The sequence below is a fragment of the Caldimonas tepidiphila genome, assembly GCF_003569765.1.
GTDB classification, from domain to species: domain Bacteria; phylum Pseudomonadota; class Gammaproteobacteria; order Burkholderiales; family Burkholderiaceae_C; genus Caldimonas; species Caldimonas tepidiphila.
The window spans coordinates 1-54,519 of the sequence record NZ_QXMG01000031.1; the positions used below are offsets into that span (position 1 = coordinate 1).

Sequence of the window (54,519 nt, forward strand, 5' to 3'; positions counted from 1 at the left end):
TTCAGCCAGCTTGCCCTCAGAGTCGTCGCCTTGCAATTCGCCAACGGTATCTCACCTACTTCTTCTCGCCGAACCTCGCGGCCGAGCTGATCCTGACCTACCCGCAGAAGCACACGCTGAAGGCCGGCACCGCGACCCTCGGCACGCTCAAGCACCTGCCGCCCACCCTGTCGCTGCAGTACCACCTCAGCGGCTTCGGCAACCTCAAGCCCTATGTCGGTGCCGGCGTGAACTTCACCCGCTTCTCCGACGTCAAGGTGAACCACCCGACCGCCGGGGCCCTCGATGTCGAGCGCAACAGCGTCGGCCTGTCCGTGCAGGCGGGCCTGGACTTCGCGCTCGACAAGAACTGGTCGCTGAACGTGGACGTGAAGAAGGTGCGGATCGAGACGGATGTCAAGGTGAAGTCGTCCGGCCAGACGCTCGGCACCTTCACGGTCGACCCGGTGCTCGTCGGCGTCGGCGTCGGCTACCGCTTCTGAGCTTCCCGCCCCGTCCCGGCTGCAACTGGCCGGGATCGCGAATGCCCGCAGGCCGGCCCCATGCCGGCCTTTTTTCTTGAGTGGGCTCAAAATAGCCGGCTTTGCCCGCCATGCCGCCCATATCGCTGCCGCTCCACCGTCATCCCGCGTTCCTGCAGGGCGCGCGGGACATGGTGCCGCTCACGCTCGGCCTGAGCGCCTGGGGGCTCGTCACCGGCATCGCGATGGTCAAGAGCGGGCTGTCGGCGGGCATGGCGGTGGCGATGTCGCTGCTCGTGTTCGCCGGCAGCGCCCAGCTCACCGCGCTGCCGCTGATCGCCTCCGGCGCCCCGGTCTGGGTGGTGTGGGCGGCCGCCTGCTGCGTGAACCTGCGCTTCGTGATCTTCAGCGCGATGTGGCGGCCCTACCTCGCGCAGCTGCCCGTCGGGCAGCGCGCGCTGATGGCCTACTTCTGCGCCGACCTGAACTACGTGCTGTTCATGAAGCGCTTTCCCGAGCCGCGCCCCGCGCCCGAGCAGCCGCCCTACTTCTGGGGCGGCGTGGCCATGAACTGGTCGGGCTGGCAGGCCGCGTCGCTCGCCGGCATCGCGCTCGCGAACGTGATCCCGGCCGAATGGGGACTGGGCTTCGCGGGCGTGCTCGCGCTCAGCGCCGTGCTCGCCTCGATGCTGAAGGACCACATCACCTGGATCGCCGCCGGCGTGGCCGGCACCGCCGCGGTGGCCGCCTTCGCGCTGCCGCTCAAGCTCAACATCGTCGTGGCGATCGCGGCCGCCGTCGCGGTGGCGCTGGTGATCGAGGCCGCGGAGGCGGCGCAGCGGCAGGCTCGCCGCGAGGCCGAGGAGCAGCCATGAGCGAGCTGGAGCAGATCCTCACCATCGTCGGCCTGGGGCTGATCACGCTGCTCACGCGCGGCTTCTTCCTGCTGCCGCGGCGCGAGCTGCCGATGCCCGGCTGGCTGCACCGCGGCCTGAAGTACGCGCCGCTGGCCGCGCTCGCCGCGGTGATCGCGCCGGAGCTGGTGATGAAGCAGGGCGAGCTGATCGACACGCTGCTCGATGCGCGGCTGCCGGCGATCGCGGTGGCGCTGGTCTGGTTCTACCTGCGCGGCCGCGGCGTGCTCGGCACGATCCTGGTGGGCATGGCGGTCTACCTGCCGCTGCACATCGGCCTCGGCTGGTAGGGGGCACGCCGCCGCGCAGGATTGCGGCGCGGCGGCGGCGGATGACAGAATGGCCGGGTTTTGCCCGCGCGGACGCCGTCGCGGCGGCGCGGGTGCCGTTTCCGCAACAAAAGAGCCATTTCCACCATGAATGTTCTCCGCCTCGAAGACCTGATCGCCCAGGGCAAGGTCGCCGGCCAGCGCGTGTTCATCCGCGCCGACCTCAACGTGCCGCAGGACGACGCCGGCAACATCACCGAGGACACCCGCATCCGCGCCTCGATCCCCTGCATCCGCATGGCGCTCGACGCCGCTGCGGCGGTGATGGTGACCTCGCACCTCGGCCGCCCGACCGAGGGCGAGTTCAAGCCCGAGGATTCGCTGGCCCCCGTCGCCAGGCGCATGGGCGAGCTGCTCGGGCGCGAGGTGCCGGTGGTGGCCAACTGGGTCGACGGCGTCGAGGTGCAGCCCGGCCAGCTCGTGATGCTGGAGAACTGCCGCCTCAACAAGGGCGAGAAGAAGAACAACGAGGAGCTGGCGAAGAAGCTGGCCGCGCTCTGCGACATCTTCGTGCACGACGCCTTCGGCACCGCGCACCGCGCCGAGGCCTCGACCTACGGCATCGCGCAGTTCGCGCCCATCGCCTGCGCCGGCCCGCTGCTCGCCGCCGAGATCGACGCGATCTCCAAGGCCCTGGCCAACCCGAAGCGCCCGCTGGTCGCGATCGTCGCCGGCTCCAAGGTCTCCACCAAGCTGACCATCCTGCAGGCGCTGTCCAAGAACGTCGACGGCCTGATCGTCGGCGGCGGCATCGCCAACACCTTCATGCTCGCCGCGGGCCTCTCGATCGGCAAGTCGCTGGCGGAAGCCGACCTGATCGGCGAGGCCAGGGCGGTGATCGAGGCGATGAAGTCGCGCGGCGCCGAGGTGCCGATCCCCGTCGACGTCGTGACCGCGAAGACCTTCGCCGCCGACGCGCCGGCGACCGTCAAGGCCGCCGATGAAGTGGCCGACGACGACCTGATCCTCGACATCGGCCCGCAGACCGCCGCGATCCTGGCGGAGAAGCTCAAGGCCGCCGGCACCATCGTCTGGAACGGCCCGGTCGGCGTGTTCGAGTTCGACGCCTTCGCCAAGGGCACCGAGACGGTCGCGCGCGCGATCGCCGAGTCGGAGGCCTTCAGCATCGCCGGCGGCGGCGACACGCTCGCCGCGATCGCCAAGTACGGCATCGAGGGTGACGTCGGCTACATCTCCACCGGCGGCGGCGCCTTCCTGGAGGTGCTGGAAGGCAAGACGCTGCCGGCCTTCGAGATCCTGAGCAAGCGCGCCGCCGGCTGATCCCGGCGCCGCCCCCGGCAAGCCCTGCCGTGCCCGGCGCGTGCAGGGCTTTTTTGTTCCGCCGGGGGCAACACGGGAGCGGCAGCGCGGGCATACGTGCCGTCCACTCCCTGACCGGAGGGATACTGGCGCCTTGCCGTTCACCCCCCGCACCCTGGCCATAGCCGGAACGCCCCGATTCCACGCGTTCCCCGCTGCCGGCCGGACGACGTACCGCGTGCCGCCGCCTCCCCTCTTTTCCGCTGTCCTTCGTGCCGCCTTCAGGGGCAGCCCTCGCTGTCATGCGGAAAACCACGGCAGCGCCCTTTCGCGCGGCGCAGTACCGTCACAACTCCATTCCTGTTAGCACCCCCACCGAGGTTGCCGTGTCCCAAACGCTTTCCCCCGCCGAACAGGCCCTGCGCGACGCCGCGCTCGAATACCACCGCACGCCGACGCGCGGCAAGATCGCCGTCACGCCGACCAAGCCCTTGTCGAACCAGCGCGACCTGTCGCTTGCCTATTCGCCCGGCGTCGCCTACGCCTGCCTCGCGATCGAGCAGGACCCGCATCTCGCGGCCGAGTACACCTCGCGCGGCAACCTGGTCGGCGTGATCACCAACGGCACCGCGGTGCTGGGCCTCGGCGACATCGGCCCGCTCGCGGGCAAGCCGGTGATGGAGGGCAAGGGCTGCCTCTTCAAGAAGTTCGCCGGCGTCGACGTGTTCGACATCGAGCTCGCCGAGCGCGACCCGGACAAGCTCATCGAGATCATCGCCGCGCTCGAGCCCACCCTCGGCGGCATCAACCTCGAGGACATCAAGGCGCCCGAGTGCTTCTACATCGAGCGCGTGCTCAGCGAGCGGCTCAACATCCCCGTCTTCCACGACGACCAGCACGGCACCGCGATCATCTCGAGCGCCGCGCTGCTCAACGGGCTGGAGCTCGTCGGCAAGCGCATCGAGGACGTCAGGCTCGCGGTCTCGGGCGCGGGCGCCGCGGCGATCGCCTGCCTCGACGTGATGGTGGGCCTGGGCGTGCGGCGCGAGAACATCTTCGTCTGCGACTCCAAGGGCGTGATCTTTGAAGGCCGCGACGCGAAGCTCGACCCGTCGAAGGCGCGTTACTGCCAGAAGACGGACGCGCGCACGCTCGCCGATGTGATGCGCGGCGCCGACGTCTTCCTCGGCTGCTCGGCGCCCGGCGTGGTCTCCGCCGAGATGGTGAAGTCGATGGCCGATCGCCCGATCATCCTCGCGCTCGCCAACCCCGAGCCCGAGATCCGGCCGGAGCTTGCCAAGGAGGCGCGGCCCGACTGCATCATGGCCACCGGGCGCTCGGACTACCCGAACCAGGTCAACAACGTCCTGTGCTTCCCCTACATCTTCCGCGGCGCGCTCGACTGCGGCGCGACCAAGATCACCGAGGCGATGAAGCTCGCCTGCGTGCGCGAGATCGCCGCGCTGGCCAAGGCCGAGACCAGCGACGAGGTCGCCGCCGCCTATGCCGGCAAGGAGCTGCGCTTCGGCCCCGACTACCTGATCCCCACCCCCTTCGACGCGCGGCTGATCCTGCGCATCGCGCCCGCGGTGGCGAAGGCGGCGGAGGAGTCCGGCGTCGCGACGCGCCCGATCCGCGACATGGACGCCTACCGCGAGTCGCTCGGCCGCTTCGTCTACCAGACCGGCATGTTCATGCGCCCGGTCTTCGCCGCCGCGAAGGCGCAGCCGGCGCGCGTGGTCTACGCCGAGGGCGAGGACGAGCGCGTGCTGCGCGCGGTGCAGGTGGTGCTCGACGAGGGGCTGGCCCGGCCGATCCTCGTCGGCCGCCCGGCGGTGATCCAGTCGCGCATCGACAAGGCCGGCCTGCGCCTGAAGGCCGGCGAGGACTTCGAGGTGGTGGACCCGGACAACGACGCGCGCTACCGCGACTACTGGGAGGACTACCGCCGCGTGATGGGCCGCGAGGGCGTGTCGCCCGAGGCCGCCAAGACCGCGCTGCGCCGGTCGCGCACGCTGATCTCGTCGATGATGGTGCGCCGCGGCGACGCCGACGCGATGCTGTGCGGCCTGGTGGGCAAGTACGACCAGCACTTCGAGCACGTGCGCACGCTGATCGGCGCCGCCCCCGGCGTGCGCACGATGGCGACGATGAACGCGCTGATGCTCGAGAAGCACACGCTCTTCATCACCGACACCTTCATCAACGAGGAGCCGAGCGCCGAGGAGCTGGCCGAGATCGCGCGCATGGCCGCCGAGGAGGTGCGCCGCTTTGGCCTGCCGCCGAAGGTGGCCTTCGTGTCGCACTCGATGTTCGGCTCCTCGAACCGGCCGTCGGCGCGCCGCATGCGCGCCGCGCGCGACCTGTTCGTGCAGCTCGCGCCCGACGTCGAGTGCGACGGCGAGATGCACGGCGATGCCGCGCTGTCCGAGGAGATCCGCCTGAAGATCCTGCCCGACAGTACGCTCCAGGGCGCGGCCAACCTGCTGGTGCTGCCCAACATCGACGCCGCGAACATCCTGTTCAACGTGCTGAAGATGACGGGCGGCCAGGGCGTGACGGTGGGCCCGATCCTGCTCGGCGCAGCCAGGCCGGTGCACATCCTGACGCCGTCGGCGACGATGCGCCGCGTCGTCAACATGACCGCGCTCGCCGTGGCCGACACGGCCGCCGCGCGCGGCGCCTGAGCGCGCGAAGCCCCTTCGGGTACAGCGCGATTACATCCCGGCGGGGCCGCAGTGGCGGCCCCGCTGGATCGATAATCCTCCGCTTACCCTCAGGAGACCGTTCGATGCCCCGTGCCACCAAGATCGTCGCCACCATCGGCCCGTCCTCGTCCACGCCCGAGATCCTCGAGCGCATGATCCGCGCCGGCGTCGACGTGGTGCGGCTGAACTTCTCGCACGGCAAGGCCCAGGACCACATCGAGCGCGCCGCGATGGTGCGCGAGGCGGGCCGGCGCGTCGGCAAGGAGGTCGCGATCATGGCCGACCTGCAGGGTCCGAAGATCCGGGTCGGCAAGTTCGCCGAAGGCCGCGTGATGCTCGAGAACGGCCAGCCCTTCGTGCTCGACGCGGCGCGCGCCGCGCCCGGCGACGAGGGCGGCGTGGGACTGGACTACAAGGAGCTGCCGCGCGACGTGAAGCCCGGCGACCGGCTGCTGCTCAACGACGGCCTGATCGTGCTGACGGTCGACCGCGTGCGCGGCGAGGAAGTCCACACCACGGTGGTGGTGGGCGGCGAGCTCTCCAACAACAAGGGCATCAACAAGCAGGGCGGCGGCCTCACCGCGCCCGCGCTGACCGCCAAGGACATGGAGGACATCAAGACCGCGATGAGCTTCCAGTGCGAGTACCTCGCGGTCAGCTTCCCCAAGAGCGCCACCGACATGGAGATGGCGCGCCAGCTCGCCAACGTCGCCGGCGAGCCCTGGCGCCACAAGCCCGGCATGATCGCCAAGATCGAGCGCAGCGAGGCCATCCCGCAGCTCGAGAACATCCTGAAAGCCTCCGACGGCATCATGGTCGCGCGCGGCGACCTCGCGGTGGAGGTGGGCAACGCCGCGGTGCCCGCGCTGCAGAAGAGGATGATCCGCATGGCGCGCGAGATGGACAAGCTCACCATCACCGCCACGCAGATGATGGAGAGCATGATCGTCAACCCGGTGCCGACCCGTGCCGAGGTCAGCGACGTGGCCAACGCCGTGCTCGACGGCACCGACGCGGTGATGCTCAGCGCCGAAACCGCCGCCGGCAAGTACCCGGTGGAGACGATCGAAGCGATGGCGGCGATCGCGCTGGAGGCCGAGACCGCCGAGGACGTCACCTTCGATCAGGACTTCGCCGGCAAGCGCTTCGGCCGCATCGACCAGTCGATCGCGATGGGCGCGCTCTTCACCGCGCACCACCTCGGCTGCCGCGCGATCCTGGCGCTGACTGAATCCGGCTCGACGGCGCTCTGGATGAGCCGCCGGCGCATCCACGTGCCGATCTATGCGCTCACCGCGCAACCGCTGTCGCAGCGCAAGATGGCGCTCTACCGCAACGTGACGCCGATCCTGATGCCGGCGCACGACGACCGCGACGCGGCGCTCGCCGACGCCGAGGCGCTGCTCGTCTCGCGCGGCGTGCTCAAGCCCGGCGACACCTACGCGATCACCTGCGGCGAGCCGATGGGCTATCCCGGCGGCACCAACATGCTCAAGGTCGGGCTGGTCGGCTGAAGGGCACCCTCGTCGTCCGCGGGGGGCGGGCACGGTCGGTTGTCGTGCGCGAGCCGGTAAAATTGCGCGGTTTCATGGCGGTTACAGCGACGGGGAGGTCGCCGCCGCGCCGCAGTCCCGATTTCTCATCAAACAGGGGTCACTCATGCCACTCGTCTCCATGCGCCAGCTGCTGGACCACGCCGCCGAAAACGGCTACGGGATTCCGGCGTTCAACGTCAACAACCTCGAGCAGGTCCAGGCCGTGATGGCCGCCGCCGACGAGACCGGCGCGCCGGTCATCCTGCAGGCCAGCGCCGGCGCCCGCAAGTACGCCGGCGAGAGCTTCATCAAGCACCTGATCCAGGCGGCGGTCGAGGCCTACCCGCACATCCCGCTGGTGATGCACCAGGACCACGGCACCAGCCCCAAGGTCTGCGCCGGCGCGATCGACCTGGGCTTCGGCTCGGTGATGATGGACGGCTCGCTGCAGGAGGACGGCAAGACCCCGGCGTCCTTCGACTACAACGTGGACGTGACCCGCCGCGTCGTCGAGATGGCGCACAAGGTCGGCGTCACCGTCGAGGGCGAGCTCGGCTGCCTGGGCTCGCTCGAGACCGGCGAGGCGGGCGAGGAGGACGGCATCGGCGCGGTCGGCAAGCTCGACCATAGCCAGATGCTGACCGACCCCGAGGAGGCCGCGCAGTTCGTCAAGGCGACGCAGCTCGACGCGCTGGCGATCGCGATCGGCACCAGCCATGGCGCCTACAAGTTCACCCGTCCGCCCACGGGCGACGTGCTGGCGATCTCGCGCGTGAAGGAAATCCACGCCCGCATCCCCAACACGCACCTGGTGATGCATGGCTCCTCGTCGGTGCCGCAGGAGCTGCTGGCGATCATCAACCAGTACGGCGGCAAGATGAAGGAGACCTACGGCGTGCCGGTCGCGGAGATCCAGGAAGCGATCAAGCACGGCGTGCGCAAGATCAACATCGACACCGACATCCGTCTCGCGATGACCGGCGCGGTGCGCAAGTTCCTGGCCGAGAACCCCGACAAGTTCGACGCCCGCGAGTGGCTCAAGCCCGCGCGCGAGGCCGCCAAGGCGGTGTGCAAGCAGCGCTACATGGAGTTCGGCTGCGAGGGCCAGGCCGCCAAGATCAAGCCGATCCCGCTGTCGGTGATGGCCGAGATGTACGCCAAGGGCCAGCTCGCCCAGGTCGTGCAGTAAGCGACGTTCTGCCGCGACCGCGGCAAGTGAAGCAAGCCCGCTCCCGCAGCGGGCTTTTTTCTGCCGCTCCGGCCACCGCGAGGCCCCCGTGGAGTCCCGCCCGCCGGGACGGACGGGCCGGGGACGGCACAATTGCGCTCCCCGTACCGGCCCCGCCCGATTTCCCGAAAGGTCCGACCGATGTCCGACGCCCTGCTGAATTCCTCGATTTCCTCCCTGCCGCTGCTGGCGCGCGGCAAGGTCCGCGACAACTATGCCGTGGGCAGCGACCGCATCCTGATGATCGCCAGCGACCGGCTCTCGGCCTTCGACGTGGTGATGGGCGAGCCGATCCCGGGCAAGGGCGCGCTGCTGACGCAGATGGCGCTGTTCTGGTTCGACAAGCTCGGCGCGATCGTGCCGAACCACCTGACCGGCGAGGCGCCCGAGAGCGTCGTCGCGCCCGACGAGGTCGCGCAGGTGCGCGGCCGCTCGATGCTGGTGAAGCGATTGAAGCCGCTGCCCGTCGAGGCGGTGGTGCGCGGCTACCTCGCCGGCAGCGGCTGGAAGGAATACCAGGGCAACGGCGAGGTCTGCGGCGTCAAGCTGCCCGCGGGCCTGCAGAACGCGAGCAAGCTGCCCGAGCCGATCTTCACGCCGGCGACCAAGGCCGAGATCGGCGAGCACGACGAGAACATCTCTTTCGAGCGCATGGTGCAGATCATCGGCGCGGAACTGGCGGAGAAGGTGCGCAGCGTCTCGATCGCGCTCTACAAGGCCGCCGCGGACTTCGCGCTGACCAAGGGCATCATCATCGCCGACACGAAGTTCGAGTTCGGCCTCGACGAGGCCGGCACGCTCGTGCTGATGGACGAGGTGCTCACGCCCGACTCCTCGCGCTTCTGGCCGGTGGAGGGCTACCGCGAGGGCATCAACCCGTCGAGCTACGACAAGCAGTTCGTGCGCGACTGGCTGGAGCAGGCGACCGTCGACGGCCAGCCCTGGAACAAGCAGGCGCCGGCGCCGGCGCTGCCGGCCGAGGTGGTCGAGAAGACCGCCGCGAAGTACCGCGAGGCGCTGGAGCGGCTGACGGCCTGAGGCTGGCACGCACCGGCCATGAAGAAGGGCGCCCGCGGGCGCCCTTTCTTCCTTCCTCGCCGGCCTCGGCTCAGAACAACGCCATGCTCAGCTTGCGGCGGTACTGGTCGAGCAGCGGGTCGGCGGGTGTGACGACCGCGCGGCCGGCGACCTCCAGCGTGCTCTTGGGCTCGCCCGCCTTCGCCGCCGGCGCCTTCGGCGCGGGCTTGCTCATCACCTCGAGGATCGCGACGTAGGTGCGCCGCGCGAGCTCGTCCTGCCACTTCTTGTCGCGCATGATGATCTCGAGCAGCTCGTCCATCGCCTCCGTGAAGCGCCCGGCGGCGAAGTGCTGCTGCGCGAGCTCGAAGCGCGCGTCGAAGTCGCGCCTGTTCGCGGCGATCGCCTGCGCCAGTTCCTGCGGCGCGCGAAGCCGCGGCGCCGCCTCGCAGGCGGCGAGGTAGTGGCCGAAGGCGGCGATGCGCGCGTCGGCCAGCGGCCCCTCGGCCTTCGACGCGATCGGCAGGAAGGCGGTGCGCGCCTCCTCGCTCAGGCCGCGCTGCAGCAGCAGCCGCACGTACTCGAGCCGCGCCTCGTCGTTGGAGGGGTCGATCGCCACCGCCTCCTGCAGCTTCGCGAGCGCCGTGTCCTCGTCGCCGGCGGCCGCGGCCTCCTCGGCCTCGAGCACCTCGCCCTCGGCGGCGAGCTCGTCGGGGCTCGGCACGTGCTTGTCGAGGAATTCCTGGATCTGCGCCTGCGGCAGCGCGCCGACGAAGCCGTCGACCGGCTGGCCGCCGACGAACATCACGCAGAAGGGGATGGAGCGCACGCCGAACATCTGCGAGAGCTGGCCGGCGATCTCGGGCTGCTCGTCGGAGTTGAGCTTGGCGAGCACGAAGCGGCCCTCGTAGGCGGCCTCGAGCTTCTCGAGCATCGGCCCGAGCGTGCGGCAGGGGCCGCACCACGGCGCCCAGATGTCGAGCAGCACCGGCTGCTGCAGCGAGGCCTGGAGCACCTCGGTTTGGAAATTCTGGAGGGTGATGTCGATCATGGATTCCTCGGGACCGTTGTCCGGAGAGTGGGCATCGGGGTGCGATCGGGGCGGCGGCGGGCCGCCGCCTAAAATCGCGCTTTGAGCCAAAACCCGGAGTTTTTCTTGAATCAGGCCAAGGCAGGCAGTGCGCCCCTCGTCGGTGTGGTGATGGGTTCCAGCAGCGACTGGGACGTGATGCAAGGCGCCGTGCAGATTCTCGCCGAGTTCGGCGTGCCCCATGAAGCGCAGGTGGTGTCGGCGCACCGCATGCCCGACGACATGTTCGCCTACGCCGAGGCCGCCGCGGGCCGGGGCCTGAAGGCGATCATCGCCGGTGCCGGCGGCGCCGCGCACCTGCCCGGCATGCTCGCGGCCAAGACCGTGGTGCCGGTGCTGGGCGTTCCGGTGCCGAGCCGCCACCTGCAGGGCGTCGATTCGCTGCACTCGATCGTGCAGATGCCCAAGGGCGTGCCGGTGGCGACCTTCGCGATCGGCGCGGCGGGCGCGGCCAATGCGGCGCTGTTCGCGGTGGCGATGCTCGCCGGCGAGGACCCCGCGCTGCGCGCGCAGCTGGAAGCCTTCCGCGCGCGGCAGACCGAGATGGCGCGCGCGATGACGCTGCCGCCGGCCGGGGGCGCGGCATGAGCGGCCGCGCGATCCTGCCGGGCCCGCTCGGCAACGGCCCCGGCCAGCAGGCCACGCTCGGCGTGGTCGGCGGCGGCCAGCTCGGCCGCATGTTCGTGCAGGCGGCGCAGCAGATGGGCTACTTCACCGCGGTGCTCGACCCCGATCCGGCCAGCCCCGCCGGGCTCGTGGCCCACTATCACATCGAGGCCGACTACCTCGACGAGCAGGGCCTGGCGCAGCTCATGCAGCGCTGCCAGGCGATCACGACCGAGTTCGAGAACGTGCCGGCCGGCGCGCTGCTGACGCTCGGCGCGCACGTGCCGACCGCGCCCGCGGCCGGCGCGGTGGCGGTCTGCCAGGACCGCTCGGCCGAGAAGGCGCACTTCGCCGGCTGCGGCGTGCCCTGCGCGCCCTACGCGGTGATCGAGTCCGCCGAACAGCTCGACGCGGTGGACGAGGGCCTGCTGCCCGGCATCCTGAAGACGACCCGGCTCGGCTACGACGGCAAGGGCCAGCAGCGCGTGAAGACGCGCGAGGAGCTGCGCGCGGCCTGGACGCAGCTCGGCGCGGTGCCCTGCGTGCTCGAGAAGATGCTGCCGCTCGCCTACGAGGTCAGCGTCATCGTCGCGCGCAGCGCCTCCGGCGAGGTGGTGCACTTCCCGCTGCAGCAGAACCTGCACCGCGGCGGCATCCTCGCCGTCACGACGGTGCCGGCGCCCGACCTGACGCCCGAGGTGCAGGCGCAGGCGATCGGCTTCGCCGAGCGCGTCGCCGCGTCGCTGCGCTACGTCGGCGTGCTGTGCGTCGAGTTCTTCGTGCTGCAGGACGGCTCGCTGGTGGCCAACGAGATGGCGCCGCGGCCGCACAACTCCGGCCACTACACGGTGGACGCCTGCGACGTGTCGCAGTTCGAGCTGCAGGTGCGCGCGATGACCGGGCTGCCGCTGACGGCGCCCCGGCAGCACTCGCCCGCGATCATGCTGAATCTGCTCGGCGAGCTGTGGTTCGACGCCGAGGGCCGCGAGCGCGCGCCCGACTGGGCCGCGGTGCTGGCGATCCCGGGCACGCACCTGCACCTCTACGGCAAGGTCTCGGCGCGCGAGGGCCGCAAGATGGGCCACCTGAACATCACCGGCGACGACGGGCGCCAAGTGCGCGAGCGCGCGCTGCGCTGCGCCGGGCTGCTCGGCATCGAGCCCTTCTGATGGACGCCGCCGCGCCGCAACGGCTCGATGCCGCCGCGCCCGACGCGCTCGCCGTGGCGGCGCAGCGCCTGCGCGACGGCCGCCTCGTCGCCTTCCCGACCGAGACCGTCTACGGCCTCGGCGCCAATGCCGCCGACGACGCGGCGGTCGCCGGCATCTTCGCCGCCAAGGGCCGGCCGGCCGACCACCCGCTGATCGTGCATGTCGCCGACGCCGCTGCGGCGCTGGCCTTCGCGGCCGGGCTGCCGCCGCACGCGCAGCGGCTGATGGACGCCTTCTGGCCCGGGCCGCTGACGGTGATCGTGCCGCGCCGCGATGGCGTCGCGCAGGCGGCCGCGGGCGGGCAGGGCACGATCGGGCTGCGCAGCCCGGCGCACCCGGTGGCGCGCGCGCTGCTCGCCGCCTGCGCGCCGCTCGGCGTCGCGGGCCTGGCTGCGCCGAGCGCGAACCGTTTCGGCCGCATCAGCCCGACCACCGCGCAGCACGTGCTCGGCGAGTTCGACGCGGCGGTGACGGTGCTCGACGGCGGCGCCTGCGAGGTCGGGATCGAGTCGACCATCGTCGACTGCTCGCGCGCCGAGCCGGTGCTGCTGCGCCCGGGGGTGCTGACGCGCGCGCAGATCGAGGCGGTGCTGGGCGAGCCCCTGCGCGAGCGCGACGCCGCGGCGCCGCGCGCCTCCGGCACGCTCGAGGCGCACTACGCGCCGCGCGCCAAGCTGCGGCTGATGGAGACCGCCATGCTGCGCACCGCGCTCGACGTGCTCGGCGAGTCGCCGGCGAGGCTGGCGGTATATTCCCGCAGCGCGATCGCGGTGCCGCGCGGCGTGCTGCGGCGCCGCATGCCCGACGCGGCCGTCGACGCGGCGCGCGAGCTGTTCGCGGTGCTGCGCGAGATCGACGCCGCGGGGGTCGACCTGATCTGGGTCGAGGCCCCGCCGCAGGCGCCCGAATGGGAGGGCGTGCGCGACCGGCTGCTGCGCGCCGCCGCGTCCTGACGCCCCGCCCGCACCGAACCGAATCCACTGGAGCCCTGATGTCCTTTCAACTGTCCCCGCTGCTGCGCTCGCGACTCGTGCGGCTCGGCGGCCTGTTCGCGGCGGCTGCCGCGATCGCCGGCTGCGGCGGCTCGGTCGTCGACCGCTTCGAGCCGGCACGCATCGTGTCGCTCGGCGACGAGTACAGCCACCTCTCTCCGCAGGGGCGGAAGTACACCGTCAACAAGGCGGGCGACTGCAACGCGAACCGCATCTGGAACCAGCAGCTCGTCGAGTCCTACGGCTTCTCGTTCCCAGAATGCAACCCCGGCGGGCGCACCGGCAGCAGGCTCGCGGTGCTGAAGGCGGCCCCGGAGGCCCGGACGGCGGACATCGCCGCCCAGATCGACGCAGTGGCGAACCTCGGCTCGACCGACATGGTGCTGCTGCTGGTCGGCGCGAACGACATCTGGGACGCCTTCCGCAGCGGGGCGAGCGCCGAGGCGGACGTGGACGCGGCGGCGGCGCGCGTGCACGCGCAGGTGCGCCGGCTGGTCGACCTCAGGAGCAAGGTCCTCGTGCTGACCGTGCCCGACCAGGGCCGCACCCCGGCCGCGCGCGCGCTTGACGCGAGCAGCGCCGGCTCGTCCGCGCGCCTGACGGCGCTGACCGAGCGCTTCAACACCAGGATGCGCAACCTCCTCAACGAGCCCGGCAGCCCGACCGCCAGCGGCCGCAACGTCGGCCTGGTGCTGGCGCAGGGCGTGGTGCTGGAAGTCCAGAACAACCCCAACACCTACGGGATCGGCAACGTCGACCGGGGCGCCTGCCCGGCGAGCGCGCAGGGGCTGGCGTGCGAGGACACGGTGGCCGACGGCAGCTACGGCCGCTTCCTCTACGCCGACGACCGCTACCTGTCGACCTACGCCAACAGCCGCATCGCCTCCGAGGCCGAGACGCGCGCGCGCAACAACCCCTTCTCCAACTGACGCGCCCGCGCCCCGGGACTCAGTCCCGGTCGCGGTGCGTCCACAGCGCCAGCGCGTCGAGCGCGGCGCGTGCCGCGCCTGCCTGCGGGTGCTGGATCACCGCCGCCAGCACGTGGCGGCGGCCGCTTTCGCCGAGCACGTAGCCGGCGACGCCCGCCACGTCGCGCAGCGAGCCGGTCTTCAGCCGCGCGACACCGGCGGGCACGCGGCTGCGGCGCAGCGTGCCGTCGATGCCGCTGGCCGGCAGCGAGCTCATCAGCTCCGCCATCACCGGAGTCGCCCAGGCGTGCTGCAGCAGCCGCGCGAGGAAGGCCGCGCTCATGCGCGTCTCGCGCGACAGCCCGGAGCCGTTGTCGACGATCAGCCCGGTCTCGGCGCCGGGCCACTTGGCCGCGAGCCACTCGCGCAGCGCCTCGCGCGCCGCCGCGGGCGTTCCGGCGCCGCGCCGCACGCGCCCGAGCGTCAGGAACAGCTGCTGCGCCATCACGTTGTTGCTGAACTTGTTGATGTCGCGCACCACCTCGGCCAGCGGCGGCGACTCGCTCTCGGCCAGCAGCGGCAGTCCCGGCGGTGTCGTGCCGTCCCGGACCCGGCCGTGCAGCACGCCGCCGAGGCTGCGCCACAGCCCCTCGACGGCGCGCGCGTTGAAGCTGCGCGGGTCGGGGAAGGCCACCGTCCAGCTGCGCTCGCCGCAGGCGAGCGGGTAGGCGCCGAGAAAGCGCGGCTGCTGCGGGTCGCCGAAGTCGGCACGCAGCGCGCCGCGCCAGTCCCCGCAGGGCGCGCCGGGGTCGAGCGGCACCGCCGGCTCGGTGCGCAGCCCGGCCAGCGGCGGATCGCTCAGCACCCGCGCGAGCCCCGCGGCGGCGTCGGGCACGAAGCCGAACACCAGCGTCTTCTGGTTCAGCAGCAGCGCGTCGGGCTGCACGTTGTAGGGCTTGAGCGGCTCGCCGTCGAAACCCGCGGGGTCGGTCTCCGGCAGCTCGAAGGCGCTGCGGTCGAGCACGATGTCGCCGCGCACCTCGCGCACGCCGAGCTGCTGCACGCGCCGCAGCAGCAGCCACAGCCGCTCCAGCGCGAGCTTCGGGTCGCCCTCGCCGCGCAGGTGCAGGTCGCCCTCGAGCACGCCGTCGGCGATGCGCCCGTGCGCGAACACCGGCGTGCGCCAGGTGTAGGCCGGCCCGAGCAGCTCCAGCCCCGCATAGGTCGTCACCAGCTTCATCAGCGAGGCGGGGTTGACGGCGAGGCGTTCCTGGTGCGCGAGGCGCGGCGCGCCGCCCTCTGCCGGCATGACGCAGGCCGAGAAGGCCTCGGCCGGGATGCCGGCCTGCCTCAGCGCCGCGAGCACCTCCGAGGGCAGCGGCGCGACCGCGGCAGGGGTGGCGCAGGCCGTCAGCGGCAGGCCGAGCGAGGCGCCGAGCAGCGTGGCGCCCCAGCGCAGCGCGCGGCGGCGTGCGGGCTGCGGGCAGGGGAGGGCGGGACGGGGCATCCGGTCGATTATCCCGGCCCGCGGCGGGGCGGGCGGCGCCGCTACACTGCCCGCATGCACAGTTTTCCCCCGGTTCGGCCGGCCTCGCGCAGCGGGGTGCGGCCATGAACGAGACCCGGCCGGCGCGCGTGCTCGCGATCGAGACGGCCACCTCCCTGATGAGCATCGCGGTGGCCGTCGACGACGCGCCCGTGCACCTGTTCGAGGCCGCCGGCGGCGCGCAGGCCTCGGCGGCGCTGCTGCCGGCGATCGAGCGGCTGCTCGCCGAGTCCGGCATGACGCTCGCGCAGCTCGACGCGATCGCCTTCGGCCGCGGCCCCGGCGCCTTCACCGGCCTGCGCACCGCCTGCGCGGTCGCGCAGGGCCTGGCCTTCGGCGCGGAGAAGCCGGTGCTCGCGATCGACACGCTGATGGTGGTGGCCGAGGACGCGCGTGCCGCCGCCCCTGGGCTCGCCGAGGTCTGGGCCGCGACCGACGCGCGCATGGGCGAGGTCTACGCGGCGCGCTACCGCCACGACGGCGCGCGCTGGCGCACGCTCGACGCGCCGGCGCTGTACGCGCCGGCGGCGCTCGCCGAGCGCATCGCCGCGTCGCCCGCGGCGCTCGCGGGCGACGCGCTGCTCGTGCACGGCGACGCGCTCGCGGCGGCGGCCCCGCAGGCCTGGCCCGACGCGCGCCCGCATGCCGCGGCGCTGGTCGCGCTGGCGCGCGCCGCATGGCGCGACGGCGAGGCGCTCGACGCCGCCGAGGCGCTGCCGCTCTACATCCGCGACAAGGTCGCGCAGACCACCGCCGAGCGCGAGGCCGAACGCGCGCGGCGCGCGCAGGAACCGGTGGCATGAGCGCTTGCGCACCACCGCTGCGAAGGAAGCGCCGCGTCCCTCCCGGCGGGGCCGCGCGCAGGGCGAGGGGGGCCCGATGAGCGCCCGGCTGCAGCCCGCCTCGAGCCGCATCGAGCCGATGCGCGAGATCGACCTCGGCGCGGTGATGCGCATCGAGAACGCGGCCTACGGCTTCCCGTGGTCGCTCGGCAACTTCTGCGACTCGCTGCGCAGCGGCTACCACGGCCGGCTGCTTCTGCGCGACGGCGACGACGCGCTGCTCGGCTACTTCGTCGCGATGAGCGGCGTCGACGAGATGCACCTGCTCAACATCACCGTCGCGCCCGAGCACCAGCGCCAAGGCCACGCGCTGCGGCTGCTGCAGGCGCTGTGCGAGCTGTGCCGCGACTGCGGCGCCGCGCAGCTGTGGCTGGAGGTGCGCGTGAGCAACGAGCGCGCGCGGCAGCTCTACGAGCGCTTCGGCTTCGGGCGCGTCGGGATGCGCCGCGCCTACTATCCGGCCGCCGGCGGCCAGCGCGAGGATGCGCTCGTGATGAGCATGGAGCTGTGATGGACCGGGACGCACGCCGACTCGCGATGCTGCGCGAGATGGGCATCCGTTTGTGGCTGCCGCCGCAGGCGGCTGCAGCGGCGCCGGCGTCGGCCGCGGACGCCGGCACCGCGGTGCTCGAGGACGAGGCGGCGCCGCGCGCGCCCGTGCCGGCGCCGGCATCGATCCAGCCGCCGCATGCCGGGCCACCGCGTACCGAAGCGCGCGCACAGGCCGAGCCGCCGCCGCTGCGCCCGCCGCAGCCCGTGCCGGCGGAGCTGCGCAGGGCGCCCCCTGTCGCGCCGCCTGCGCCGGCCGTGCCCGTGACGCAGCTGGGCGGCCCGCTGGCCACGATGGACTGGGCCGAGCTGCGCGAGACGGTCGCCGGCTGCCGCGCCTGCGGGCTGTGCGAGAGCCGGCGCCAGACCGTGTTCGGCGTCGGCCACGAGCAGGCCGACTGGATGATCGTCGGCGAGGCGCCGGGCGAGCAGGAGGACCTGCGCGGCGAGCCCTTCGTCGGGCCCTCGGGCGAGCTGCTGGACAACATGCTGCGCGCCGCCGGCCTGTCGCGCCAGCCGGGGCCGCCGGACAAACAGGTCTTCATCGCCAACGTCATCAAGTGCCGCCCGCCGCACAACCGCAACCCGGAGCCGGCCGAGGTGGCGCAGTGCGAACCCTACCTGCTGCGCCAGGTCGAGCTGGTGCGGCCGAGGATCATCCTCGCGATGGGACGCTTCGCGGTGCAGTCGCTGCTGCGCACGAGCGAGCCGATCGGCAAGCTGCGCGGGCGCGTGCACCGCTACCACGGCGTGCCGGTGATCGTCACCTACCACCCGGCCTACCTGCTGCGCAACCTGCCGGACAAGGCCCGCGCCTGGGACGATCTCTGCCTGGCGATGGACACCGCCCGCGGGGCCTGAGCACAGGGCAGACGCGATGACGGCCTCGACGCGGCCTCCGCCCCAGCCGGGCGATGCGGCGCCGGGTCGCCTCGCGCAGGCGCTACGCGACCTGCGCTGGCTGCTGCTGTCGCCGCCGCTGCTCGCCGACGGCGCCTTCAGCGCGCCGGTGCAGCGCTTCGACGCCGCGGAGACGGCGGCGATCGAGGCCTGGCTCGCGCAGCTCGAGGAAAACCCCGCGGCGCTCGGCGCCTTCCTCGCCCGGCACGCCGCGGCGCCGCTGCGGCTCGGCCGCCAGGCCGAGCGGCTGCTCGAGTTCTTCCTGCGCGAGGGGCCGACGCACCGGCTCGTCGCCGCCAACCTGCCGCTGCGCCATGCCCCCGGCTCGCAGCCCGGCACCGACCACACGACGCGCGGCGAGATCGACTACCTGCTCGAGGACGCGGCCGGCCGCCCCTGGCACTGGGAGCTGGCGGTGAAGTTCTTCCTCTGCACCGCGGAGGGCGACGTGGCCGGGGCCGCCGACTTCGTGGGCCCCGACCGCGTCGAGAGGCTGCCGGGCAAGCTGCACAAGCTCTTCTCGCGCCAGCTCGCGCATGCCGCGCCGCCGCCCTTCGACGACCGGCCCTGGCGGCCGGCCGCCTGCACGCGCGGCTGGCTGTTCTACCGCCACGACCGGCCGCGGCCGCACTGCGCGCTGCTCGCGCACGACCACCTGTGCGGGCACTGGATCGAGCCGAGCGAGCTCGACGCGCTGCCGCCGGGCCGCTACCTGCACGTGCCGCGCACCGGCTGGATGGCGCCGCTGCGCGCCGACGGGGCGGCGCGGCCGTGGGAGGGCGGGGCGGTGCGCGGCGAGATCGCGCGGATGTGGGCCGGCGCGCCGCCGCCCGGCGTGCGGCGCTGGCCGACCGCGCAGCTCGTCGCGCGCATCGAACCCGAGGGCGAGGCGTGGCGCGAGACCGGGCGCTGGTTCGTCGTGCCCGAGGGCTGGGGGCAGGCGCCCGCGCCGGGCTGAGCGCGCGCGGGCGGGCGGCTCAGTGGTGCGTGCCGATGTAGCGCTTGCGCCAGAAGAACCAGCCCAGGCCCGCGCCGACCGCCACCATCACCGCGAAGGCGATCCAGAAGCCGCGCGCGCTGTGGATCAGCGGCAGCGCCTCGAAGTTCATGCCGAAGATGCCGGTGATCAGGTTCAGCGGCAGGAAGATCGCGGTCAGCACGGTGAGCGTGCGCATGATCGCGTTGGTGCGATGGCTCTGCGCCGAGAAGTGCATCTGCACCGCGGTCTCGGCCGAGTTCTCGAGCCGGCGCACATGGCCGAGCACGCGCTCGATGTGCTCGAGCACGTCGCGCGCGCGCACGCGCATCAGGTCGCGCTCGCGCGCCTTGGCCGGATCGCTCTCGTGCGGCAGCTCGTCGAGCGCGTCGATCCACTCCTGGATCGCGCTGCGCTGGTCCTCGCAGATGTCCTCGAGCTGGTGCAGCGTGTTGCGCGCGGCCAGCAGCGCCTGCCAGTCGTCGAAGCGGCTGCGGGGCCCCAGCAGCGCCTGCTGCATCGGGCCGAACTGGCGCGTCAGCACGCGGCGCAGCTCCAGGTAGCCGTCGACGATGTGGTTGGTCATGCGCAGCATCTGCTCGGCGGGGCTGCCCGGCAGCCGCAGGCTGGCCGGCCGCGCCTCCGAGCCCTCCGGGGGCAGCGCCTTCAGGAAGCGCGCGATGAAGAACTCGCGCACCGGGCAGCCGACCGGATGCACCGTCAGCAGCACGCGGTCGAACACCGCGAAGCCGATCGGGCTGGTGTCGATCGACTCCAGCATCCGGCCCGAGGCGCCGCTGGCGGCCGGCAGCGCCTCGGTCGCGGCGCCGTTGCCGTTGCCGTTGCCGTTGCCCGCCGCGAGCCGGCGGAACACCAGCAGCGCGTACCAGGAGGTGTCGTCGTAGTGCGAGGGCAGCTGCGGGTTGAGCAGGTCCGAGACATGCAGCTCCGCCAGCGGTCCCGGGGTCCAGCGCTGCAGCGCGTCCTGCAGCGCCGGCACCCCCGCCTCGAAGTCCGGGCGCTCGCTCGCGATCCACAGGTAGCCCTGCTCGGGCAGCCGCTCGGGCAGCGCGCCGAGCTCGGCGCAGTGCCCCTGGACGTGGAAGACCCGCATCCGCCGGGCGTCAGCCGCGCAGTGCGCGCGCGGCGTCGAGCGCGAAGTAGGTCAGCACGCCGTCGGCGCCGGCGCGCTTGAACGCGAGCAGCGACTCCATCATCACCGCGTCGTGGTCGAGCCAGCCGTTGGCCGCGGCGGCCTTGAGCATCGCGTACTCGCCGCTGACCTGGTAGGCGAAGGTCGGCACGCGGAACTCGTCCTTCACGCGGCGCACGATGTCGAGGTAAGGCATGCCGGGCTTGACCATCACCATGTCCGCGCCCTCGGCGAGGTCGAGCGCGACCTCGCGCAGCGCCTCGTCGCTGTTGCCCGGGTCCATCTGGTAGGCCTTCTTGTTGCTCTTGCCCAGGTTGGCGGCCGAGCCGACCGCGTCGCGGAAGGGGCCGTAGAAGGCGCTCGCGTACTTGGCGCTGTAGGCCATGATGCGGGTGTGGATCAGCCGGCGTGCCTCGAGCGCGCCGCGGATCGCGCCGATGCGGCCGTCCATCATGTCGCTCGGGGCGACGATGTCGACGCCGGCCTCGGCCTGCACCAGCGCCTGGCCCTTGAGCACCTCGACGGTCTCGTCGTTGAGGATGTAGCCGCTGGCGTCGATCAGCCCGTCCTGGCCGTGGCTCGTGAACGGGTCGAGCGCGACGTCGGTCAGCAGCCCGAGCTCGGGGAAGCGCTTCTTCAGCTCGCGCACCGCGCGCGGCACCAGCCCCTCCGGATTGAGCGCCTCGCGGCCGTCCTCGGTCTTGAGCGCCGGCTCGATCACCGGGAACAGCGCCATCACCGGGATGCCGAGCCTCACGCACTCCTCGGCCACCGGATAGAGCCGGTCGAGGCTCAGGCGCTGCACGCCCGGCATCGACGCGACGTCCTGCACGCGGTCCTGCCCGTCGACGACGAACACCGGGTAGATCAGGTCGCTGCAGCTCAGCGCATGCTCGCGCACCAGGCGGCGCGTGAAGTCGTCGCAGCGCAGGCGGCGCGGCCGCTGCGCGGGGAAGGCGGAGAAGTAGGGCACGGTGCGGATCCTCGGGCGGACGGTGAAGGTGTGAAAAGCGCAAGATTTTCGCGCCTTTTGTGGACAATCCTTACTGGCGGGTGACGCCTTGATTCTGGTAAAGTTGTACATGAATGATTCGCCGCAAGGTGGTCATTCCCTGCTTTTCCTCCCTGAGCAGGTGCCTTACCGTGATGACAGCGTTAAGGCTTTTCCGCCCCAGTCGTCTTGACTGGGGCTTTTTTCTTTGGGGCGCCGCCCGTGCGGACGATGTTCGCGCCAGTGGGGCGAGGGCGCGGGCGTCAATGACCATAATGGCCGCATGCTCTGGATCAAAGCCCTCCATGTCGTTTTCGTGACGAGCTGGTTCGCCGGCCTCTTCTACCTGCCGCGGCTCTACGTCAACCTGGCGATGGTGCCGGCCGGCAGCCATGCCGAGCGCGAGCGGCTGCTGCTGATGGCGCGTAAGCTCTACCGCTTCATGAACCCGCTGATGATGCTGGCCATCGGCTTCGGGCTGGTGCTGTGGCTGTACTACGGCATCGGGCGCGGCCCCGGCCAGGGCTGGATGCACGCCAAGCTCGCGCTCGTGCTCGGCCTGCTCGGCTACCACCTGTGGTGCAAGCGCCTGCTGCGCGACTTCGAGCACCAGGGCAACCGGCGCTCCCATGTCTGGTTCCGCTGGTTCAACGAGGTGCCGGTGCTGGCGCTGCTGGCGATCGTGGTGCTGGTGGTCGTGAAGCCCTTCTGAGCGGGGCGCGGCGCGGCATGGCCCGGCATCTCCGCACCTCGCTGCTGCCGCTGGCGCTGCTCTACACCGCGCTGGTGGTCTACGCCACGCTCTACCCCTTCAGCGGCTGGCGCGATCCGGGCGTCGAGCCCTGGCGCTTCCTGCTCAAGCCGTGGCCGCGCTGGTGGTCGTGGTTCGACGTCGTCTCCAACCTGATCGGCTACATGCCGCTCGGTGCGCTGCTGGCCGGCGCGCTGCTGCGGCTCGGCGCCGGGCGGCTGCTCGCGGTGCTGCTGGCCGCGAGCGCCGGGGCGCTGCTGTCCTTCGGGCTCGAATCGACGCAGAACTTCCTGCCCGGGCGCGTGCCCTCCGGCCTCGACTGGGTGCTGAACGCGTCCGGCGCGCTCGTCGGCGCGCTCGTCGCCGCCGCACTGCAGGCGCTCGGCTGGGTCGGGCGCTGGCAGAGCTTCCGCGACCGCTGGTTCCTGCCCGGCAGCGCCGGGGCGATGGCGCTGCTGCTGGCCTGGCCGGTGGGGCTGCTGTTCCCGGCGCCGCTGCCGCTCGGCCTCGGGCAGGTGCTGGCGCGGGCGCAGGACGCGCTCGCCGCCGCCGTCGCCGGCACGGCGCTCGCCGACTGGATCGAGCCGGCCGCCGTGCGGGCGCTGGAGCCACTCGCGCCCGGGCTGGAGATGGTCACCACCGCGCTCGGCCTGCTCGCGCCCTGCCTGCTGGCCTTCTCGGTCTCGCCGGTCGGCTGGCGGCGCGTCGCGCTGGTCGCGGGCGCGCTCGCGCTCGGCGTGGCGGCGACGACGCTGTCGACGACGCTGAACTTCGGCCCGCAGAACGCGCTGGCCTGGATGACGCAAGCCAGCCGCACCGGGCTGGCGGTCGGCGCGCTCGCCGCGCTGGTGCTGGCCGTCGCGCCGCCGCGCGCCGCCGCCGCGATCGGGCTGGCGCTGCTGGCGCTGATGGTGGTACTCGTGAACCGGGCGCCGCTCGACCCCTACAGCGCGCTCAGCCTGCAGGCCTGGGAGCAGGGGCGCTTCATCCGCTTCCACGGCCTCGCGCAGTGGGTCGGCTGGCTGTGGCCCTTCGCGGCGCTCGCGTGGCTGCTGGCGCGCAGCGCGAGCCGCGACGAGCCCGACGGCGTGCCCCGCGCGGCATGACCTTCCGGGGCGGTGCCGCCGCGGGTGCGGCCTAGAATCCCGGGGATGAGCTACTACGAGCGCCACATCTTCTTCTGCCTCAACGAGCGCCAGGGCGACGAGGCCTGCTGCGCCCGCCACGACGCCAAGGGCGCCTTCGACCACTGCAAGGCGCGCGTGAAGGCCGAGGGCCTCGCGGGGCCGGGCAAGGTGCGCGTCAACAAGGCCGGCTGCCTCGACCGCTGCGCCGGCGCGCCGGTGGCGGTGGTCTACCCGGAGGGCACCTGGTACACCTTCGTCGACAGGAGCGACATCGACGAGATCGTCGAGTCGCACCTCAAGCGCGGCGAGGTGGTCGAGCGCCTGCTGCTGCCGCCCGACGTCGGCCGCTGACGGGGGCCGCGCATGAACTCCCAGACGCTGCGCGAGCAGATCGCCGGCCCGGCCGGCGTGATCGAGTGCGCGATCGACGCGCCGGCCGATGCCGCGCCGCGCGGCCTGGTCGTGATCGGGCATCCGCACCCGCTGCACGGCGGCACGATGGACAACAAGGTGGTGCAGACGCTCGCGCGCGCCTTCGTGCAGCTCGGCTGGCGCTGCGTGCGCTTCAACTTCCGCGGCGTCGGCAGCTCGGCCGGCGCCTGGGACGAGGGCCGCGGCGAGATCGACGACATGGCCGCGGTCATCGCACATTACCGCGGCAACAGTGAATTGCTGCTCGCCGGCTTCTCCTTCGGCGCTTACGTCGCGTCACACGCCGCGGCGCGGCTCGCGGAAAATGCGGCTCCGGCGCGCCGACTGGTGCTCGTCGGCCCGGCCACCAGCCGCTTCGAGGTCGCGCCGGCCGCCGAGGACACGCTGGTGATCCACGGCGAGCAGGACGAGGTGGTGGCGCTTTCCGCGACGCTGGACTGGGCGCGCCCGCAGGGGCTGCCGGTGGTGGTGGTGCCGGGCGTGGGCCATTTCTTCCACGGCCAGCTCACGCTGCTGAAGAACATCGTGCTGCGCGCCTTCCGGTCCGAGTGAGCGGGGCCGGGGCGGCCGCGCCGCGCCCGGTGTCGCGCCGCATCGCATCTGTCGGGCGCCTCGTGCGCCCTGGACCCTTTCGACGTTCTCATGAAACAACTGACTTCCTTCATCGCGTCGGTCGCGATCGGCCTGGGCGTGCTGCTGCCGGCGCAGGCGCAGACGCCGCAGGCCCCCGAGATCGCCGCCAAGTCCTGGCTGCTGCTGGACCTGACCAGCAACCAGGTGCTCGCGCAGCACGAGCCCGACACGCCCGCGGACCCGGCGTCACTGACCAAGCTGATGACCGCCTACGTGACCTTCGCCGCGATCCGCGACGGCCGGCTGTCGCTGCAGCAGCAGTTGCCGGTGTCGCAGCGCGCCTGGGACGAGAGGAAGGGCGGCGCCTCGCTGATGTTCATCGACCCGAAGATGCAGGTGAAGGTCGAGGACCTGCTCAAGGGCATGATCGTGCAGTCGGGCAACGACGCGTCGGTGGCGCTCGCCGAGGGCGTGGCCGGCACGGTGGAGCGCTTCGTCGAGCTGATGAACCGCGAGGCGCAGCGCATGGGGCTGAAGAACACCAGCTTCCGCAACGTCACCGGCATGAGCGAGGCGGGGCACCGCAGCACCGCGCGCGACCTCGGGATCATCGCCGCGCGCATCATCCAGGACTTCCCCGCCTACTTCCCGCTCTACTCCATCAAGGAGTTCACGTTCAACAACATCACGCAGCCCAACCGCAACCTGCTGCTGCGCCGCGACCCGTCGGTGGACGGCATGAAGACCGGCCACACCTCTGCAGCCGGCTACTGCCTGATCGCCACCGCGCAGCGCGACTTCCCCAACGGCAAGCGGCGGCTGCTCTCCGTGGTGCTCAACACCACCTCGATGGAGGCGCGCGCCGCCGAGAGCCAGAAGCTGCTGAACTGGGGCTACCAGAACTTCGACGCGCTCAAGCTCTTCGAGGCGAACCAGGCGGTCGTGTCTCCCCTGGTGTGGAAGGGGCAGGCCAAGCAGGTGAAGATCGGCAGCACGCAGCCGGTCTACGTCACCGTGCCGCGCGGCGAGGGCGAGAAGGTCAAGACTGCGGTCGAGCGCACCGACCCGCTGGTCGCGCCGCTCGCCAAGGGCCAGCCGGTGGGCCGCCTGAAGGTCACGGTGGGCTCCACGCTGGTGGCCGACGTGCCGCTGGTGGTGCTCGAGCCGGTGGCCGAGAGCGGCCTCGTCGGCCGCACCTGGGACAGCCTGCGGCTGTGGATCCAGTGATCCGGTGCCGCACGAAAGGAACGCGATGAGAGACATCCCGCCCGAACAGTCGCTGATCGAATACCCGAGCCGCTTCCCGATCAAGGTGATGGGCGCGGCGGAGGAGGGCTTCGCCCAGGCGATCGCCGCCCTGGCGCAGGAGTTCGACCCGGGCTTCGATCCGGCGACGATCGAGATGCGCCCGAGCTCGGGGGGCAAGTACCTCGGCCTGACGATCACGATCACCGCCACCAGCCGCGAGCAGCTCGACGGGATCTACCGCGCGCTCAGTTCGCACCCGATGGTCAAGGTCGTGCTCTGAGCTCCCTGCGCCGCGCCTTCAGCGCGGCGGCGCGGCGAGCCGCCGGTCGAGCTCGCGCAGCTTGATGGGCGCCGCCTCGTCGCCCTGCGCGGCCGCCTGCGCATACCAGTAACGCGCCAGCCGCAGGTCGCGCGCCACGCCCTCGCCCTTCTCGTACATCGACGCGATCAGGTACTGCGCGCCCATGTCGCCGGCGCGCGCCGCCTCGCGGTACCAGTGCGCCGCCGCGCCGGCGTCGGGCGCGGTGCCGCGGCCGAGGTAGTAGGCGGTGCCGAGCTCGAGCTGCGCGTCCGGGTGCCCCTGGCCCGCGGCGAGCGCGTACCACTGCACCGAGCGCGGGAGGTCGGGCGCGTCGACGAGGCCGAGCTCGTGCACCTGGCCGAGCGCGTGCGCCGAGCGCACGAAGCCCTGCGCCGCCGAGGCCTCCAGCAGCCGCAGCGCGCGGCGGCGGTCGGGCTGCGGCGCCTCGCCGCGCAGGTGCATCATCGCCAGGTTGTAGCGCGCCAGCGCGCTGCCGCCCTGCGCCAGCCGCTCGAAGCCCTCGCGCGCCTCGTCGAGCCGCCCGGCCGCATAGGCGCGCAGCGCCGCGTCGATCTCCTGCCCGCCGGCCACGGCGCCTGCCGCCCGCTCCCGCGGCGCGTCCCCGCGCGTGCCCCCCTCCGGCGGAGCCTGGGCGGCGAAAGCCTGGAGGGCGGCGCACAGCAGCGCCGCGATCGCAGGAAGGGACCTGGGGGTGGCGCTCATGCGGTGCTCCTGCAGCGCGGGGGGACGCGGACGATTCTGCGCGTGCCGTCGGGCGCGACGCCACTGGGGGCATGCGGCGCGCTGGCGCGGCGCTAGACTGCCGGCTCCCCGCTACCCCGCCCGCCATGCAGATCCGCTCCCTCGGCCTGGTCGACTACCAGCCCACCTTCGACGCGATGCGCGCCTTCACCGAGTCGCGCGGCCCCGATACGCCCGACGAGCTGTGGCTGTGCGAGCATCCGCCCGTCTACACGCAGGGCCTGGCCGGAAAGGCCGAGCACGTGCTCTTCAACCCGCACGGCATCCCGGTGGTGCAGAGCAACCGCGGCGGCCAGGTCACCTACCACGGCCCAGGGCAGGTGGTGGCCTATCCGCTGGTGGACCTCAAGCGCCTCGGCATCTACGTGAAGGAATACGTCTACCGCGTCGAGCATTGCGTCATCAAGACGCTCGCGTCCTTCGGCGTCACCGGCCACCGCGTCGCCGGCGCGCCGGGCATCTACGTGAAGCTCGACGACCCTTTCGGCCACGCCGCGCTCACCGGGCCGGCCGATCCGCGCGACCCCTTCCGCGGCCTGGGCAAGATCTCGGCGCTCGGCATCAAGGTGAGCAATCACTGCACCTACCACGGCGTGGCGCTCAACATCGCGATGGACCTGAGCCCCTTCGAGGGCATCAACCCTTGCGGGTACGCGGGGCTGCGCACGGTCGACTTGGCTACACTCGGGGTTTCTGCGGACTGGGCCACGGCCGCCGCACGGCTGGCCGACAAGCTCGCCGTCCACCTGAGCCCCTGACCGCGCCCCCGTCGATCCCCCTTCGGCCCGCCACGGGCCGATGCAAACCGCGCCGCGCTGTGCCATGGCCGCAGCCGGCGACCGAAAGCGCAGCAGCATGCCCACCGAAAACGTCGTCCACCAGGCCCAGAGCGGCGAAGCCTACGACGCCAGCGCCAAGCAGAAGGCCCAGGCCAAGACGGCGCGCATCCCGATCAAGGTCGTCGCCGCCGAGACGCTGAAGAAGCCGGACTGGATCCGCGTCAAGGCCGGGTCGCCGACGACGCGCTTCTACGAGATCAAGCAGATCCTGCGCGAGCACAAGCTGCACACGGTCTGCGAGGAGGCGAGCTGCCCGAACATCGGCGAATGCTTCGGCCACGGCACCGCGACCTTCATGATCATGGGCGACAAGTGCACGCGGCGCTGCCCCTTCTGCGACGTCGGCCACGGCCGCCCGGACCCGCTCGACGTCAACGAGCCGGAGAACCTGGCCAAGACCATCGCGGCGCTCAAGCTCAAGTACGTCGTGATCACGAGCGTCGACCGCGACGACCTGCGCGATGGCGGCGCGGCGCACTTCGTCGAGTGCATCCGCAAGACGCGCGAGCTCTCGCCGTCGACCCGCATCGAGATCCTCACGCCCGACTTCCGCGGCCGCATGGACCGCGCGCTCGAGATCCTCAAGGCCGCGCCCCCGGATGTGATGAACCACAACCTCGAGACCGCGCCGCGCCTGTACAAGGAGGCCCGTCCCGGCTCGGACTACCAGTACAGCCTGAACCTGCTCAAGCGCTTCAAGGAGTTCGCGCCCGGCGTGCCGACCAAGAGCGGCATCATGGTGGGCCTGGGCGAGACCGACGAGGAGGTGCTCGAGGTCATGCGCGACATGCGCGCGCACGACATCGACATGATCACGATCGGCCAGTACCTCGCGCCGAGCGGCCACCACCTGCCGGTGCGCCGCTACGTGCACCCGGACACCTTCAAGATGTTCGAGGCCCGCGCCTACGAGATGGGCTTCACCCACGCCGCGGTTGGCGCGATGGTGCGCTCGAGCTACCACGCCGACAAGCAGGCCGCCGGCGCCGGCGTCGCCGACGCGCTCTGAGATGGAGCGCTCGCCGCGGGCCGCGCTGAGCCTGCGGCACTACGGCGCAGCGCCCGGCAGCCACGACCACGCCCACTTCCAGCTGCTGTGGGGCTGGCAGGGCCGGCTCGAGCTCGAGGTCGAGGGCCGCGGCGCGCGCCTCGGCGCCGGCCAGGCGCTGATCATCCCGCCCGGCGCCCGGCACGACTTCCATTCGCGCGAGGGCAGCCGCTGCTTCGTGCTCGACACCGCGGACGAGACGGGCCTGCCGCTGGCGCAGGCCGCCCGCGTGCTCGAGCTCGCGCCCGCCGCACAGCACCTGCTGCGCTTCCTCGCCGCCCGGCCCGAGGCGGCGGCCCTCGAGGACGATTCCCCGCTCGCCGGTGCGGCGGCGCGGCTGCTGCTGTCCACGCTCGCGAACGTGGCGCCGGCCGCGCGCGCGGTGCGGCGCATCGACTGGCCGGCGCTCGAGGCCTGGATCGACGCGCACCTCGCCGAGCCGCTCGATGTCGCGCGGCTGGCCGCGCAGGTGCTGCTGTCGCCGTCGCAGTTCGCGGCGCGCTGCGTGGCCGAGACCGGCCGTGCGCCGATCGCCTGGCTGCGCGAGCGCCGGCTGCTCGCCGCGCGGCGGCTGCGCGCCGAGGGCCGGCAGGTGCAGTGCGTGGCGCGGCTGTGCGGCTACCGCTCGCCGTCGGCGCTGACCGCGGCGCTGCGCCGCGACCGCGGCTGAGCGAAGTCCGGCGTCGCGCGACGAAACGCCGGTGCCGCGCGACGCCGCGGCCCGCCGGGCCGGACTTATGCTCGCGCCCATGTCCTCCGCTTCCTCGCTGCCCTACCTGCATGCGCTCGGCGCGATCGCGCTGTGGGCGCTGCTCGCCACGCTCGGCGTCGCGCTCAGCGACGTGCCGCCCTTCCTGCTCACCGGCGTCGCGCTGCTGATCGGCAGCGTGCCGTCCTGGCCCTTCGTGCTGCGCGAGCCGCGGCTGTGGCGGGTACCGGCCGGCACGCTGCTGCTCGGCGTCTACGGCCTGTTCGGCTTCCACTTCCTGCTCTTCATCGCGCTGCGCCATGCGCCGGCGGTCGAGGCCAACCTCGTGAACTACCTGTGGCCGCTGCTGATCGTCGTGCTCGCGCCGCTGCTGCTGCGCGGCGTGCGGCTGCGCTGGCAGCATGTGGCGGCGGCGCTGGCCGGCTTCGCGGGCGCGGCGCTGGCGATCGCGGGCGGGCGCGAGCTGCAGGGCGGGCTCGCCTGGGGCTACCTGCCGGCGCTCGGCTCGGCCTTCATCTGGGCCAGCTACTCGCTGCTGACCAAGCGCGTCGAGCGCTTCCCGACCGCGGCGATCGGGCTGTTCGGCCTGGTGTCGGGGGTGCTGTCGCTGCTGTGCCACGCGCTGCTCGAACCCCCGGCCGTGCTCGGCACGCGCGACTGGCTGCTGCTGGCGCTGATGGGGCTCGGGCCGCTTGGCGGCGCCTTCTTCCTGTGGGACCGCGCGCTCAAGGAGGGCGATCCGCGCCGCATCGGCATCCTGAGCTACCTGACGCCGCTGGCGTCGACGGTGCTGCTGGTGCTCGCGAGCGGGCGTGCGCTCACGCCATGGATCGCCGCGTCGGCGGCGCTGATCGTCGGCGCGGCGGTGGTCGGCATGCGCGCGCGCGGCTGAGGCGCCGCGGCGGCGGGTTCAGCCCTCGGCGAGCAGTTTCTCGACCAGCTGGTGCAGCGCCGCGAAGTCGGGCTCGCCGACGTAGCGCTTGACGATCTCGCCGCGCTTGTTGATCAGGTAGGTGGTCGGCGTGAGCTTCACGTCGCCGAAGCCCTTGGCCACCGCGCCGGTGTTGTCGATCGCGACCTTGAACGGCAGCTTGCGCGACTCGGCGAAGCTCGCGACGTAGGCCGGCGGGTCGTAGTTCATCGCGACGGCCACGAAGTCCAGCCCGCGCTCGCGGTACTTCTCGTAGGTCTGCACCATCTGCGGCATCTCCTTGACGCAGGTGACGCAACTCGTGGCCCAGAAATTCACCAGCACCACCTTGCCCTTGAACTGCTCGCTGCTGTGCGTGCTGCCGTCGAGCAGCGCGTAGTCGACGCGCGGGGCGGCGTGGGACGATCCCATCGCGAGCCAGGTGGTGACGGCGATGGCCAGGGCGAGTGCGGCGGCGATCAGATAGCCGGATTTCTTCATGGGAGGCACCTTCCGGGAAGCGGCGCGAGTTTACGCCGCGGGGGCTGCCCCGCGCCCGAAGCGACAGCCGCGAGGCAGCGGGAGATTTCACCCTTGTGACAACTACTTGGGGCGCCGGTTCCCATCTTTTCAACAGGCTTACCCACGAAAACAGTGGAAAACTCCTGCCCGCGGACAGCGCGCGGAGACGTGACCGGCGCCGATGCAGGATCGTTTTTCCCTGGCGTGACAAGGACTTGCCATGACTGCGCCCATGTTTCCCACAGCCTTCTCCACGCCGGCAGTGGACAAGTGGAAGGCGCGGCGGGGTGCCTGCAAGGCTCGTGAGCCTTTGTTGCAGCAACGGCGGTTTTTACAATCCTGACAAGCACTTGAGGGGCCTGCCCGCACCTTTTCAACAGGCTTCTCCACGGTTTGCGTGGACAAGTCCCCGGCGCGGCCGGTCCCGGGCCCGAAGGGGCGCCCGGGACCCGGGGCGCGGGCCTCAGGCGCGCGGGGGGCGCCCGCCGCCGGGCTTGCCGGAGCGCGGGCCGGACGGGCCGCCGGAGGCGTTGCGCGGACCGCGCGCGCCACCGCGCTCGTCGCCGCGGCCGCGGCCACCGCCGCCCTCGCGCCGGCCCTCATCGCGCCGGTCCCCGCCCTCGCGCCGGCCGCCGTCACGGCGCGGGTCGCGCGGCGCGCCCCGTCCGCGCTCGCCGCCGGTGTCGCCGCTCGCCTCGCGCAGCAGCCGGTCGAGCTGCGCCGGGTGCATGCGCCGCGAGGCCGCGAAGGCCGGCACGTTCTGGCCGCTGGCGCGGAAGGCCTCGAGCAGCTCGGTGAGGAACTGCTTGCGCTGGCGGCGCTCCTCGCTCGCCTGCGCGAGCAGCGCGTCGAGCTGTGCCGCCTCCACGCCCTTGAGGGCGCAGAAGTTCTCGCGCGTGAGCGTCGTGGTCTCGAAGGCGGCGAGCAGCGACGCGCGCTGCAGCCGCTCGGCTTCCGCCGCGCGTTCCGCCGCGAGCCGCTCGTCCTCGCGGCCGCGTCGCTGCTTGATCGTCTCGGCGGCGAGGCGGCGGTGCTCCTCCGACAGCTCGCCGGCGGGCTGGCCGTCGAGGTCGAAGCGCTGCGTCTGCGTGCTGACCGCCTGCAGGTAGGCATCGGTCATCGTGTAGCGGCGCAGGAAGGCCGACAGCGTCTGCTTCGGGAACACGCCCGGGGCGCGCGCGTTGATGTCCTGCTGGATGCGCAGCTTCAGCGGCTTGGGTCGGCCGCCGAACAGCGCGGGGTAGAGCTCGCGCAGCTTCGCCGCGCAGGCCTTGACGCTCATTTCCGCGCCTTCCGCGCGGCGCGGCGCGGCTTCCGCGGCTTCTGCGGCCTCGGCCGGCAGTGCCGGCTCCTGGGCGGCCTCGGGCGGCTCGCCGGCGGGGGCGGGGGCCCCTGCCGACGACGCGTCGGGGACGCAAGCGTCCGCAGCGGGAGCCGGCTGCGGCGCGGCCGGGGCCTCGGGCGTCGGCAGGGAGGGGGTGTCGCCGCTGGCGGGGACGGTGTCGTCGTTCGGATTCATCGGTGGCAAGGGGCTCCGGATCGCGCCGCGGCAGATGCCGCGCCCCGCCCGGAAGCGTCATGGGGAATGCTGTTGGCCGCCATTCTGAGGCCTGCCGCCGCCGACCTCCCCCGACGGGGGATCCGCAGGGGATTTCCGGGCCCCGGATTCCTTTGCACCGGGGCCGCGACCGGCGACCGACACCCGGGGAAGGCCGCGCGCAAAGCGGTGTGCCCGCATATCCCTCCGGCATGCCTTGTTATGGTAGTCATCGGGATTTTCTGCTCTAAAGTGGGTCCGGCTGCCCGGGAACCCGCTTCCCGGGGCGGCAGCCAGAAGCGTTCATGACCCCCGTTCGCGGGGGTTCTTTTTTTCTGCGCTTCCCCGGCCGCGCCGCGCCGCGCCACAGGAGAGGCGCTTGCGCCGGCGACTGCCGCCGGCGCCCGGCTGCGGTCCGGCAGGTCCGGCGACATGCCCGATACCTGCCCGGCGCCCGCGCAAGCTGCGAAACTCGCGGTCCCGGCGCCCTCGTCGAGGGCGGACCGCGCGGGCGTGACAGTCGCCGTGCCCGCGGCCCGTTCCGCACGGGCCGGCACGCCGCGCGAACTGAAACTGACAGGACGAATGCCGCACGGCGCCTCCGGGAGGGGACGGCGCCGCAGCGGTGCAGGGCCTGGCGCTCGACTCCGGCAAGGAGCCGGCATCGGCGCCGGCGGGCAGGGGCGCCGGCCGGGCGCGACGGTGGCCGGCACGAGGCCGCGCGACAACAGCCAAGAGGAGAAAGATTGCATGGCGGAAGAGGGGTGGAGGAGTGCGTTCTCGTTCATGGGCGCGGTGATGCCGTGGCCGCCGCAGCCCGATGCGCTGATGCTGGTGTCGCTGGCGCTGATCGCGGGGGCGCTGCTCGGGGAGGCGGTGTTCCGCGGCGCCGGCCTGCCGCGCGTGGTCGGCTACTCGCTCGCCGGCCTCGGCATCTCGGCGCTCGGCCTGGGCATTCCCTACGGTGCGCCGGGCGGCACGCTGCGGCTCGTGATCGATCTCGCGCTGGCGCTGCTGCTGTTCGAGCTCGGCGCGCGCGTGCGCCTGCTCTGGCTGCGCACCAACCCCTTCCTGCTCGTCACGAGCCTGGTGGAGTCGCTGCTGAGCTTCGTCGCGGTCTACCTCGTCGCGCGCTGGCTCGGCACGAGCCCGGTGGCGGCGACCGCGCTGGCGGTGCTGTCGGTGCCGGCCTCGCCGGCGGTGATCTCGCGCGTCGCGTCCGAGCTGCGAGCCGCGGGGCAGGTCACCGAGCGCATCGCGGTGCTCGCCGCGCTCAACACGCTCTACGGCGTGATGGCCGCCCGCGTGCTGCTCGGCTGGCTCCATCTCGACCACGGCGAGAACCCGGTGCGCGCGGTGCTCGAGCCGCTCTACGTGTTCGCCGTCTCGGGGCTGCTGGCCGGCGGCCTCGCCTACGCGGTGGCGCGCGTCGCGCGCAAGCTCGACCTGCGCAACGAGAACTCGACGCTGCTGCTGCTCGGCCTGGTCGCCTTCGCGCTCACGCTCACGCAGATGTTCGGCGGCTCGACGCTGCTGGTGCCGCTGATGGCGGGGCTGTGGCTGCGCAACACCACCGACCGGCCCTGGGTCTGGCCGCGCCACTTCGGCACCGCCGGCGGCGTGCTGGTGCTGATGCTGTTCGTGATCGTCGGCTCGACCTGGTCGCTCGACGGGTTGATGGCCGGCGGTCTGCTGGCGCTCGCCGCGATGCTCGCGCGCCTGCTGGCCAAGGGGCTCGCGGTGTTCGCGCTCGGCTGGGCCAGCGGCCAGTCGCCGCGCCAGGGGCTGAGCCTGGGCCTGGCGCTCACGCCGCTGTCGGCCACGGCGCTGGTGATGCTCTCGGACATGCAGGCCGCGCATGCCGGCTTCGCCGCGCAGATCGCGCCGGCGGTGCTCAGCGCGATCGCAGTGATGGAACTCGTCGGCGCGCTGGCGGTGCAGGGCGCCTTGCGGCTCGCGGGCGAAGTCTCGCCCCGGCGCGAATGAACCAGGGAGGGCGGCGATGAGCCTCGAAGCGTTTTCCGTGTCCCGGCCGCTGACGCTCGGCGTCGAGCTGGAACTGCAGATCGTCAACACGCACGACTACGACCTGTCGCCGAGCGCGGCCGACCTGCTGCGCCTGATGGCGCGGCGCAAGATCCCCGGCGACGTGAAGCCGGAGATGACCGACAGCATGATCGAGCTGTCCACCGGCGTCTGCGAGAACCACGCCGACGCGCTGGAGCAGCTCACCCGCATCCGCGAGGCGCTGCTCGACTGCGCCCAGCGCCTCAACGTCGGGTTGTGCGGCGGCGGCACGCATCCCTTCCAGGACTGGAGCGAGCGTCGCATCTACAACGCGCCGCGCTTCCACATGCTGTCGGACCTCTACGGCTACCTGTCCAAGCAGTTCACGATCTTCGGCCAGCATGTCCACGTCGGCTGCCCCGGCCCGGACGAGGCGCTGGTGCTGCTGCACGGGCTGTCGCGCTACATCGCGCACTTCATCGCGCTGTCGGCCTCCAGCCCCTACGTGCAGGGCACCGACACCGGCTTCCACTCGGCGCGCCTCAACAGCGTGTTCGCCTTCCCGCTGTCGGGCCGCGCGCCCTTCGTGCTGACCTGGGACGATTTCGGCAAGTTCTTCGACAAGATGACGCGCACCGGTGTCGTGCAGAGCATGAAGGACTTCTACTGGGACATCCGCCCGAAGCCCGAGTTCGGCACGATCGAGGTGCGCGTGCTCGACACGCCGCTCACCATCGAGAAGGCCGCGGCGCTCGCCGCCTACATACAGTGCGTGTCGCGCTACCTGATCGAGGAGCGGCCCTTCGCGCTGAGCGAGGACGACTACCTCGTCTACACCTTCAACCGCTTCCAGGCCTGCCGCTTCGGCGTCGAGGGCACCTTCGTCGATCCGCAGACCGGCGAGCACCGCACGCTGCACGAGGACATCGTGGCGACGATGGCGCGGCTCGCGCCGCACGCCGAGGCGCTCGGCGCGCTGCCGGCGCTGCAACTGCTTGCCGGCGAGCTCGAGGGCTGCGGCAACGACGCGACCTGGATCCGGCAACTGCAGTCGCGCGAGCGGCTGCTGCCGGAGGTGGTGCGCCAGCAGTGCCTGCGCTTTGCCGGCGCGGTGCGCTGAGCCGGGCCCGCGGCGGCCGGCACGCGAAATGCCGGTCTTCTCCGATCAGCGAAAGGAGCCGGCCATGAGCGAGAACGAGCTGCCCGACGACGCGCGCATCGACGTCGACATCGACGACGAGCCCGCGCTGGGGCGCTGGGCGCAGCGCCTCGGCACCGACCCCGCGCGGCTGCGCGCCGCGCTCGCGGCGGTCGGCCCGGAAGTCCGCCGGCTGCGGGACTTTCTGGCCGGTGCGCCCCAGAGCAGCGCGCTGCTGCCCGACGGGGACCCGCACGACGCCAACGGCCCCGCCGGCCCGCCGCACTACGACATCCACAAGGAGGCGTCCTGAGCGGCTCCGTCCCTGCAACACCTCCCCCCGGGCGTGGCGCGCCATGAAGAGGCTCCTCGTCTTCCGATCCGGGCTCCTGCCCCCGTCCGAGACCTTCATCCGCGAGCAGGCGCTCGCGCTGCGGCAGTGGCGGCCGCTGCTGCTCGGGCTCGAGCGGCTCGACGACGGGCTGCCGCTCGACGGGCTGGAGTGGCGCTGCGTCGATCCGCCGCAGCTGAAGTCCTGGAAGCGGCGGCTGGCCTCGCGGCTGCTGCGCCTCGGCGCGCCGCAGCGCCGTTTCCTGAACGAGCTGCGCGCCAGCGGCGCGCGGCTGCTGCACGTGCATTTCGGCGTCGACGCGGTGAAGTTCTGGCCGGTGGCCCGCGCGCTGCGCCTGCCGGTGCTCGTCACGCTGCACGGCTACGACATCCAGATCCACCCGCAGTGGTGGGAGGACGGCCACGGCGGCGACGCGATGCGCGACTACCCGGCACGGTTGCGCGCGATGGCGCGCTCGGACCGGGTGCGCTTCCTGGCGGTGTCCGAGGCGATCCGCGAGCGCGCGCTCGAGTGGGGGTTGCCGGCGCACAAGCTGCAGGTGTCCTACATCGGCGTGGACACGCGCCGTTTCGCCCCGGGCGGGCAGCCGGTGGCGCAGCGCCCGCCGCGCCTGCTCTTTGTCGGCCGGCTGGTGGAGAAGAAGGGCTGCGAGGTGCTGATCCGCGCGCTGGCGCAGCTGCGCGCGCGGGTGCCGCAGGCGGAGCTGGCCGTCATCGGCGACGGGCCGCTGCGCCCGGCGCTCGAGCAACTCGCCGCGGCCCTGTGCCCCGGCGGCGTGCATTTCCTCGGGCGCCAGCCGCCGCAGCGCGTGCGCGCCGAGCTCGACCTCGCCCGGGTCTTCTGCCTGCCCAGCCTGCGCGCGGCCAGCGGCGATGCCGAAGGCCTGGGCATCGTGATCCTGGAGGCCCAGGCCTGCGGCGTGCCGGTGCTCACCTCGGCCTGCGGCGGCGCCCGGGAGGCGATCGAGCATGGCGTGAGCGGCTTGCGCCATGCCGAGGGCGACGTGCAGGGGCTGGCCGAGGGGCTGCTGCGGCTGCTGCAGGACGACGCGCTGGCCGACGCCTTCTCGCGCGCGGCGCGGCAGCGCATGGTCGAGCGCTTCGACCTGGCCGACTGCAGCCGGCGCCTCGAGCGCATCTACGACGAGGTCGCCGAGGCCTCGTCGCGGCCGCCGCGCGGCCTCGGGCGGCTCGAGGCCGGGCTGCGCTGAGGCGGACTGAGGCGGGCTGCCGGTCTCAGCCCGCCGTGCCGGCGGCCGGCCGCAGCCAGTCGACCCCGGCGGGCCGCCCCGGCAGCTCGAGCCGCGCCACCTGCGGCGCCATGCGGCTGATCGCTCGCCCGCCCCGCAGCACCAGCAGGCGCGGTGCGCGCACGCGGATCGCCTCCACCGGGTCGCGCGCCTGCAGCAGCACGAGGTCGGCGCGGCAGCCGACCCCGAGCCCGTAGCCCTCGAGCCCGAGGATCGCCGCCGGCGTCGTCGTCACCGCGTCGAAGCACTGGCGCATCGCCGCCTGCGAGGTCATCTGCGCGACGTGCAGCCCCATGTGCGCGACCTCCAGCATGTCGCCCGAACCCATGCCGTACCAGGGGTCCATCACGCAGTCGTGGCCGAAGGCCACCGGCACGCCCGCGGCGAGCAGCTCGGGCACGCGCGTCATGCCGCGGCGCTTCGGATACGTGTCGTGGCGGCCCTGCAGCGTGATGTTGATCAGCGGGTTGGCGATCGCGGCCACGCCCGACTCGCGCATCAGCGGCAGCAGCTTGGACACGTAGTAGTTGTCCATGCTGTGCATCGAGGTCAGGTGCGAGCCGGCCACGCGGCCGTGCAGGCCGAGGCGCTGCGTCTCGGCGGCGAGCGTCTCGATGTGCCGGCTCAGCGGGTCGTCGCTCTCGTCGCAGTGCATGTCCACGCGCAAGCCCCGCTCCGCGGCGAGCTCGCACAGCAGCCGCACCGACGCGGCGCCGTGTTCAGCCGTCCGCTCGAAGTGCGGGATGCCGCCGACCACGTCGACGCCCATGTCGAGCGCGCGCTTCAGGTTCTCGAAGGCGCCCGGTGCACGCAGCACGCCGTCCTGCGGGAAGGCGACGAGCTGCAGGTCCAGGTAGGGCTTCACGCGCTCCTTCACGTGCAGCAGCGCCTCCACCGCGAGCAGGCGCGGGTCGCACACGTCGACATGGCTGCGGATCGCCAGCAGCCCCTTGGCCACCGCCCAGTCGCAGTAGGCCATCGCGCGCTCGACGATCGCGTCCTGCGCCAGCAGCGGCTTCAGTTCGCCCCACAGCGCGATGCCCTCGAGCAGCGTGCCGCTCTGGTTCACGCGCGGCAGGCCGTAGGAGAGCGTCGAGTCCATGTGGAAGTGCGGGTCGACGAAGGGCGGCGTGACGAGCAGGCCGGCGGCGTCGATCTCCTCGGCAGCGGAGGCGGGCAGCGCGGGGCCGAGGGCGGCGATGCGGCCGCCGGCGATCGCGATGTCGATGCCACTGCGGCCGTCGGGCAGCGTGCAGCGGCGCAGGATCAGGTCGGGTGCGGGCATGGGGCGGGCCTTTGCATGGACGGTGGAAGCGAGCATGCCGGCGGTGGTGGAAGGCTGCAAGCGCCGGGCGGTCGTTTCGGCGGCCGGCCTTTTCTTGATGTGTCTCAAGAGGGGGGCATCCGGGAGCAGGCCCTCGCCCCAGGACGGTGCGCCGCGCGCCGGCACCCATTTATCCTCCTGAAAGCCTCCGGTATTTCGTGGTGTGCAATGTCCTCACGCTGGTTCCTCGTCGCGGTGCTGTCTCGGCTTTTGGCGCTTGCAGCCTTCCTGCTGGGCGCGGCGGTCCTGTTCGGCTGGGTGGTGGATCACCGCGGGCTCAAGGCGCCGCTGGAGAGCTTCCCGGCGATGAAGGCCAACACCGCGCTGGCCCTCGTGCTCGCGGGCGCGATGTGCGTCGCCACCGGGCCGGCCCTGCGCGCGCGCCGGCTGGGGCAGGCGAGCGCGCTGCTGCTGCTGCTGGTGGCGCTGCCGCAGGCGGTGCAGGGCCTGTGGGAGGTCGACCTGGGCGTCGACCAGCTGCTGTTCCGCGACGACACCGGCTTCGGGCCCCCCGGGCGCATGCCGCTGGCGACGGCCTACGGTTTCATCGCGCTCGCATGCGCGCGCCTGCTGCTCGACGGCCCCAGCAGGGAGATGCGACTGTGCGGCGTGGCGCTGTCCGTCGCCTCGGTGCTGGCCGCCTCGGCGATCGGCATCGCCTACGTCGACTGGGTGTTCAGCCGCGACGGCCTGCCGATCCTTTTCTCGATGGCGCCCCACACCGCCCTCGGCACGCTGCTGATCGCCTGGGCCCTGGTGGCGGCCTATGTCCGGCGGGCGCTGGACGAACTGGTGAGTCCCTCGCGCCTGGTGGTGCTCGGCTGCGCCGCGCTGGCGGCGGTGCTCGCCTGCGCGAACTGGGGCTACGTCACTTGGAGGGACTACACCGACACGCGAGGGGAGGCCACCGCCTGGTCGCGAAATCTGGTGCGGGTGCTGAACGAGCATGTCCGCCGCAGCCTCGACACCCCTGCCTTCGTGCTGGCCCATCTCGAGAGCGAGATCGCCGAGAGGAAGCTGCTGCCCGTGGCCCGCTCGCGCGAGGGCTGGGAGGCGCTGCGGGCCATCGCCTCGCAGTCCCCGCAGATCGGCGGCATCGCGTTGCTGGACCGCGAGGGCGAGCTGCTGCTGCTGTCGACCCGCTTCCCCTCGCCCGGTGGCAACTTCGCCTTCCGCGAATACTTCCAGGCCCATGCCGCCGGCGCGCCGCTCCACATCGGCCCGATGATCCTGTCGCCCGCCGCGCCGGGGCCCGTCTTCACCTACAGCCGCCGCCTCGAGGATGAGCAGGGGCGCTTCGCCGGGGTGCTGATGGCGGTGATGGCGGTCGACTACTACCGGGCCTTCTTCGAGTCGCTCGACCTGCCTCCGGGTTCGGTGGTGGGGCTGCTGACGACGGGCGGCCGCTACCTGGTGCGCGAGCCGATGAACGAGGCCGCGCTGAGCCTGGACCTGTCGCGCCATCCGCTGTTCGTGCGGTACAGCCAGGGGCAGCCGCGGGGCACCTTCGTCGCCCCCTCGCCGGTGGACGGCAGGAACCGCCTGGTTTCCTTCGAGCGCGAGGACGGGTTAGGCTTCATCGTGATGGCGAGCCTGGACATGCACGAGGTGACGGCCGCGTTCGAGCGCCGCACCGTCGGCACCGTGACGATCCTGATGCTGGTGCTGGCCATGCTCGGGGGCGGAGCCCTGCTGCAGTTGCGCGCGATCGAGCGCGAGGAGGCGCAGCAGGCCTTCGTTGCCGGCGTGCTCGACTCGATCGTGCATCACATCGCGATCCTCGACCGGCAGGGGCGCATCGTGCGCACGAACCGGGCCTGGAGCGGCCATGCCGTCCGCAACGGGGCGCGGGAGGACGCCTTCCTCGGCGAGAACTATCTCGCCGTCTGCCGCTCGGTGTCGGGGCCCGACGCGGCGGAAGCTGCGGCGGTGGCCGCGGGCATCGAGGCGGTCATGGCGGGGACGCAGCCGGAGTTCGTGCACCCCTACCGCTGCGACGGCCCGGGCGGCGGGCGCTGGTTCAACCTGCGCGTGACGCCGCTCGCCGGGGGCGAGGGCGCGGTGGTGGTCAGCCACGAGGACATCACGGCGATGAAGCAGGCCGAGGAGGCGGTGCGGCGGCTGGCGCAGACCGATCCGCTGACCGGCCTCGCGAACCGGCGTGCCTTCTCCGAGCGCGCCGAGCGCGAGTGCGCACGCGCCGGGCGCCACGACACCCCCTTGAGCGTGATCTCGCTCGACCTCGACCACTTCAAGCGCGTCAACGACACGCACGGCCACGACGCGGGAGACAAGGTGCTGGTCGCGTTCGCGGGCATCCTGCAGGCCGCGTGCCGTGTCGGCGACCTCGTCGCGCGCTTCGGCGGCGAGGAGTTCGTGATCCTGCTGCCCGACACCGGCCTCGCCGGGGCCCGGCTGCTGGCGGAGCGCATCCGCCGGGAGGTGGCGCAGGCGGCGGTGCGCTGCGGCGACGCGATGGTGCACATCACCGTCAGCGGCGGCGTCGCGCAGCACGCGCCGGGGCGCGAGACGCTGCACGAGCTGCTGGCGCGCTCGGACGCGGCGCTCTACGCGGCCAAGGAGGGCGGACGCAACCGCATCCTCGAGTCCGCGCCGCTGGCGGTCGGTCTGGCCGCTCCAGGCGGGCCGGACGCCCCGGCCGCCGCCGGGGGCGCGATGCAGGCAGCCGCCTGAGACAGGCGCCCGCGACACGCGCGGAAGAAGGGGGGGCGGCGCGTGCGGCGGCCTTCAGCGCGTGCCGAACATCCGGTCGCCCGCGTCGCCGAGCCCGGGCACGATGTAGCCGTGCTCGTCGAGCCGCTCGTCGAGCGAGGCGGTGAAGACGGGCACGTCCGGATGCTCGCGCGCGAGCTTGGCCACGCCCTCGGGCGCGGCCAGCAGGCACACGAGCTTGAGCGCCTGCACGCCGCACTCCTTGAGCCGGTCGAGCGCCGCCACCGCCGAGTTGCCGGTGGCGAGCATCGGGTCGACCACGATCACGTCGCGCTCGGCGATGTCCTCGGGCACCTTGAAGTAGTACTCCACCGGCTCGAGCGTCTCGGGGTCGCGGTACAGGCCGATGTGGCCGACGCGCGCCGCCGGCAGCAGCTCGAGCATGCCGTCGAGCATGCCGTTGCCCGCGCGCAGGATCGAAACGAAGCACAGCTTCTTGCCGCTGATCACCGGCGAGCGCATCGTCGCCACCGGCGTGCGGATCTCGATCGGCTCGGTCGGCAGGTCCTGCGTCGCCTCGTAGGCGAGCATCTGCGTCGTCTCCTTCAGCAGCCGCCGGAAGTTCTCGGTGGCGGTGTCCTCGCTGCGCAGGTAGGTGAGCTTGTGCTGCACCAGCGGGTGCTGCACGACGGTCAGGGTCGGGAAGTCGGAGTGCATCGCGGGGCCTCGCTGCGGTGGGGTCGTCGGGGGCGGTGTCAGAACACGGTGCCGTCGCTCGCGATGCGCACCGGCGGCCCACCCCCGGGCCGGCGCTCGGCGGCGATGCGCCGCCCGGCCGCCCAGGTGCCGCCCTCGAGCACGCGCGCCAGCGGAAACGCGTCGGCGCTCACGCCGAGCTCGGCGCGCACCGCGTCGGCGAGCTCGTCGAGCGCCGCGACGGTGAGCGCGCGCCACTCGACCACGCCCGGGTGGTCCACCGTCAGCGGCTGCGTGAGGAAGGCCGGGTCGCGCGGCGCGAGCAGCCCGGTGTCGAGCAGCAGGCCGCCGTTGCGGTACTCGGGCAGGCCGGTGAGCGCATCGAGCCCCGTGACGACGAGGCCCGCGTCCTCCAGCGGCTCGAGCAGCGAGTAGCTCAGCCACTGCGTCAGCTTGTGCAGCGGCAGCAGCCCGCTGCGCGTCGCCGGGCTGGTCCAGCAGTCGCCCAGCGGCACGCCGGCCATCGAGATGCGGCTGGCCCACACCGGCCCGAGCGCGCGCAGCAGCGTCGCGAGCACGAAACCGGCCTCGATGCGGTTCTCGCTCGCATGGGCCTTCAGGTAGTCCAGCAGGTTGCCCAAGCGCGCCGGCGAGCCGAACACCGCCGGCGTCGCCGCCGCCACGGCGCCGAGCCGCGCTAGCAGCGCGCTGCGGCCCTCGAGGCCGACGAGCGGGTTGTCGCCCGAGACCTGGAAGGCGGCGCCGATCACGGCGGGCTTGATGCGCGCGAGCGCCGTGGCATCGCTGCGCAGCGGCTGCGCCGGGTCGGCCGAGAAGGCGCCGCTCTCGAACAGCGCGAGGCTCGCGACGCCGAGCCCCTCCGAGCGCGCGAGCGTCTGGCCGCTGGCCGCGTCGCGGAAGCGCCAGTCGGGGCCGGCGCCGGCGTCGAGCAGCACGCTCGGGATCACGAGGTCGATGCGCACCCGCGCGCGCTCCTCGCGCTGCGCCTCGCCCTGCAGCCCGGCGCGAGCGGCCAGCAGCGACCAGCGGTCCACGCCGCCGGCCTCGAAGTGGCGCCAGCGGCTGTGGTAGGGCACCTGCAGGTCGGGATAGCGCGCGCGGATCGTCTCGGCGACGTAGGCCGCGGTCGGCGCGAGCTGCTCGGGCTGCCAGCGGAAGTGCTGCGAGCGGCCGGCCTGGGCGCGCGCCATCACCTCCTGGCAGTGGCGGCGCACCGCGGCGGCGCTCAGCAGCGCGGCGGCGGGATGGTCGTCGGGCACCGGCGTGTGCCAGCCGACGGGCTTGGTCGCGCGCACCATCATGCCTCCAGCGCGCGGCCCTTCGGGACCGCCAGTTCGCTCGCGTCGGGCGTCCAGCTCGAGAAGTAGCCGGCCGCCTTCTTCGCGTCCATCTCGACCTTCGCATCGGCGGGGATCAGCGCGTCGGGGATCGGCACGCGCTCGACCACCTCGATGCCCTGCGCGGTCAGCGCGCCGTGCTTCATGTTGCTCATCGACGCCCAGCGGTCGATGCGCTTGATGCCGAGCCAGTGGAACACGTCGGGCATCAGCTCCTGGAAGCGCATGTCCTGCACGCCGGCGACGCACTCGGTGCGCTCGAAGTAGGTCTCGGCGCGGTCGCCGCCGGGCTGGCGCTTGCGCGCGTTGTAGACGAGGAATTTCGTGACCTCGCCGAGCGCGCGGCCTTCCTTGCGGTTGTAGACCACGAGGCCGACGCCGCCCTGCTGCGCCATCTCGATGCAGACCTCGATGCCGTGCGCGAGGTAGGGGCGGCAGGTGCAGATGTCCGAGCCGAACACGTCGGAGCCGTTGCACTCGTCGTGCAGCCGGCAGGCGATCCTCGTCTCGGGCTTGCCGAGCTTGCCCACGTCGCCGAAGAAGTACAGGGTCATGCCGCCGATCGGCGGCAGGAACACCTTCAGGTCGGGCCGCGTGACGAGCTCGGGGAACATGCCCGCGGTCTGCTCGAACAGCGCGCGGCGCAGCGTGCTCTCCTTGATGCCAAAGCGGTGCGCGATGCCGGGCAGCCACCACACCGGGTCGACCGCGGCCTTCGTGACCTTCACGTCGCCGCTCGCTGTCAGGATGTCGCCGTCGGGCTGCAGTCGCCCCGCGGCGATCGCGGCGACGAGCTCGGGCATGTTGATGTGCGCGCGGGTGATGGCGATGGTCGGGCGGATGTCCGCGCCGGCGGCAATCTGTTCGGCAAAAGCGTGCGCCACCAGATGTCCCCAGGGATCGAGCGAGACGATGCGCTCGGGGTCGGCCCACTGCGGATGCGGCCCGATCCCGGCCGCGGGCGCGGTGTTGGTCAGGTCGGGCTTGTGGTCGCGCTGCAGCGCGCCGGCCGCCACCGCCAGCGCGCGATAGACGGCATAGGCGCCCGAATGCGTGCCGATCGCGTTGCGCTGCGCCGGGTTGGTGAGGCTGGCGATCACCGGGCCGCGCTCGCCGGCCTGCGCCGCCCCCCAGCGGATGCCGTGTCCGGTGAAGCCGCTGAGCTTCTTGGGGTGCGAGGTCAGGACGATGTGGCTGGACATGGGGCGCCTCCGGTGCGTTCGTTGTAGAGACTGCAAGACGACATGGAAGAGATTACGCAAGAGGGGTGCCAGAGCGGGGCCTCAGCCGAGGGGGTGTTTTCCCGGGGCGCTGCACTGCGATGGGGCAGCGCCGGCAGCAGGGGCGCAGGGGGGGCTTGAAAAAGCCGCAGGCCGCCTCCATGTCGCCCAGCAGCGCCCGGCACGGGCGGCTTTCTCCTGACACGAACCACCACAGACCCGATTCCATGGAAAAGCAGACGCTCCACTTTCAGGCCGAAGTCCAGCAGATCCTGCATCTCGTCACGCACTCGCTGTACTCGAACAAGGAGATCTTCCTGCGCGAGCTGGTGTCCAACGCATCGGACGCCTGCGACAAGCTGCGCTTCGAGGCGCTGAACCACCCCGGCTACTACGAGGACCAGCCCGAGCTCGAGGTGCGCATCAGCTTCGACGCCGAGGCGAAGACGATCACCATCAGCGACAACGGCATCGGCCTGTCGGCGGAAGAAGCGGTGTCGCACCTGGGCACGATCGCCAAGAGCGGCACGCGCGAGTTCATGGCGAAGATGTCCGGCGACCAGAAGAAGGACGCCAACCTGATCGGCCAGTTCGGCGTCGGCTTCTACTCGGGCTTCATCGTTGCCGACCGCATCACGGTCGAGTCGCGCCGCGCGGGCCTCGCGCCCGAGGAGGGCGTGCGCTGGAGCAGCACCGGCACCGGCGACTTCGAGGTCGAGACGATCCGGCGCGAGAAGCGCGGCACCGACGTGATCCTGCACCTGCGCGAGGGCGAGGAGGAGTTCCTCAAGACCTGGAAGATCAAGTCCGTCGTCGGCAAGTACTCCGACCACATCAGCCTGCCGATCCGCATGCGCAAGGAGGAGTGGGACACGGACAAGGGCGAGTACGTCCTGAAGGACGAGTGGGAGACGGTCAACAAGGCAGCGGCCTTGTGGACGCGCAGCAAGGCCGATGTGACGGACGCCGAGTACAAGTCCTTCTACGAGCAGCTCAGCTACGACACCACGCCGCCGCTCGCCTACACGCACAACCGCGTCGAGGGCCGCACCGAGTACACGCAGCTGCTCTACATCCCGGCCAAGGCGCCGTTCGACCTGTGGAACCGCGACAAGCGCGGCGGCGTCAAGCTCTACGTCAAGCGCGTCTTCATCATGGACGACGCCGAGGCGCTGATGCCGGTCTACCTGCGCTTCGTCAAGGGCGTGATCGACTCGGCCGACCTGCCGCTGAACGTCTCGCGCGAACTGCTGCAGGAAAGCCGCGACGTGAAGGCGATCCGCGAGGGCTCCACGAAGCGCGTGCTGTCGATGCTCGAGGAGCTGGCCCACAGCGAGGACGCGGCGCAGAAGGAGAAGTACGCCGCGTTCTGGCGCGAGTTCGGCGCGGTGCTCAAGGAGGGCATCGGCGAGGACAACGCCAACCGCGAGCGAATCGCCAAGCTGCTGCGCTTCGCGTCGACGCACGCCGACGAAGGCGTGTCCTTCGCCGACTACGTCTCGCGCATGAAGGAGGGCCAGGAGGCGATCTACTACATCACTGCCGACACGCTCGCCGCCGCGAAGAACAGCCCGCAGCTCGAGATCTTCCGCAAGAAGGGCATCGAGGTGCTGCTGCTGACTGACCGCGTCGACGAGTGGATGCTCAGCCACCTCTACGAGTTCGAGGACAAGCCGCTGCAGAGCGTGGCCAAGGGCTCGGTCGACCTCGGCAAGCTGCAGGACGAGGAGGAGAAGAAGAAGGCGGAGGAAGCGGCCGAGGAGTTCAAGCCGGTGCTCGAGCGCCTGAAGGAGACGCTGAAGAACCGCGCGAAGGACGTGCGCGTGACGACCCGCCTTGTCGACTCACCCGCCTGCCTGGTGGTCGAGGAGGGCGACATGAGCGGGCACCTCGCGCGGCTGCTGAAGCAGGCCGGCCAGTCCGCGCCGGCAGCGAAGCCGGTGCTGGAGGTCAACGCAGAGCACGCGCTGCTCAAGCGGCTGGGCAGCAGCGAGCGCTTCGACGACCTTGCGCACATCCTGTTCGACCAGGCGCTGCTCGCCGAGGGCGGGCAGCTCGAGGACCCGGCCGCCTACGTGCGGCGCGTCAACGGCCTGCTGACGGCCTGAGCGGGCGCGGCCGGGAAATGAGGAAGCCGCCCGCGGGCGGCTTTTTCATGCGCCCGCGGCAACCGCGCCTTCACGCGACGAGCGCCGGCTCCTGCATCGCCTCGAGCTGCTCGCGCATCTGCTGCACCTGCTCGCTCCAGTAGGCGCTGGTGCCGAAGAAGGGGAAGGCGGCGGGGAAGGCCGGGTCGTCCCAGCGCTGCGCGAGCCAGGCGCTGTGGTGGATCTGGCGCAGCGTGCGCAGCGGCTCGACGAGGCGCAGCTCGCGGCGGTCGAACTCGGCGAAGTCCTCGTAGCCGGCCAGCAACTCGGCGAGCTGCGCCTGGCGCTCGCGGCGATCCCCCGACAGCAGCATCCACAGGTCCTGCACCGCCGGGCCGTTGCGCGCGTCGTCGAGGTCGACGAAGTGCGGGCCCGCCTCGGTCCACAGCACGTTGCCGGGGTGGCAGTCGCCGTGCAGGCGCAGCGTCGCGACGCCGGCGGCCTCGTCGAAGGCGCGCCGCGCCGCGTCGAGCGCCGCATCCACGACCGCGCGCCACGCGCTGGCGACATCCGGGGCCACCGCCTGGTGCGCCACCAGCCAGTCGCGCGCCGTCTCGCCGAGCGTCGCCGGCGTCAGCGCCGGGCGCTGCGCGAAGGGCCGGTGCGCGCCTACCAGGTGAATGCGGCCGAGGAAGCGGCCGATCCACTCCAGCGTCAGCGGCAGCTCCAGCTCGGGCGCGCGCCCGCCCTGGCGCGGCGAGACCGCGAAGCGGAAGTCCGCATGGTGCGCCAGCGTTCCGCGCGAGCCGTCCGGCAGCGGCAGCACGAGCGGCGCGACCACCGGGATCTCGGCGGCGGCGAGCTCCTGCGCGAAGGCGTGCTCCTCGAGGATCTGCGCGTCGCTCCAGCGCTGCGGGCGGTAGAACTTCGCCACCACCACGCGCCCGTCCTCGAGCCAGACCTGGAAGACGCGGTTCTCGTAGGAGTTCAGCTGCAGCAACCGCCCGTCGCCGCGCAGGCCGACGCTGTCGAGCGCGTCGAGCACGGTGTCCGGCGTCAGTCGGGCGTAGGGGTGGGGGTCGGGAGAGGAGAGGCTCGGTTCCATGAGCCATCGTAGCCGCAGGCGCCGCCCGGGGAGGGGCGCCCTTCGGCGAGCGGGGGGATGGGCGCTATTCGCGCGGCCGGCCGCCGTCCTGGCGGAGCAGCCGGGCCTGCATCCCGGCCATCGTCTCCATCAGCTCCGCGAGGCGGCGCGCGTTGCGCTTGAACTGGTAGTCCACCTCGGCGGCCTGGTCCTCGAACAGCGCCTCGACGTGGGTGGCGAAGGTGTCGGGCGGCAGCGTCAGGTAGGCCTCCGCCTCCGAGCCGTCGCGCACCACCTCGGCGCCGGCATTGCGCGCGATCCTCAGCATCGCGGTGTTCTCGGTCAGCGCGTGGATGTAGAGCGTCTCGATGTGGCGGTTGCGCGCGTGCATCACCGCATGGTCGAAGAGCCGTGCGCCGAAGCCGCGGCCGCGCGCCTTCTCGAGCACCGAGACGCCGAACTCGGCGCGCGTCGCCGGCATGCCGGACGCGCCGGGCTCCTCGTAGGCGAGATGGGCCATCGCGATCAGCTCGAGCTTGCGGTTGAAGATGCCGAACAGCTCGTCGCGCTCGAAATCGAGCGCCTGCACGTAGCGCTCGATCTGCGCGTCCTTGGCGGGATGGCCGAAGCGCAGGTAGCGGTCGCGGATGTCGAGTGCGAGCAGGTGCGCGAGGATGCGGCCGCGGTGCCGCGGCGCGAGTGAGCGGATCGGCACCCACGAATGGCGCGACGCCGCGCTGCCGGAAGGAGAGTCCGGGTGGGGCGATCGGGGAGTCGGTACGCTGGAGCCCATGGCGGTGTCCTGGATCTAGGGTTTTCCCTAGTGTAGTCGCATCGAGGCCGGGGCCGCCATGCCGGCCGTCAAGGCGGCACTGCGTCGGGCGACAAGTCCCTGTCCGATGCTGCGGTTCTCTTGCGGCCTTGTGGCGACAGGGCCGCGCTGCTACACTCGCCGGCTTTCCCGTTCCTGGCTCGGGAGAGATCGTGGCGTGCGGGGGGTTCTCCCCGGGCGCGACTTGCACGACAAACAAGGGCGGCGTTTGCGCTGCCCTGCCGTCACCTAAGAGGCCGCCCGATTCCAAGAAGCGGCGCCGACCGTGGCAGCACAGCCAGGCCAATCCAACTCGGAGCAGTTATGAAGACCTTCAGCGCCAAGCCGGCCGAAGTGAAGCACGAGTGGTTTGTGATTGACGCAACCGACAAGGTTCTCGGACGGGTCGCCAGCGAAGTGGCCCTCCGTCTGCGCGGCAAGCACAAGGCCATCTACACGCCTCACGTCGACACGGGTGATTTCATCGTCATCGTCAACGCAGACAAGATCCGCGTCACCGGCAACAAGGCCGAACAAAAGGTGTACTACCGCCACTCGGGCTTCCCCGGCGGCATCTACGGCACCAAGTTCAAGGACATGCAGGCCAAGCATCCCGGCCGCGCCATCGAGAAGGCCGTCAAGGGCATGCTGCCCAAGGGTCCGCTCGGCTACGCGATGATCAAGAAGCTGAAGGTGTACGCCGGTGCGACGCACCCGCACACCGCGCAGCAGCCCAAAGCCCTCGAGATCTAAGGAACGGCCATGATCGGAAATTGGAACTACGGCACCGGCCGCCGCAAGTCTTCGGTGGCACGCGTCTTCATCAAGAAGGGCACCGGCCAGATCATCGTCAACGGCAAGCCCGTCGACGAGTACTTCGGCCGCCAGACCTCGATCATGATCGTGCGTCAGCCGCTGGCCCTGACCGGCAACGTCGAAGCCTTCGACATCAAGGTCAACGTGCACGGTGGTGGCGAGTCCGGCCAGGCCGGCGCAGTCCGCCACGGCGTGACCCGCGCGCTGATCGACTACGACGCGACGCTGAAGTCGGCACTGAGCCAGGCAGGCTTCGTGACCCGCGACGCCCGCGAAGTCGAGCGCAAGAAGGTCGGCCTGCACGGCGCCCGCCGCCGCAAGCAGTTCAGCAAGCGCTGATCGACCCCCGGGCAGGCCCTTTCCCGGACCTGCTTCGCCAGCAAGGCCGCCTTCGGGCGGCCTTTGTCTTGGCGTGCCTGCTTCTACAATCAACTATTTCCCATTCCGGAACCGGCGCCGCCCTCGCGGGCATGCCGGTTCGCCGTCTCGGAGAACGTCATGATCAAGGTCGGTATCGTCGGTGGCACGGGCTACACCGGGGTCGAGCTGCTGCGTCTGCTGTCGCAGCACCCGGACGTGCAGTTGCAGGCCATCACCTCGCGCAAGGAAGCCGGCATGCCGGTGGCTGACATGTACCCCAGCCTGCGCGGGCGCGTCGCGCTGAAGTTCGTCACGCCCGACGAGGCGCGTCTCGCGGACTGCGACGCGGTGTTCTTCGCCACGCCGCACGGCGTCGCGATGGCGCAGGCGCGCGAGCTGCTCGCCGCCGGGGTCAAGATCATCGACCTCGCCGCCGACTTCCGGCTGCAGGACACCGCGCAGTTCGAGAAGTGGTACGGCATGGCGCACGCCTGCCCCGAGCTGCTGCCCGAGGCCGCCTACGGCCTGCCCGAGCTCAACCGCGAGGCGATCCGCAAGGCGCGCATCATCGGCAACCCCGGCTGCTACCCGACCACGGTGCAGCTCGGCTTCGCGCCGCTGCTCAAGCAGCCCGGCCTCGTCGATGCCGCGCACCTGATCGCCAACTGCGTCTCGGGCGTGTCCGGCGCCGGCCGCAAGGCCGAGGTGCACACGCTGTTCTCCGAGGCGAGCGACACCTACAAGGCCTATGGCGTCAAGGGCCACCGCCACGGCCCCGAGATCAACGAGCAGCTGCGCCGCGTCGCCGGCACCGCCGCGGACGATGCGGGCATCTCCTGCCTGTTCGTGCCGCACCTCGCGCCGATGATCCGCGGCATGCACTCGACGCTCTACGCGCCGCTCACCGCCGCCGGCCAGGCGGCGGACCTGCAGGCGCTGTTCGAGGGCTTCTACCGCGACGAGCCCTTCGTCGACGTGCTGCCCCCCGGCTCGGCGCCGGAGACGCGCTCGGTGCGCGCCTCCAACATGGTGCGCATCGCGGTGCACAAGCCGACGCCCGACCTCGCGATGGTGCTGGTGGTGCAGGACAACCTGACCAAGGGCGCCTCGGGCCAGGCGGTGCAGTGCATGAACCTGATGTTTGGCCTGCCCGAGACCACCGGCCTGATGCAGATGCCCGTGCTGCCCTGAGCGGCGCGACGGACCGCCCGCCGTGCGCTGGAAGCTGCTGCGCCGCCGCCTGTCGATCAGCGCGCCGCGCATGATCGTGCGCCGGCAGCTGCCCTGGCCGCTGCGCTGGGCGGCGCTGGCCCTGATGCTCGGCTTCTCCGCGGCGCTGGCGCTGTGGGCCTTCGAGTTCGGGCGCGGCATCGCCGGGCTGGACCGCGGCGCCCGAGCCCAGCTCGCCGAGCTCGAGCAGCTGCGCGCGACGGTGGCCGAGCTGCGCGCCGAGCGCGAGCGCGCGCAGTCGATCGCCAACACCGCCGACAGCCTGCTGAAGGCCGAGCGGGTGGCGCAGGAGCGGCTCGCGGCGCAGGTGCGCGAGCTCGAAGGCCAGAACCAGTCGCTGCGCAGCGACCTCGCCTTCTTCGAGCAGCTGATGCCGGCAGGCGCCGCGGGCGGTGGCGCGCTGGCGGTGCGGCAGATCGAGGCGCGCGTCGTCGCCCCGGGGCAGCTGCAGTACCGGCTGCTGATGATGCAGAGCGGGCGCGCGCCGGCCGAGTTCAGCGGGCGCTACGAGCTCAGCCTCGCGGGGCAGCTCGACGGCAAGCCCTGGAGCTTCGCGATGCCCGGCGGCGCGCAGCTTCTTCAGGTCAAGCAGTACCGCCGCGTCGAAGGGACGTTCGAGTACCCCTCCCGCGCCGTGGTCAAATCCGTGCAGGTCCGGGTCACCGATCCGGCCGGGGCGGTGCGCGCCACGCAGACGCAGCGCCTGTGAGCGGCGGGGACCACCCCGCCCGGTGTCGTCGTTGAAGGAGAAGAAAGCATGTTCGGCAAGAAGAAGCAGCCCCCGATCCGCAGCCTGATCGGAGAAGGCACCCGCATCGAGGGCACGCTCGCGTTCGGCGAGGGCCTGCGCATCGACGGCGAGGTGGTCGGCGACGTCGTCGCGTCGGGGGAGGGCCCGAACGTGCTCGTGATCAGCGAGAAAGCCACCGTGCGCGGCAAGGTCAAGGCCGGGCATGTCATCATCAACGGCAACGTGATCGGGCCGGTCCATTCCGACGAGTTGCTGGAGATCCAGCCCAAGGCGCGCATCGTTGGCGACGTGAGCTATCAGGCGCTGGAGATGCACCAGGGCGCCACGATCCAGGGCGAGTTGCTGCCCTTGAGGGCCGAGGAGCGGCCCGCGCTCACCCTGGCTGCGACGAAGGCGGCCTGAGCCCTTCGCCTCGATCAGGAAACCCGCTTCAATCTTTGTTCAGTATCGTGCTGGATGGCCCCAGCCCCGAAGGAGTGACCCCATGAATGCAGTCGCGGAATCCATCCAGACCGAGATGCCCGCCCCGATCGTCTTCACCGACAGCGCCGCCAACAAGGTGAGCGAGCTGGTCGCCGAGGAAGGCAACCCCGAGCTGAAGCTGCGCGTGTTCGTGCAGGGCGGCGGCTGCTCCGGCTTCCAGTACGGCTTCACGTTCGACGAGATCGTCAACGAGGACGACACGCAGATGACGAAGAACGGCGTCACGCTGCTGATCGACGCGATGAGCCTGCAGTACCTCGTCGGCGCCGAGATCGACTACAAGGAAGACCTTGAGGGCGCGCAGTTCGTGATCAAGAACCCGAACGCGACCACCACCTGCGGCTGCGGCTCGAGCTTCTCGGTCTGAGTCCCCGCGCGGCATGCCGTGCCGCACGAAAGCGAAGCCGCCTGCGGGCGGCTTTTTTCATACCTGGGCGGGGAGCGCCCGCTGCTCAGCGCGGATAGAGCGCGCCGAGCACGCGCGCGCCGCGCGCACCGGTGACGTCCGGGCGGCCGGCCGGGCGGCGCAGCAGCAGTTCGCGCGCGAGCCAGGCGAAGGCGGCCGCCTCGACCTGCAGCGGCGGCAGCCCGCGCGTGTCAGAAGCGAGCACCGGCGTGCCGGGCAGCGCCGCGGCGAGGCGGCGCATCAGGTGGCCGTTGAGCGCGCCGCCGCCGCAGACGATCAGCTCGGCGCTGTCGGGCGCGTGGCGCCGCAGTTCCGCCGCGCAGCAGCGGGCGGTCAGCTCGGCGAGCGTGGCCTGCACGTCTTCAGGTGCCGTCCCCTCGAAGCCGGACAGGTGCTCAGAGAGCCACTGCGCATGGAAGCGGTCGCGCCCGGTGCTCTTGGGCGGCGGCAGCGCGAAGTAGGGGTCGGCCAGCAGCGCGTCCAGCAGCCGCGGGACCACCCGGCCGCTGGCGGCCCAGGCGCCGTCCGCGTCGTAGGGGCGGCCGAGGTGCAGCGCGCACCAGTGGTCCATCAGCGCGTTGCCGGGGCCGCAGTCGAAGCCGCGCAAGGCCTGCCCGGCGTCGCCGGCGGCCGGCAGCAGCGTCAGGTTGCTGATGCCGCCGATGTTCAGCACGCCGACCGGCGCGTCCGGCCGGGCGAAGACGGCCTGGTGAAAGGCCGGCACCAGCGGTGCGCCCTGGCCGCCGGCGGCGACGTCGCGGCTGCGGAAGTCGGCCGCCACGTCGATGCCGCTGAGCTCGGCCAGCAGCGCCGGCGCGTCGAGCTGCAGCGTGTAGCCGCAGCCGTCGAACTCCTGCGGGCGGTGCCGCACCGTCTGCCCGTGCGAGCCGATCGCGCGCACCTCGGTGGCTGCGACGCCGCTGCGCTCGAGCAAGGCGGCGACCGTGCGGGCGCCGATGCGGGCGAGCCGGTTCGCGGCCAGTGCCGCGCGGTGCAGCTCGCCGCCCTGGTCCGCGGCGGCGCCGGGCGTGTTCAGCGCCAGCAGCTCGGCACGGAAGCCGGCATCGAAGGGCTCGTAGGCGTGCGCGAGCACCCGGGGCGCGGCCTCCAGGTCAAGCAGCACCGCGTCGACGCCGTCGAGCGAGGTGCCGGACATCAGGCCGATGTAGAACTCGTGCATCGCGAGGCTCCCGAAGAGGCGACGGGGGGCATGAAAAAGCCCGCCCGGCGCGTCGCGCTGCGGGGCGGGCGGGTGGCTGGCCGCAAAGGCGGCCGGGCGCCGGCTTACTCGGCGCTCGCGAGCAGCTGCGCGTTGGCGACCGCGAGCTGCGTGCGCATCGCGCGGGTGTGGGTGGCGAAACGCTCGCGCGCCGCCGGGGAGATCGTCAGCGCTTCCGAGGCGCGCGCGATCTTCAGCGGGTCCACGTGCGCGCCCTTCTCGCGGAACTCGAAGTGCAGGTGCGGGCCGGTGGCCCAGCCGGTGGCGCCCACCGCGCCGATCAGCTGGCCCTGGCTGACGCGCTCGCCGCGGCGCACGTCGATGCGGCTCAGGTGCGCGTAGACGGTGACGCGGTCGCCCGAGTGGCGCACGTGCACCACGTTGCCGTAGCCGCCCTGCACGCCGGCGAAGTCGACCACGCCGTCACCCACCACCCGCACCGGCGTGCCGGTCGGCGCGCCGTAGTCCACGCCGAGGTGCGCGCGCCAGGTCTTGTGGATCGGGTGGAAGCGCATCGCGAAGCCCGAGGTCACGCGCGAGAACTCCATCGGCGACGCCAGGAAGGCGCGGCGCATGCTCTCGCCCTTGAAGTCGAAGTAGGCGCCCTTGCCGCCCGGCTCCTGGAACCACACCGCCTCGAAGGTCTTGCCGGCATTGGTGAACTCGGCGGCGAGCACGCGCCCCACGGACTGGTTCCACAGCACCGGCTCGCCGTCGGCCTCGAGCGCCTCGTAGAGCAGCGTGAAGGTGTCGCCGCGGCGCAGGTCGCGGCGGAAGTCGATCTCGTTGGAGAAGATCTCCGCCATCTGCGTCGCCACCGTGTCGGGCAGGCGCGCCTCGTCGGTGGCGGCGAAGAGCGAGCTGCGAATCGTGCCGCCGCCCAGGCGCACGCGGGCGTTGAGCGGCGCCTGCTCGCTGCGCGCGCGCAGGCTGTCCCCGTCGCGCGCGATCGTCAGGCGCGTGAAGTGGGTCGAGAACTGCTGGTCGCTCGCCGCCGGGTAGCGCGCGATCAGCTCGAGCAGCTCGCCTGACGGCCCGGTGCGCGCCTGCACCATCTTGCCCGGGCGGCCGGCCAGCACCTGGCGGGCGAGCGGGTCCTGGCGCAGGAAGGCGGCGGCACGGGCATCGACCACGCCGAGCCGGCTCAGCAGGCTGTCGGCCGTGTCGCTGCTGCGAGTGACATCGTTGCGGGTGAGCTGATAGCCGTGCTCGATCAGCGCCTCGATCTGGGGGTCGAGGGGCAGCGGCGTGACAGCCTCGGCGATCAGGCGCTGCGGCAG

53 protein-coding genes (1 of these 53 only partly in view) are annotated in these 54,519 nt (G+C 72.2%); 38 read left to right on the forward strand and 15 right to left on the reverse strand.

Annotated elements, in window-relative coordinates:
* From D3A59_RS16565 to D3A59_RS16600, 8 genes are all read left to right on the forward strand, one after another.
* The coding region (locus D3A59_RS16565; RefSeq protein WP_157991565.1) for an OmpW/AlkL family protein at window positions 1–482 on the forward strand (482 nt) is incomplete at its 5' end.
* Window positions 483–592: 110 nt separating this feature from the next.
* Complete coding sequence (locus D3A59_RS16570) at window positions 593–1,336, forward strand: AzlC family ABC transporter permease (protein WP_119156249.1); 744 nt, start codon at window positions 593–595, stop codon at window positions 1,334–1,336.
* On the forward strand, window positions 1,333–1,665 hold the full coding sequence (locus D3A59_RS16575) for an AzlD domain-containing protein (protein WP_119156251.1): 333 nt from the start codon (window positions 1,333–1,335) through the stop codon (window positions 1,663–1,665). The genes D3A59_RS16570 and D3A59_RS16575 overlap by 4 nt, the downstream gene beginning before the upstream one ends.
* A gap of 126 nt (window positions 1,666–1,791) precedes the next feature.
* A complete protein-coding gene (locus D3A59_RS16580; RefSeq protein ID WP_119156252.1) occupies window positions 1,792–2,985 on the forward strand; it encodes a phosphoglycerate kinase in 1,194 nt (397 codons plus the stop codon).
* Between the two features lie 365 nt (window positions 2,986–3,350).
* Window positions 3,351–5,651 (forward strand): NADP-dependent malic enzyme, encoded by a 2,301-nt coding sequence (locus tag D3A59_RS16585; RefSeq protein WP_119156254.1) that lies wholly within the window; start codon window positions 3,351–3,353, stop codon window positions 5,649–5,651.
* 104 nt (window positions 5,652–5,755) lie between these two features.
* Window positions 5,756–7,186: a pyruvate kinase gene (gene pyk, locus D3A59_RS16590; protein ID WP_119156256.1), complete on the forward strand. Its 1,431-nt coding sequence runs from the start codon at window positions 5,756–5,758 to the stop codon at window positions 7,184–7,186.
* A gap of 145 nt (window positions 7,187–7,331) precedes the next feature.
* On the forward strand, window positions 7,332–8,396 hold the full coding sequence (fba, locus tag D3A59_RS16595) for a class II fructose-bisphosphate aldolase (protein ID WP_119156257.1): 1,065 nt from the start codon (window positions 7,332–7,334) through the stop codon (window positions 8,394–8,396).
* 180 nt (window positions 8,397–8,576) lie between these two features.
* Window positions 8,577–9,473, forward strand: a complete 897-nt coding sequence (locus tag D3A59_RS16600) for a phosphoribosylaminoimidazolesuccinocarboxamide synthase (RefSeq protein ID WP_119156259.1) — start codon at window positions 8,577–8,579, stop codon at window positions 9,471–9,473.
* Between the two features lie 70 nt (window positions 9,474–9,543).
* Here the strand turns inward: D3A59_RS16600 and D3A59_RS16605 are convergent, their stop codons facing one another.
* Window positions 9,544–10,503 (reverse strand): tetratricopeptide repeat protein, encoded by a 960-nt coding sequence (locus tag D3A59_RS16605; protein WP_119156261.1) that lies wholly within the window; start codon window positions 10,501–10,503, stop codon window positions 9,544–9,546.
* 150 nt (window positions 10,504–10,653) lie between these two features.
* On the opposite strand from D3A59_RS16605, the gene purE reads away from it, so the two are divergent.
* Genes purE through D3A59_RS16625 form a run of 4 tightly spaced genes read left to right on the forward strand, consistent with a single transcriptional unit; the run spans window position 10,654 to window position 14,280 of the window.
* Window positions 10,654–11,130 carry a 5-(carboxyamino)imidazole ribonucleotide mutase gene (purE, locus tag D3A59_RS16610; protein ID WP_119156263.1) on the forward strand — a complete coding sequence of 159 codons (477 nt, stop codon included), beginning with the start codon at window positions 10,654–10,656 and terminating at the stop codon, window positions 11,128–11,130.
* The gene (locus D3A59_RS16615) at window positions 11,127–12,317 is read left to right on the forward strand and encodes a 5-(carboxyamino)imidazole ribonucleotide synthase (RefSeq protein WP_119156265.1); all 1,191 of its coding nucleotides are present in this window, start codon (window positions 11,127–11,129) and stop codon (window positions 12,315–12,317) included. The genes purE and D3A59_RS16615 overlap by 4 nt, the downstream gene beginning before the upstream one ends.
* The gene (locus D3A59_RS16620) at window positions 12,317–13,312 is read left to right on the forward strand and encodes an L-threonylcarbamoyladenylate synthase (RefSeq protein WP_119156267.1); all 996 of its coding nucleotides are present in this window, start codon (window positions 12,317–12,319) and stop codon (window positions 13,310–13,312) included. The genes D3A59_RS16615 and D3A59_RS16620 overlap by 1 nt, the downstream gene beginning before the upstream one ends.
* Before the next feature lie 38 nt (window positions 13,313–13,350).
* Window positions 13,351–14,280 (forward strand): SGNH/GDSL hydrolase family protein, encoded by a 930-nt coding sequence (locus D3A59_RS16625; RefSeq protein WP_119156269.1) that lies wholly within the window; start codon window positions 13,351–13,353, stop codon window positions 14,278–14,280.
* A gap of 19 nt (window positions 14,281–14,299) precedes the next feature.
* On the opposite strand, the gene dacB is transcribed toward D3A59_RS16625, so the two are convergent.
* Complete coding sequence (gene dacB, locus D3A59_RS16630) at window positions 14,300–15,766, reverse strand: D-alanyl-D-alanine carboxypeptidase/D-alanyl-D-alanine endopeptidase (protein ID WP_119156271.1); 1,467 nt, start codon at window positions 15,764–15,766, stop codon at window positions 14,300–14,302.
* A 104-nt stretch (window positions 15,767–15,870) separates the two neighbouring features.
* Here dacB and tsaB point away from each other — a divergent pair, with 104 nt between their 5' ends.
* The 4 genes from tsaB to D3A59_RS16650 all read left to right on the forward strand — a co-directional run bounded on the left by tsaB (window position 15,871) and on the right by D3A59_RS16650 (window position 19,054).
* Window positions 15,871–16,608 (forward strand): tRNA (adenosine(37)-N6)-threonylcarbamoyltransferase complex dimerization subunit type 1 TsaB, encoded by a 738-nt coding sequence (gene tsaB / locus D3A59_RS16635; RefSeq protein WP_119156273.1) that lies wholly within the window; start codon window positions 15,871–15,873, stop codon window positions 16,606–16,608.
* Between the two features lie 76 nt (window positions 16,609–16,684).
* Window positions 16,685–17,158, forward strand: a complete 474-nt coding sequence (gene rimI / locus D3A59_RS16640) for a ribosomal protein S18-alanine N-acetyltransferase (protein WP_119156362.1) — start codon at window positions 16,685–16,687, stop codon at window positions 17,156–17,158.
* Window positions 17,158–18,057: a uracil-DNA glycosylase gene (locus D3A59_RS16645; protein ID WP_119156275.1), complete on the forward strand. Its 900-nt coding sequence runs from the start codon at window positions 17,158–17,160 to the stop codon at window positions 18,055–18,057. Before rimI ends, D3A59_RS16645 begins: the two co-directional genes overlap by 1 nt.
* 16 nt (window positions 18,058–18,073) lie before the next feature.
* A complete protein-coding gene (locus tag D3A59_RS16650) occupies window positions 18,074–19,054 on the forward strand; it encodes a DUF1853 family protein (RefSeq protein WP_119156277.1) in 981 nt (326 codons plus the stop codon).
* A gap of 19 nt (window positions 19,055–19,073) precedes the next feature.
* Here the strand turns inward: D3A59_RS16650 and D3A59_RS16655 are convergent, their stop codons facing one another.
* Window positions 19,074–20,186, reverse strand: coding sequence for a magnesium transporter CorA family protein (locus D3A59_RS16655; RefSeq protein WP_119156279.1), 1,113 nt, complete (start codon window positions 20,184–20,186; stop codon window positions 19,074–19,076).
* Window positions 20,187–20,196: 10 nt separating this feature from the next.
* Entirely contained in the window at window positions 20,197–21,198 is a 1,002-nt protein-coding gene (hemB, locus tag D3A59_RS16660; RefSeq protein WP_240636092.1) for a porphobilinogen synthase, read from the reverse strand.
* A 301-nt stretch (window positions 21,199–21,499) separates the two neighbouring features.
* On the opposite strand from hemB, the gene D3A59_RS16665 reads away from it, so the two are divergent.
* The 6 genes from D3A59_RS16665 (at window position 21,500) to D3A59_RS16690 (ending at window position 25,627) form a co-directional block, all read left to right on the forward strand.
* On the forward strand, window positions 21,500–21,928 hold the full coding sequence (locus D3A59_RS16665) for a CopD family protein (protein WP_119156283.1): 429 nt from the start codon (window positions 21,500–21,502) through the stop codon (window positions 21,926–21,928).
* A 17-nt stretch (window positions 21,929–21,945) separates the two neighbouring features.
* Window positions 21,946–23,073: a VanZ family protein gene (locus tag D3A59_RS16670; RefSeq protein WP_119156285.1), complete on the forward strand. Its 1,128-nt coding sequence runs from the start codon at window positions 21,946–21,948 to the stop codon at window positions 23,071–23,073.
* Between the two features lie 45 nt (window positions 23,074–23,118).
* Window positions 23,119–23,445 (forward strand): (2Fe-2S) ferredoxin domain-containing protein, encoded by a 327-nt coding sequence (locus D3A59_RS16675; RefSeq protein ID WP_119156287.1) that lies wholly within the window; start codon window positions 23,119–23,121, stop codon window positions 23,443–23,445.
* A 12-nt stretch (window positions 23,446–23,457) separates the two neighbouring features.
* Complete coding sequence (locus tag D3A59_RS16680; protein WP_119156288.1) at window positions 23,458–24,078, forward strand: alpha/beta hydrolase; 621 nt, start codon at window positions 23,458–23,460, stop codon at window positions 24,076–24,078.
* A 90-nt stretch (window positions 24,079–24,168) separates the two neighbouring features.
* Window positions 24,169–25,326, forward strand: a complete 1,158-nt coding sequence (locus D3A59_RS16685) for a D-alanyl-D-alanine carboxypeptidase family protein (protein ID WP_119156290.1) — start codon at window positions 24,169–24,171, stop codon at window positions 25,324–25,326.
* Between the two features lie 25 nt (window positions 25,327–25,351).
* Window positions 25,352–25,627, forward strand: coding sequence for a YbeD family protein (locus D3A59_RS16690; protein ID WP_119156292.1), 276 nt, complete (start codon window positions 25,352–25,354; stop codon window positions 25,625–25,627).
* 18 nt (window positions 25,628–25,645) lie between these two features.
* Here the strand turns inward: D3A59_RS16690 and D3A59_RS16695 are convergent, their stop codons facing one another.
* Window positions 25,646–26,371, reverse strand: coding sequence for a tetratricopeptide repeat protein (locus tag D3A59_RS16695; RefSeq protein ID WP_119156293.1), 726 nt, complete (start codon window positions 26,369–26,371; stop codon window positions 25,646–25,648).
* Between the two features lie 125 nt (window positions 26,372–26,496).
* On the opposite strand from D3A59_RS16695, the gene lipB reads away from it, so the two are divergent.
* The 4 genes from lipB to D3A59_RS16715 all read left to right on the forward strand — a co-directional run bounded on the left by lipB (window position 26,497) and on the right by D3A59_RS16715 (window position 29,898).
* The gene (gene lipB / locus D3A59_RS16700; RefSeq protein WP_119156295.1) at window positions 26,497–27,168 is read left to right on the forward strand and encodes a lipoyl(octanoyl) transferase LipB; all 672 of its coding nucleotides are present in this window, start codon (window positions 26,497–26,499) and stop codon (window positions 27,166–27,168) included.
* 97 nt (window positions 27,169–27,265) lie between these two features.
* Window positions 27,266–28,258 carry a lipoyl synthase gene (lipA, locus tag D3A59_RS16705; protein WP_119156363.1) on the forward strand — a complete coding sequence of 331 codons (993 nt, stop codon included), beginning with the start codon at window positions 27,266–27,268 and terminating at the stop codon, window positions 28,256–28,258.
* Between the two features lies 1 nt (window position 28,259).
* The gene (locus D3A59_RS16710; protein ID WP_119156297.1) at window positions 28,260–28,967 is read left to right on the forward strand and encodes a helix-turn-helix domain-containing protein; all 708 of its coding nucleotides are present in this window, start codon (window positions 28,260–28,262) and stop codon (window positions 28,965–28,967) included.
* A gap of 79 nt (window positions 28,968–29,046) precedes the next feature.
* Complete coding sequence (locus D3A59_RS16715) at window positions 29,047–29,898, forward strand: DMT family transporter (RefSeq protein ID WP_119156365.1); 852 nt, start codon at window positions 29,047–29,049, stop codon at window positions 29,896–29,898.
* Between the two features lie 18 nt (window positions 29,899–29,916).
* On the opposite strand, the gene D3A59_RS16720 is transcribed toward D3A59_RS16715, so the two are convergent.
* Together D3A59_RS16720 and D3A59_RS16725 are read right to left on the reverse strand one after the other, a co-directional pair.
* On the reverse strand, window positions 29,917–30,417 hold the full coding sequence (locus tag D3A59_RS16720) for a TlpA family protein disulfide reductase (RefSeq protein WP_119156298.1): 501 nt from the start codon (window positions 30,415–30,417) through the stop codon (window positions 29,917–29,919).
* A gap of 484 nt (window positions 30,418–30,901) precedes the next feature.
* Complete coding sequence (locus D3A59_RS16725; protein WP_170162357.1) at window positions 30,902–31,957, reverse strand: ProQ/FINO family protein; 1,056 nt, start codon at window positions 31,955–31,957, stop codon at window positions 30,902–30,904.
* Window positions 31,958–32,725: 768 nt separating this feature from the next.
* Here D3A59_RS16725 and D3A59_RS16730 point away from each other — a divergent pair.
* The 4 genes from D3A59_RS16730 (at window position 32,726) to D3A59_RS16745 (ending at window position 36,682) form a co-directional block, all read left to right on the forward strand.
* Window positions 32,726–33,961 (forward strand): cation:proton antiporter, encoded by a 1,236-nt coding sequence (locus D3A59_RS16730; RefSeq protein ID WP_240636093.1) that lies wholly within the window; start codon window positions 32,726–32,728, stop codon window positions 33,959–33,961.
* Between the two features lie 16 nt (window positions 33,962–33,977).
* A complete protein-coding gene (locus tag D3A59_RS16735; protein ID WP_119156302.1) occupies window positions 33,978–35,102 on the forward strand; it encodes a YbdK family carboxylate-amine ligase in 1,125 nt (374 codons plus the stop codon).
* A gap of 64 nt (window positions 35,103–35,166) precedes the next feature.
* Window positions 35,167–35,433, forward strand: a complete 267-nt coding sequence (locus tag D3A59_RS16740) for a DUF3606 domain-containing protein (protein WP_157991566.1) — start codon at window positions 35,167–35,169, stop codon at window positions 35,431–35,433.
* A gap of 43 nt (window positions 35,434–35,476) precedes the next feature.
* Window positions 35,477–36,682, forward strand: coding sequence for a glycosyltransferase (locus tag D3A59_RS16745; protein ID WP_119156306.1), 1,206 nt, complete (start codon window positions 35,477–35,479; stop codon window positions 36,680–36,682).
* A gap of 25 nt (window positions 36,683–36,707) precedes the next feature.
* Here D3A59_RS16745 and D3A59_RS16750 read toward each other — a convergent pair whose 3' ends face one another.
* Window positions 36,708–38,006 (reverse strand): amidohydrolase family protein, encoded by a 1,299-nt coding sequence (locus tag D3A59_RS16750; protein ID WP_119156308.1) that lies wholly within the window; start codon window positions 38,004–38,006, stop codon window positions 36,708–36,710.
* Between the two features lie 207 nt (window positions 38,007–38,213).
* On the opposite strand from D3A59_RS16750, the gene D3A59_RS16755 reads away from it, so the two are divergent.
* Entirely contained in the window at window positions 38,214–40,739 is a 2,526-nt protein-coding gene (locus D3A59_RS16755) for a diguanylate cyclase (RefSeq protein ID WP_119156310.1), read from the forward strand.
* A gap of 54 nt (window positions 40,740–40,793) precedes the next feature.
* On the opposite strand, the gene upp is transcribed toward D3A59_RS16755, so the two are convergent.
* The 3 genes from upp to D3A59_RS16770 are packed head-to-tail and all read right to left on the reverse strand — an operon-like array spanning window position 40,794 to window position 43,974.
* Window positions 40,794–41,435, reverse strand: a complete 642-nt coding sequence (gene upp, locus D3A59_RS16760) for a uracil phosphoribosyltransferase (RefSeq protein WP_119156312.1) — start codon at window positions 41,433–41,435, stop codon at window positions 40,794–40,796.
* Window positions 41,436–41,473: 38 nt separating this feature from the next.
* Window positions 41,474–42,736: a DUF1688 family protein gene (locus D3A59_RS16765; RefSeq protein ID WP_119156314.1), complete on the reverse strand. Its 1,263-nt coding sequence runs from the start codon at window positions 42,734–42,736 to the stop codon at window positions 41,474–41,476.
* Window positions 42,733–43,974, reverse strand: coding sequence for a GTP cyclohydrolase II (locus tag D3A59_RS16770; protein WP_119156315.1), 1,242 nt, complete (start codon window positions 43,972–43,974; stop codon window positions 42,733–42,735). Before D3A59_RS16770 ends, D3A59_RS16765 begins: the two co-directional genes overlap by 4 nt.
* A 245-nt stretch (window positions 43,975–44,219) precedes the next feature.
* Here D3A59_RS16770 and htpG point away from each other — a divergent pair, with 245 nt between their 5' ends.
* Entirely contained in the window at window positions 44,220–46,100 is a 1,881-nt protein-coding gene (gene htpG / locus D3A59_RS16775) for a molecular chaperone HtpG (RefSeq protein WP_119156317.1), read from the forward strand.
* A 70-nt stretch (window positions 46,101–46,170) separates the two neighbouring features.
* Here htpG and D3A59_RS16780 read toward each other — a convergent pair whose 3' ends face one another.
* Together D3A59_RS16780 and D3A59_RS16785 are read right to left on the reverse strand one after the other, a co-directional pair.
* Window positions 46,171–47,184, reverse strand: coding sequence for a serine/threonine protein kinase (locus D3A59_RS16780; protein WP_119156319.1), 1,014 nt, complete (start codon window positions 47,182–47,184; stop codon window positions 46,171–46,173).
* Between the two features lie 64 nt (window positions 47,185–47,248).
* Window positions 47,249–47,956 carry a GNAT family N-acetyltransferase gene (locus tag D3A59_RS16785; RefSeq protein ID WP_119156321.1) on the reverse strand — a complete coding sequence of 236 codons (708 nt, stop codon included), beginning with the start codon at window positions 47,954–47,956 and terminating at the stop codon, window positions 47,249–47,251.
* Window positions 47,957–48,298: 342 nt separating this feature from the next.
* On the opposite strand from D3A59_RS16785, the gene rplM reads away from it, so the two are divergent.
* From rplM to erpA, 6 genes are all read left to right on the forward strand, one after another.
* Complete coding sequence (gene rplM, locus D3A59_RS16790; protein WP_119156323.1) at window positions 48,299–48,727, forward strand: 50S ribosomal protein L13; 429 nt, start codon at window positions 48,299–48,301, stop codon at window positions 48,725–48,727.
* A gap of 9 nt (window positions 48,728–48,736) precedes the next feature.
* Window positions 48,737–49,129 (forward strand): 30S ribosomal protein S9, encoded by a 393-nt coding sequence (gene rpsI / locus D3A59_RS16795; protein WP_119156325.1) that lies wholly within the window; start codon window positions 48,737–48,739, stop codon window positions 49,127–49,129.
* Window positions 49,130–49,288: 159 nt separating this feature from the next.
* Window positions 49,289–50,341, forward strand: coding sequence for an N-acetyl-gamma-glutamyl-phosphate reductase (gene argC, locus D3A59_RS16800; protein WP_119156327.1), 1,053 nt, complete (start codon window positions 49,289–49,291; stop codon window positions 50,339–50,341).
* Between the two features lie 22 nt (window positions 50,342–50,363).
* Entirely contained in the window at window positions 50,364–51,089 is a 726-nt protein-coding gene (locus tag D3A59_RS16805) for a DUF6776 family protein (protein WP_119156329.1), read from the forward strand.
* Window positions 51,090–51,137: 48 nt separating this feature from the next.
* Complete coding sequence (locus D3A59_RS16810; RefSeq protein ID WP_119156330.1) at window positions 51,138–51,533, forward strand: bactofilin family protein; 396 nt, start codon at window positions 51,138–51,140, stop codon at window positions 51,531–51,533.
* An 82-nt stretch (window positions 51,534–51,615) separates the two neighbouring features.
* The gene (gene erpA, locus D3A59_RS16815; RefSeq protein WP_119156332.1) at window positions 51,616–51,981 is read left to right on the forward strand and encodes an iron-sulfur cluster insertion protein ErpA; all 366 of its coding nucleotides are present in this window, start codon (window positions 51,616–51,618) and stop codon (window positions 51,979–51,981) included.
* 85 nt (window positions 51,982–52,066) lie between these two features.
* Here erpA and D3A59_RS16820 read toward each other — a convergent pair whose 3' ends face one another.
* The gene (locus tag D3A59_RS16820) at window positions 52,067–53,200 is read right to left on the reverse strand and encodes an anhydro-N-acetylmuramic acid kinase (RefSeq protein ID WP_119156334.1); all 1,134 of its coding nucleotides are present in this window, start codon (window positions 53,198–53,200) and stop codon (window positions 52,067–52,069) included.
* A 104-nt stretch (window positions 53,201–53,304) separates the two neighbouring features.
* A protein-coding gene (locus tag D3A59_RS16825; protein WP_119156336.1) for a M23 family metallopeptidase crosses the window boundary here: on the reverse strand, window positions 53,305–54,519 show its 3' portion. 183 nt of this gene lie beyond the right edge of the window; 1,215 of the gene's 1,398 nt are visible here — the last part of the coding sequence; its start codon lies beyond the right edge, outside the window; it ends in the stop codon at window positions 53,305–53,307.

Bases quoted from the DNA above. Each gene is read 5' to 3' on its own strand.
- D3A59_RS16570 (WP_119156249.1), top strand. From the start codon at position 593: ATGCCGCCCATATCGCTGCCGCTCCACCGTCATCCCGCGTTCCTGCAG.
- D3A59_RS16575 (WP_119156251.1), top strand. From the start codon at position 1,333: ATGAGCGAGCTGGAGCAGATCCTCACCATCGTCGGCCTGGGGCTGATC.
- D3A59_RS16580 (WP_119156252.1), top strand. From the start codon at position 1,792: ATGAATGTTCTCCGCCTCGAAGACCTGATCGCCCAGGGCAAGGTCGCC.
- pyk (WP_119156256.1), top strand. From the start codon at position 5,756: ATGCCCCGTGCCACCAAGATCGTCGCCACCATCGGCCCGTCCTCGTCC.
- fba (WP_119156257.1), top strand. From the start codon at position 7,332: ATGCCACTCGTCTCCATGCGCCAGCTGCTGGACCACGCCGCCGAAAAC.
- D3A59_RS16600 (WP_119156259.1), top strand. From the start codon at position 8,577: ATGTCCGACGCCCTGCTGAATTCCTCGATTTCCTCCCTGCCGCTGCTG.
- D3A59_RS16605 (WP_119156261.1), bottom strand. From the start codon at position 10,503: ATGATCGACATCACCCTCCAGAATTTCCAAACCGAGGTGCTCCAGGCC.
- purE (WP_119156263.1), top strand. From the start codon at position 10,654: ATGGGTTCCAGCAGCGACTGGGACGTGATGCAAGGCGCCGTGCAGATT.
- D3A59_RS16615 (WP_119156265.1), top strand. From the start codon at position 11,127: ATGAGCGGCCGCGCGATCCTGCCGGGCCCGCTCGGCAACGGCCCCGGC.
- D3A59_RS16620 (WP_119156267.1), top strand. From the start codon at position 12,317: ATGGACGCCGCCGCGCCGCAACGGCTCGATGCCGCCGCGCCCGACGCG.
- D3A59_RS16625 (WP_119156269.1), top strand. From the start codon at position 13,351: ATGTCCTTTCAACTGTCCCCGCTGCTGCGCTCGCGACTCGTGCGGCTC.
- dacB (WP_119156271.1), bottom strand. From the start codon at position 15,766: ATGCCCCGTCCCGCCCTCCCCTGCCCGCAGCCCGCACGCCGCCGCGCG.
- tsaB (WP_119156273.1), top strand. From the start codon at position 15,871: ATGAACGAGACCCGGCCGGCGCGCGTGCTCGCGATCGAGACGGCCACC.
- rimI (WP_119156362.1), top strand. From the start codon at position 16,685: ATGAGCGCCCGGCTGCAGCCCGCCTCGAGCCGCATCGAGCCGATGCGC.
- D3A59_RS16645 (WP_119156275.1), top strand. From the start codon at position 17,158: ATGGACCGGGACGCACGCCGACTCGCGATGCTGCGCGAGATGGGCATC.
- D3A59_RS16650 (WP_119156277.1), top strand. From the start codon at position 18,074: ATGACGGCCTCGACGCGGCCTCCGCCCCAGCCGGGCGATGCGGCGCCG.
- D3A59_RS16655 (WP_119156279.1), bottom strand. From the start codon at position 20,186: ATGCGGGTCTTCCACGTCCAGGGGCACTGCGCCGAGCTCGGCGCGCTG.
- D3A59_RS16665 (WP_119156283.1), top strand. From the start codon at position 21,500: ATGCTCTGGATCAAAGCCCTCCATGTCGTTTTCGTGACGAGCTGGTTC.
- D3A59_RS16670 (WP_119156285.1), top strand. From the start codon at position 21,946: ATGGCCCGGCATCTCCGCACCTCGCTGCTGCCGCTGGCGCTGCTCTAC.
- D3A59_RS16675 (WP_119156287.1), top strand. From the start codon at position 23,119: ATGAGCTACTACGAGCGCCACATCTTCTTCTGCCTCAACGAGCGCCAG.
- D3A59_RS16680 (WP_119156288.1), top strand. From the start codon at position 23,458: ATGAACTCCCAGACGCTGCGCGAGCAGATCGCCGGCCCGGCCGGCGTG.
- D3A59_RS16685 (WP_119156290.1), top strand. From the start codon at position 24,169: ATGAAACAACTGACTTCCTTCATCGCGTCGGTCGCGATCGGCCTGGGC.
- D3A59_RS16690 (WP_119156292.1), top strand. From the start codon at position 25,352: ATGAGAGACATCCCGCCCGAACAGTCGCTGATCGAATACCCGAGCCGC.
- D3A59_RS16695 (WP_119156293.1), bottom strand. From the start codon at position 26,371: ATGAGCGCCACCCCCAGGTCCCTTCCTGCGATCGCGGCGCTGCTGTGC.
- lipB (WP_119156295.1), top strand. From the start codon at position 26,497: ATGCAGATCCGCTCCCTCGGCCTGGTCGACTACCAGCCCACCTTCGAC.
- lipA (WP_119156363.1), top strand. From the start codon at position 27,266: ATGCCCACCGAAAACGTCGTCCACCAGGCCCAGAGCGGCGAAGCCTAC.
- D3A59_RS16710 (WP_119156297.1), top strand. From the start codon at position 28,260: ATGGAGCGCTCGCCGCGGGCCGCGCTGAGCCTGCGGCACTACGGCGCA.
- D3A59_RS16715 (WP_119156365.1), top strand. From the start codon at position 29,047: ATGTCCTCCGCTTCCTCGCTGCCCTACCTGCATGCGCTCGGCGCGATC.
- D3A59_RS16720 (WP_119156298.1), bottom strand. From the start codon at position 30,417: ATGAAGAAATCCGGCTATCTGATCGCCGCCGCACTCGCCCTGGCCATC.
- D3A59_RS16725 (WP_170162357.1), bottom strand. From the start codon at position 31,957: ATGAATCCGAACGACGACACCGTCCCCGCCAGCGGCGACACCCCCTCC.
- D3A59_RS16730 (WP_240636093.1), top strand. From the start codon at position 32,726: ATGGCGGAAGAGGGGTGGAGGAGTGCGTTCTCGTTCATGGGCGCGGTG.
- D3A59_RS16735 (WP_119156302.1), top strand. From the start codon at position 33,978: ATGAGCCTCGAAGCGTTTTCCGTGTCCCGGCCGCTGACGCTCGGCGTC.
- D3A59_RS16740 (WP_157991566.1), top strand. From the start codon at position 35,167: ATGAGCGAGAACGAGCTGCCCGACGACGCGCGCATCGACGTCGACATC.
- D3A59_RS16745 (WP_119156306.1), top strand. From the start codon at position 35,477: ATGAAGAGGCTCCTCGTCTTCCGATCCGGGCTCCTGCCCCCGTCCGAG.
- D3A59_RS16750 (WP_119156308.1), bottom strand. From the start codon at position 38,006: ATGCCCGCACCCGACCTGATCCTGCGCCGCTGCACGCTGCCCGACGGC.
- D3A59_RS16755 (WP_119156310.1), top strand. From the start codon at position 38,214: ATGTCCTCACGCTGGTTCCTCGTCGCGGTGCTGTCTCGGCTTTTGGCG.
- upp (WP_119156312.1), bottom strand. From the start codon at position 41,435: ATGCACTCCGACTTCCCGACCCTGACCGTCGTGCAGCACCCGCTGGTG.
- D3A59_RS16765 (WP_119156314.1), bottom strand. From the start codon at position 42,736: ATGATGGTGCGCGCGACCAAGCCCGTCGGCTGGCACACGCCGGTGCCC.
- D3A59_RS16770 (WP_119156315.1), bottom strand. From the start codon at position 43,974: ATGTCCAGCCACATCGTCCTGACCTCGCACCCCAAGAAGCTCAGCGGC.
- htpG (WP_119156317.1), top strand. From the start codon at position 44,220: ATGGAAAAGCAGACGCTCCACTTTCAGGCCGAAGTCCAGCAGATCCTG.
- D3A59_RS16780 (WP_119156319.1), bottom strand. From the start codon at position 47,184: ATGGAACCGAGCCTCTCCTCTCCCGACCCCCACCCCTACGCCCGACTG.
- D3A59_RS16785 (WP_119156321.1), bottom strand. From the start codon at position 47,956: ATGGGCTCCAGCGTACCGACTCCCCGATCGCCCCACCCGGACTCTCCT.
- rplM (WP_119156323.1), top strand. From the start codon at position 48,299: ATGAAGACCTTCAGCGCCAAGCCGGCCGAAGTGAAGCACGAGTGGTTT.
- rpsI (WP_119156325.1), top strand. From the start codon at position 48,737: ATGATCGGAAATTGGAACTACGGCACCGGCCGCCGCAAGTCTTCGGTG.
- argC (WP_119156327.1), top strand. From the start codon at position 49,289: ATGATCAAGGTCGGTATCGTCGGTGGCACGGGCTACACCGGGGTCGAG.
- D3A59_RS16810 (WP_119156330.1), top strand. From the start codon at position 51,138: ATGTTCGGCAAGAAGAAGCAGCCCCCGATCCGCAGCCTGATCGGAGAA.
- erpA (WP_119156332.1), top strand. From the start codon at position 51,616: ATGAATGCAGTCGCGGAATCCATCCAGACCGAGATGCCCGCCCCGATC.
- D3A59_RS16820 (WP_119156334.1), bottom strand. From the start codon at position 53,200: ATGCACGAGTTCTACATCGGCCTGATGTCCGGCACCTCGCTCGACGGC.